This window comes from Butyrivibrio sp. LC3010 (assembly GCF_000424385.1).
GTDB lineage: Bacteria > Bacillota > Clostridia > Lachnospirales > Lachnospiraceae > Butyrivibrio.
In genome coordinates, this window is record NZ_AUJU01000001.1 from 115,343 (window position 1) to 173,013 (window position 57,671).

Annotated in this window: 40 protein-coding genes and 1 tRNA gene (2 of these 41 running past the window's edge); 37 read left to right on the plus strand and 4 right to left on the minus strand. The window is 40.1% G+C overall.

Going from position 1 to position 57,671, the window contains the following annotated elements; all coding sequences use genetic code 11:
* Positions 1 to 483: the end of a 6-pyruvoyl-tetrahydropterin synthase-related protein gene (locus G622_RS0100460; protein ID WP_026509049.1), read on the plus strand. Its footprint begins 2,742 nt before the window's first position; 483 of the gene's 3,225 nt are visible here — the last part of the coding sequence; the start codon falls outside the window, past its left edge; the stop codon is at positions 481 to 483.
* Positions 484 to 607: 124 nt separating this feature from the next.
* Here the strand turns inward: G622_RS0100460 and G622_RS0100465 are convergent, their stop codons facing one another.
* Positions 608 to 1,468, minus strand: a complete 861-nt coding sequence (locus G622_RS0100465; RefSeq protein WP_026509050.1) for a putative sugar O-methyltransferase — start codon at positions 1,466 to 1,468, stop codon at positions 608 to 610.
* 157 nt (positions 1,469 to 1,625) lie between these two features.
* On the opposite strand from G622_RS0100465, the gene fba reads away from it, so the two are divergent.
* From fba to G622_RS0100530, 13 genes are all read left to right on the plus strand, one after another.
* Positions 1,626 to 2,561: a class II fructose-1,6-bisphosphate aldolase gene (gene fba, locus G622_RS0100470; protein ID WP_026509051.1), complete on the plus strand. Its 936-nt coding sequence runs from the start codon at positions 1,626 to 1,628 to the stop codon at positions 2,559 to 2,561.
* A 402-nt stretch (positions 2,562 to 2,963) separates the two neighbouring features.
* A complete protein-coding gene (gene greA, locus G622_RS0100475) occupies positions 2,964 to 3,467 on the plus strand; it encodes a transcription elongation factor GreA (protein ID WP_026509052.1) in 504 nt (167 codons plus the stop codon).
* Positions 3,468 to 3,488: 21 nt separating this feature from the next.
* The gene (locus G622_RS0100480) at positions 3,489 to 4,004 is read left to right on the plus strand and encodes a flavin reductase (protein WP_044916473.1); all 516 of its coding nucleotides are present in this window, start codon (positions 3,489 to 3,491) and stop codon (positions 4,002 to 4,004) included.
* On the plus strand, positions 4,001 to 4,624 hold the full coding sequence (locus G622_RS21140) for a YdcF family protein (RefSeq protein WP_044916474.1): 624 nt from the start codon (positions 4,001 to 4,003) through the stop codon (positions 4,622 to 4,624). The genes G622_RS0100480 and G622_RS21140 overlap by 4 nt, the downstream gene beginning before the upstream one ends.
* Positions 4,625 to 4,658: 34 nt before the next feature.
* Complete coding sequence (locus tag G622_RS24160; RefSeq protein ID WP_026509054.1) at positions 4,659 to 6,830, plus strand: hybrid sensor histidine kinase/response regulator; 2,172 nt, start codon at positions 4,659 to 4,661, stop codon at positions 6,828 to 6,830.
* On the plus strand, positions 6,827 to 8,833 hold the full coding sequence (locus G622_RS21150) for a hybrid sensor histidine kinase/response regulator (protein WP_049945621.1): 2,007 nt from the start codon (positions 6,827 to 6,829) through the stop codon (positions 8,831 to 8,833). The genes G622_RS24160 and G622_RS21150 overlap by 4 nt, the downstream gene beginning before the upstream one ends.
* A gap of 67 nt (positions 8,834 to 8,900) precedes the next feature.
* A complete protein-coding gene (locus tag G622_RS0100500; RefSeq protein ID WP_026509055.1) occupies positions 8,901 to 10,487 on the plus strand; it encodes an NAD(P)/FAD-dependent oxidoreductase in 1,587 nt (528 codons plus the stop codon).
* Positions 10,488 to 10,610: 123 nt separating this feature from the next.
* Positions 10,611 to 11,807, plus strand: a complete 1,197-nt coding sequence (locus G622_RS0100505; protein WP_026509056.1) for an FprA family A-type flavoprotein — start codon at positions 10,611 to 10,613, stop codon at positions 11,805 to 11,807.
* 63 nt (positions 11,808 to 11,870) lie between these two features.
* Positions 11,871 to 12,950: a PTS transporter subunit IIC gene (locus G622_RS0100510; protein ID WP_026509057.1), complete on the plus strand. Its 1,080-nt coding sequence runs from the start codon at positions 11,871 to 11,873 to the stop codon at positions 12,948 to 12,950.
* 201 nt (positions 12,951 to 13,151) lie between these two features.
* Positions 13,152 to 14,180 (plus strand): glycoside hydrolase family 5 protein, encoded by a 1,029-nt coding sequence (locus G622_RS0100515; protein WP_026509058.1) that lies wholly within the window; start codon positions 13,152 to 13,154, stop codon positions 14,178 to 14,180.
* Positions 14,181 to 14,420: 240 nt separating this feature from the next.
* Entirely contained in the window at positions 14,421 to 15,980 is a 1,560-nt protein-coding gene (locus G622_RS0100520) for an ABC-F family ATP-binding cassette domain-containing protein (protein WP_026509059.1), read from the plus strand.
* Positions 15,981 to 16,377: 397 nt separating this feature from the next.
* Complete coding sequence (locus G622_RS0100525) at positions 16,378 to 16,722, plus strand: hypothetical protein (protein WP_026509060.1); 345 nt, start codon at positions 16,378 to 16,380, stop codon at positions 16,720 to 16,722.
* Between the two features lie 91 nt (positions 16,723 to 16,813).
* Positions 16,814 to 17,104 (plus strand): GGDEF domain-containing protein, encoded by a 291-nt coding sequence (locus G622_RS0100530; protein ID WP_256374499.1) that lies wholly within the window; start codon positions 16,814 to 16,816, stop codon positions 17,102 to 17,104.
* Between the two features lie 77 nt (positions 17,105 to 17,181).
* Here the strand turns inward: G622_RS0100530 and G622_RS0100535 are convergent, their stop codons facing one another.
* Both G622_RS0100535 and G622_RS0100540 read right to left on the minus strand, forming a co-directional pair.
* Complete coding sequence (locus tag G622_RS0100535) at positions 17,182 to 18,051, minus strand: CPBP family glutamic-type intramembrane protease (protein ID WP_026491870.1); 870 nt, start codon at positions 18,049 to 18,051, stop codon at positions 17,182 to 17,184.
* A 155-nt stretch (positions 18,052 to 18,206) separates the two neighbouring features.
* Positions 18,207 to 18,280: transfer RNA gene (locus G622_RS0100540), tRNA-Pro, on the minus strand.
* A gap of 99 nt (positions 18,281 to 18,379) precedes the next feature.
* Here G622_RS0100540 and G622_RS0100545 point away from each other — a divergent pair.
* Together G622_RS0100545 and G622_RS0100550 are read left to right on the plus strand one after the other, a co-directional pair.
* Positions 18,380 to 19,069 (plus strand): alpha/beta hydrolase, encoded by a 690-nt coding sequence (locus G622_RS0100545; RefSeq protein WP_044956891.1) that lies wholly within the window; start codon positions 18,380 to 18,382, stop codon positions 19,067 to 19,069.
* 101 nt (positions 19,070 to 19,170) lie between these two features.
* Positions 19,171 to 20,442: a class I SAM-dependent rRNA methyltransferase gene (locus G622_RS0100550; RefSeq protein WP_044956892.1), complete on the plus strand. Its 1,272-nt coding sequence runs from the start codon at positions 19,171 to 19,173 to the stop codon at positions 20,440 to 20,442.
* A gap of 246 nt (positions 20,443 to 20,688) precedes the next feature.
* Here G622_RS0100550 and G622_RS0100555 read toward each other — a convergent pair whose 3' ends face one another.
* A complete protein-coding gene (locus G622_RS0100555; protein WP_026509064.1) occupies positions 20,689 to 21,081 on the minus strand; it encodes a pyridoxamine 5'-phosphate oxidase family protein in 393 nt (130 codons plus the stop codon).
* A 214-nt stretch (positions 21,082 to 21,295) separates the two neighbouring features.
* On the opposite strand from G622_RS0100555, the gene nudC reads away from it, so the two are divergent.
* The 21 genes from nudC to G622_RS0100660 all read left to right on the plus strand — a co-directional run.
* Complete coding sequence (nudC, locus tag G622_RS0100560) at positions 21,296 to 22,090, plus strand: NAD(+) diphosphatase (RefSeq protein WP_330363534.1); 795 nt, start codon at positions 21,296 to 21,298, stop codon at positions 22,088 to 22,090.
* 41 nt (positions 22,091 to 22,131) lie between these two features.
* Positions 22,132 to 22,605: a hypothetical protein gene (locus G622_RS0100565; RefSeq protein WP_026509066.1), complete on the plus strand. Its 474-nt coding sequence runs from the start codon at positions 22,132 to 22,134 to the stop codon at positions 22,603 to 22,605.
* 320 nt (positions 22,606 to 22,925) lie between these two features.
* Positions 22,926 to 24,221 carry a hypothetical protein gene (locus tag G622_RS0100570; RefSeq protein ID WP_026509067.1) on the plus strand — a complete coding sequence of 432 codons (1,296 nt, stop codon included), beginning with the start codon at positions 22,926 to 22,928 and terminating at the stop codon, positions 24,219 to 24,221.
* Positions 24,222 to 24,488: 267 nt separating this feature from the next.
* Entirely contained in the window at positions 24,489 to 24,929 is a 441-nt protein-coding gene (locus tag G622_RS24165; protein WP_049945622.1) for a competence type IV pilus major pilin ComGC, read from the plus strand.
* A gap of 866 nt (positions 24,930 to 25,795) precedes the next feature.
* The gene (locus tag G622_RS0100580) at positions 25,796 to 26,161 is read left to right on the plus strand and encodes a hypothetical protein (protein ID WP_026509068.1); all 366 of its coding nucleotides are present in this window, start codon (positions 25,796 to 25,798) and stop codon (positions 26,159 to 26,161) included.
* Between the two features lie 34 nt (positions 26,162 to 26,195).
* Complete coding sequence (locus G622_RS0100585) at positions 26,196 to 27,914, plus strand: GspE/PulE family protein (RefSeq protein ID WP_026509069.1); 1,719 nt, start codon at positions 26,196 to 26,198, stop codon at positions 27,912 to 27,914.
* 29 nt (positions 27,915 to 27,943) lie between these two features.
* On the plus strand, positions 27,944 to 28,996 hold the full coding sequence (locus tag G622_RS0100590; RefSeq protein WP_026509070.1) for a type IV pilus twitching motility protein PilT: 1,053 nt from the start codon (positions 27,944 to 27,946) through the stop codon (positions 28,994 to 28,996).
* A gap of 15 nt (positions 28,997 to 29,011) precedes the next feature.
* Entirely contained in the window at positions 29,012 to 30,235 is a 1,224-nt protein-coding gene (locus tag G622_RS0100595; RefSeq protein WP_026509071.1) for a type II secretion system F family protein, read from the plus strand.
* 1 nt (position 30,236) lies between these two features.
* Entirely contained in the window at positions 30,237 to 31,028 is a 792-nt protein-coding gene (locus tag G622_RS0100600; RefSeq protein ID WP_026509072.1) for a prepilin peptidase, read from the plus strand.
* Positions 31,029 to 31,041: 13 nt separating this feature from the next.
* Positions 31,042 to 32,607: a pilus assembly protein PilM gene (gene pilM / locus G622_RS0100605; protein ID WP_026509073.1), complete on the plus strand. Its 1,566-nt coding sequence runs from the start codon at positions 31,042 to 31,044 to the stop codon at positions 32,605 to 32,607.
* 4 nt (positions 32,608 to 32,611) lie between these two features.
* Positions 32,612 to 33,214: a hypothetical protein gene (locus G622_RS0100610; RefSeq protein ID WP_026509074.1), complete on the plus strand. Its 603-nt coding sequence runs from the start codon at positions 32,612 to 32,614 to the stop codon at positions 33,212 to 33,214.
* A complete protein-coding gene (locus G622_RS0100615) occupies positions 33,211 to 33,879 on the plus strand; it encodes a hypothetical protein (protein WP_026509075.1) in 669 nt (222 codons plus the stop codon). Before G622_RS0100610 ends, G622_RS0100615 begins: the two co-directional genes overlap by 4 nt.
* 15 nt (positions 33,880 to 33,894) lie before the next feature.
* Entirely contained in the window at positions 33,895 to 34,134 is a 240-nt protein-coding gene (locus tag G622_RS0100620; RefSeq protein ID WP_026509076.1) for a hypothetical protein, read from the plus strand.
* Between the two features lie 40 nt (positions 34,135 to 34,174).
* On the plus strand, positions 34,175 to 34,720 hold the full coding sequence (locus tag G622_RS0100625; protein WP_196814162.1) for a hypothetical protein: 546 nt from the start codon (positions 34,175 to 34,177) through the stop codon (positions 34,718 to 34,720).
* A 48-nt stretch (positions 34,721 to 34,768) separates the two neighbouring features.
* On the plus strand, positions 34,769 to 46,105 hold the full coding sequence (locus G622_RS0100630) for an InlB B-repeat-containing protein (RefSeq protein WP_026509078.1): 11,337 nt from the start codon (positions 34,769 to 34,771) through the stop codon (positions 46,103 to 46,105).
* A gap of 208 nt (positions 46,106 to 46,313) precedes the next feature.
* Complete coding sequence (locus G622_RS0100635) at positions 46,314 to 47,234, plus strand: AEC family transporter (RefSeq protein ID WP_026509079.1); 921 nt, start codon at positions 46,314 to 46,316, stop codon at positions 47,232 to 47,234.
* Between the two features lie 193 nt (positions 47,235 to 47,427).
* The gene (locus tag G622_RS0100640) at positions 47,428 to 51,240 is read left to right on the plus strand and encodes a diguanylate cyclase (RefSeq protein ID WP_026509080.1); all 3,813 of its coding nucleotides are present in this window, start codon (positions 47,428 to 47,430) and stop codon (positions 51,238 to 51,240) included.
* A 118-nt stretch (positions 51,241 to 51,358) separates the two neighbouring features.
* Positions 51,359 to 53,221, plus strand: a complete 1,863-nt coding sequence (gene aspS, locus G622_RS0100645) for an aspartate--tRNA ligase (protein ID WP_026509081.1) — start codon at positions 51,359 to 51,361, stop codon at positions 53,219 to 53,221.
* Between the two features lie 74 nt (positions 53,222 to 53,295).
* A complete protein-coding gene (locus tag G622_RS0100650; RefSeq protein WP_026509082.1) occupies positions 53,296 to 54,732 on the plus strand; it encodes an MBOAT family O-acyltransferase in 1,437 nt (478 codons plus the stop codon).
* Positions 54,733 to 54,870: 138 nt separating this feature from the next.
* Positions 54,871 to 56,022, plus strand: a complete 1,152-nt coding sequence (locus tag G622_RS0100655) for an alginate O-acetyltransferase AlgX-related protein (RefSeq protein ID WP_026509083.1) — start codon at positions 54,871 to 54,873, stop codon at positions 56,020 to 56,022.
* 145 nt (positions 56,023 to 56,167) lie between these two features.
* Positions 56,168 to 57,671, plus strand: the 5' portion of a protein-coding gene (locus G622_RS0100660) for a leucine-rich repeat domain-containing protein (protein WP_026509084.1). The gene runs 350 nt beyond the window's last position; the window shows 1,504 of its 1,854 coding nt (coding positions 1-1,504); its start codon is at positions 56,168 to 56,170; the stop codon falls past the right edge of the window.

Consider the following 57,671-nt stretch of genomic DNA (forward strand, 5'->3'; position numbering starts at 1 on the left):
GGTTCCTACATCCATGCATTCATGGAAAAGCAGGATAATATTGTGGCTATCAAAACCGTGGATGAGTGGACATCATTTGATGATGACAGGCAATATATGTTGCAGGGAACAGATTTGGAGCGACTGCAGTATGCTTCAGTTCTGCCATCTTCTGAGGATATAGTATATTCTGATGAGGAGAGAAAGGGCGGAGAGTATTCACTCAGACTTTCAAACAACTCACAGGATGAAGGATACGCTGATTTGCCGATACTTGCATATCCATATTATTATGGAACCGATGGAAACATAAGCTACAAGCTTTCAGCGGGAGATAATAATAAACTAAGAATTGAGCTACCTGCAGGGACAGACAGTGTAATAAAAATCAGATTCAGAGAACCGTTTTATTGGAGAGTTTCTGAAATAGTCTCTTTGCTATTTGCAATAGCTCTTGTTGTTGGGACGATACTAAAAAGGAAAAAGCTAAATAAGAGATACTAACAAAAAATATAATAAGATAAGCTTTCTTAACAAAGGCTTATTGAAGAACTTCACAAACGGAAAAGTAAAAAAATGCATCGGCATAATGGATAATTCCATAGCTGATGCATTTTATATTTCCTTATTACCAAACAATAAGACAGTTATCAGGAGCGGTAAGCGGCTTTTCTTCGAGTACGCGGACATCTCTGCCAAGATCGGCTAACATTTTAGTGAATTCATCAACCGTATATCCGTCCAGTTTTCTCTCGGATTCCAGATTCCAGGTAAAGTAACCGTGGGCAGCTTTTGAAACTACCTTATCCCAGTAGGCTTTCTGGATAACTCTGGCAAGCTCGCTGTAAGCATAGTTGCTGATTACAAGATCATGCTCAGGAAGATTCTCCTTGTCAATAGCAGTACCATCCACAAAATGAATGTTTGAAAGGTCTGTAAGCTTTCCAAGAAAGCGTTTGGTAAGTCCAAGTGCCTCCGGAAGGTCTATCAGTGAGTATCTGGTAATTTCGTAATCCGAAAGGATTATTCTGCATTGTCCGCCGTAGCCGACACCGATTTCTGCGACGGATTTAATCTCATTCATTGGAAACAGATTCTTTAAATCGGCTAAAACTTTAATATATCTAAGAGTTGTTGGAGAAACATAAACATCCTTGTTATCTATGTCATATTCATAAATACGGGGCTTTCCAACCTTATCGTTTCTTAAATATTCACCTAATCTGTCAGATATTTTTTTAAAATCGGGATTTTTTATAAGTTCATCGAGATATTCCTGACCCTGTTCTTTTGACATGTGCTCCAGGATAAGATTGTAGATCTCATTACGTCTGAAATGGTGGAACATAAATCCGTTCTTACTTGCGACCCGACAATATGCAGGATATCTTCCATCGTCAGATACACTGCTTCCTCCGGTGCTTTTATCAAGATAGTCTGCCATGATCTTCTGGTCAAGCTTTTTTAGGACTTTATCATAAAATGTCATTTATAACTCCTCCTCTAGAGTATCTTAACCTATTGTATCATAAAATCATTAGTAAAAAAGCGAATATGATAGCAAATAAGGTTGTACTAAAGTTATGATTTGGTCTATAATATTTCTAGTGTTTTGTTAACAATATTTACGAAAGGTGGTAAAAATTATGCCATTAGTTACAACGACTGATATGTTTAAAAAAGCATACGATGGTGGATATGCTGTTGGTGCATTTAATATCAACAACATGGAGTTCATTCAGGCTATCACAGAGGCTTGTGACGAGCTTAAATCCCCCGTTATTCTTCAGTGCTCACAGGGCGCTATCAAGTATGCTCAGTTCCCTTACCTTGTAAACATGGTTAAGGCAGCAGCTGAGTCTACATCTATTCCGATCGCTCTTCACCTTGATCATGGTGCAAGCTTCGAAATCTGCAAGGAGTGCATTGATAATGGATTCACATCTGTTATGATCGATGCTTCTTCCAAGCCTTATGAAGAGAATATCGAACTTTCCAAGAAGGTTGCTGATTATGCTCATTCTAAGGGATGTGTAGTAGAAGCTGAGCTTGGTACTCTTTCAGGTGTTGAGGATGATGTAAACGTAGCTGATGATGCAGCACAGTATACAAATCCCGATCAGGTTGAGGACTTCATGAAGCGTACAGGCGTTGATTCACTGGCTATTGCTATCGGAACAAGCCATGGTGCATTCAAGTTCAAGCCCGGCCAGGATCCCAAGCTTCGTCTTGATATCCTTGAGGAAGTTGTTAAGAGACTTCCCGGATTCCCGATCGTTCTTCACGGTTCTTCAGCAGTTCCTCAGAAGTACGTTGGAATCATCAATGCTAACGGCGGCGCTATGAAGGATGCTATTGGTATTCCGGATGAGCAGCTTCGTGCAGCAGCTAAGAGTGCAGTCTGCAAGATCAACATCGATTCAGATCTTCGTCTTGGTATGACAGCAGGTATTCGTCAGCACTTCGCTGAGCATCCTGAGCACTTTGATCCTCGTCAGTATCTTGGTGATGGACGTGCTTATGTTAAGGAAATCGTTCACGACAAGGTTATCAACGTTCTTGGTTCTGACGGAAAGGCTTGATTTAAAGCGTTCAAGAAGACATAAAATGATTAAGCTGCCACAGATTTTTTCTGTGGCAGTTTTTTTATCTTACAGGAAATTCCTCCGGATTTCCTATAAGATAAGAACACTCCGTGAGGATGCGCACTCGCGCGATAGGAATATGTTGCTTGTAGCAACCGCGCTCGGCGCGAGAATTTTGCAAGCAAAATTCTTATTTTACTATTTCTTAATATTTTTTTTCTAATATATCGTGTAAAATTAAAATATCTTCTTGTGCCTTCTTAAGACATATTTTAGAAGGCGGCAGTAAAAAATTGCAAAATGCTTAGTTGTTTCTGGTAAAGAGGGAATGATTCTTCGGAGCTGGTTATGAATTCACAGATTTAACTGTCATAAGGAGATAAAGAGAGGGATTTAAAAATGCATAATCAACTTACAAAAAGAGACATTGAAGATATGGAGGCGGAGATTGAACACCGCAAAGCCGTAGTGAGAAAGGAACTTCTTGAGGATGTAAAGGAAGCAAGGGCTCAGGGAGATTTGAGTGAGAACTTTGAATACTATGCAGCCAAGAAAGCGAAAAATGCCAATGAGAGCAGAATAAGATTTCTTGAGAGAATGATCAAAACTGCTGAGATAGTGGATGATTCCAGTGCTGAAGACGAAGTCGGAATGAACAAGACTGTTACTGTTCGTATGGAAGATGACGGTTCAGAGGCTACCTACAAAATTGTTACCACAATGCGTGGAAATGCATTAAAGGGACTTATAAGTATCGAGTCACCGCTTGGTAAGCAGCTTATGGGACATAAAGTTGGAGACAAGCTTACTATCGAAGTAAATAATGATTACAGCTATGACATAACAATACTGAAAATAGAGAATACTGAACTTACAGAAGAGGATAAACTCAGGGATTTTTAATAATCGTAGGAGGGATTGATTATGGGTCTTCATGTATTTCAGCCTGTTGAACTTGATGATGTTCTGGAGGGCGCTTTTAGATTTGGTGGAGAAACCTGGGCACTACTTACTGCAGGAAACGAAAATAAGGCTAATACCATGACCGTCTCCTGGGGTGGTATTACCTATGTCTGGGATAAGACCTGCGCAATAATATATGTCAGGGAAAGTAGATATACCAAGGAATTTATTGACGCAGAAAAAAAGTTTTCCTTATCATTCCTGAATCATGATGAATACAGAGGCCTTAAAAAATATCTTGGATCTGTATCCGGCAGAGATGAGGACAAGATTGCAAATGCAAAGCTTAACCTCAACTTCGATGATGGTATCCCCTTTGTCGATGAAGCTGACAATGTTCTTATCTGTAAGGTTTTATATAGACAGCAAATGAAAGAAGAATGCGTAACAAATGGCCGTGTGATAGCAAATTTCTATGATAAAGGAAACTATCACTGGTTTTACATTGCAGAAATTAAAAAGGTAATGATTCGATGAAACCGGCAAATTTAAAATCACTGGAAGAAATTGGTAAATTCATATTTTTATCGGAGAAACCGAAAAAGGCAGACCTGATTCTTATTCCCGGTTCTCCGACTAAAGAGCTTGCTGAGTATGGAGCGCATCTGTGGAATGAGGGATATGCTCCAAAAATACTTGTTTCCGGTAAATTTTATATGACCTATCAAAGCTTTGAGGAAGAGTGTGGGGCTGTTTTTAAGCAGGATGCTGACTGCCTTGGCTGTAGTACGGAAGCTGAATATCTTACAAAACTCATGATGCGGTATGGGGTTGATGAAAAAGCTATAATTCAGGAAACCGAGTCCACAAATACTTTTGAAAATGCCAGGTTTTCAAAGGATATGATTGAAAACGAATTAAAGAACGAAAGGATCGGGCATATAATATTATGCTGCCAGGCCTTTCATGCAAGAAGAGCTTTGATGACATTCCAGTCAGAGCTTAGAGATTACAAAATAACAGTATGTCCCGTGGTTACAAGAGGGCTCAGCATTGATACCTGGATGGATAACCTTAAAGGTTACAATACGGTACTGTCTGAGCTGAGAAAATGCGGAGAATATTTTCACGGAGAGCGGATGTACGAAATCAGATAACCTTCACAAAGCGCTATTTTCATGAGGGGTTAATATGCGTAGTGAAAAACTGCGAAAATGGGTTATACCGTTTTTTACCGTAATACTATTTGTATTTTTGGTAATTTCCGTAAATATAATCCAGGACAGATTTATCTATAGAGATCGAATCACCCAGCTGACAACTTATTATACTCAGCTGGAATCTATTATTGCGACCAGATTTACCAGATATTTTAATATTTTAAAAAGCTGGTCGTATCATCTTGATAACGAAGAGTCTTCGGGAATCAATGATTTTATTTCATATGTGTCTGCGGAAAAAAGAATATGGGAAATAGATCAGGTGTATTTTTTCAATGATAAAGGTGAGTACAGGGATGCGGATGGGAAAATCGGTACGCTGAAGGAAAAACCAGAGTTTATCGAAAATCTCTCAAAAGAAGGAGAAATGCAGGTTACTCACATAATTGGTGCCAAGGGAATGCATCATGATCTTTTTGTGCTCGGAATTAAGCCGAAGAAGTTTGAAAACAAGGAATACTGTGCCCTAGGACTTGCCATCGACACCACGGAGATGAAAAACAGACTTACCGTCAGTAAGGGCGATATGGGCAACTCTCAAAATTATCTGGTGGATATACATGGAAATCTGATAATCACGTCTGTTGATTTAAGAGATGAAAAGAAAAATATTGTAGAGTATGCTGTCCAAAACGGTGAAATCATATATGATCCCACCGGATTGGGACTTTCTAAAGCAGTGGCAGACAGGATGACTGGAGTTATCGTTATAAGTATAGATGGAGTTGAGTACTACCTTAGCTACGTTCCGTGCGAATTCGAAGACTCCATGCTTGTATGTCTTACTCCTTCTGAGACTATTGACCGCAGTATCACAGAGATAAAGAAAATTAATAATATTTTACTTATAGCAGCATTTTCAATTGTACTTGCAATCATGATGCTGATAATGCGATCTATTTCTATGAGGAATATGCTTAATGTTGCAAATTCGGCAAATGAAGCAAAGACAAGGTTTTTGGCAAATATGTCCCATGATTTCAGGACACCTATGAATGCAATATCGGGTTATCTTTCTCTCATGAAAGAAAATGCGAACAACCCGGAAAAGGTCATTGAGTATGGAGAAAAGGCGGAATATGCCCACAGAAACATATTAAATATGATCAATTATGTCCTTGCACTTAGTAAAATGGAAAACGGCGGGGATGAAATCATTAGTGAAAGATTTTCACTTAATGATGTTCTTTTAACAGTTAAAAATGAGATGGGTGCTCTTGCAGAGGGAAAACATCAGATATTCAGCATTGACAGGAGTAATGTTAAAGAAGATGCTTTTATGGGAGATGCCAATAAACTGGAGATAATCCTGAAGAACCTGGTGCAGAATTCTATTACATATACTGATGAAAACGGTGAGATTAAACTGGAGGTATTTCCTGAAGATAAAGAAGATAAGGAATTTATACAGCTTCGTTTCGAGATAAAAGATAACGGTATCGGAATGAGCGAAGAGTTTATCAGACATGTCTTTGAGCCCTTTCAAAAGGAGAGCAGAAAAAATGCCAGTAAGGAGCAGGGAACAGGACTTGGCCTTACCGTAACAAAGGGAATAATAGATATGCTCGGTGGAACCATCGAAGCAGAGAGCAGGATAAATGAGGGTAGTACTTTTATAGTAAGACTGTCATTTGGAATTGCTGAAAAAACAGAGCTTGAAGAAATAAGAGAAATTGAGCAGCAACTCGAAAAAAATGAAGAAGATCATGAAGAGGAAAAAGAAAATGCATTTAAGGGGATGCGTTTTCTGGCAGCTGAAGACAATGAACTAAATGCAGAAATTCTTGTGGAAATATTAAAACTCAATGAAGCGGAGTTGATTGATGTGGCTGAGGATGGAGAAAAAGTAGTATCGGCTTTTAAGGAAAAAGAGCCTGGATATTATGACATGATACTTATGGATATCCAAATGCCGAATATGAATGGATATGAAGCGGCTAAAGCGATACGTAATCTTGCAGATGAGGGAAGAAAAGATGCTAAAACCATACCAATCATAGCAATGAGTGCAAATGCTTTCAGGGAAGATATAGAAGAGGCAAGTGAATCCGGAATGGATGCACATATTGCAAAACCTATAGATATCAAGCTTTTTGAGAACACCGTCAAAGCCTTTAAATGCAGGGGGCATGAAACAGTATGATTGATAATAAAAATGACGGCAATGAAAGAAAGGGTCTATGTAAAGACTGGTTTTTCGATTATGTCATAAGACAAAACAACATAATTGCAGCAATTTTCTCTGCACAGGATTTTAAGGTGGAATACTTAACTGACAATGTGGAGGAAATTCTTGGTGTGCCCAGAGAAAGCATCCTGTCTGATGTCAGAAATCTTTTAATGATGGGCGTTCGTTCTGACTTAAAGCCTCCGCCGACCAATGAGAATCTAAGTAAGCTTTCAATAGGTGAGATGGTAGAAGCAGATGTTCTTGAAGTTAAAAATAGAGTTACAGGAGAAATCCGCTATTTCAGAGGGAATATCAACCATGCGGATATAGAGGACAAGGACAGATTTTTACTTGTGTGGGCTGACATAACTGAAGAGGTAAAAAGAAACAGGCAGATGGAGGAAATGATCGAAGTTGCAAAGGCGGCAAATGAGGCCAAGACAAATTTCCTCGCAAATATGTCCCATGATTTCAGGACTCCAATGAATGCCATAACCAATTTTAATCTGCTTATAGCAAAAAATTCTGATAATCCGCAGAAGGTGAGAGATTACACACATAAAATCGGGCTGGCGTGCCAGAATCTGTTGTCACTTTTAAATGATGTCCTTGATATGAGTAAAATTGAAAGTGGAAAGGCAGATATAAACCATGAGGAATTTGCCCTTGGATTGCTGCTTGATGAAGTCAACTCCGTAATAACTTTTCAGGCAAAGGGCAAACAACTTGATTACCAGGTTCATTCAGGTGGAATGCAGCAGGATCTGTTTGTTGGTGATAAAAAAAGAATCAATGAGATACTGGTGAACATACTCGGAAATGCTGTTAAATACACACCAAAGGGTGGAAGGATAGATTTTACAATAAATGAGGAAAAAATCTCAAAGGGAGATTACTGGGACCTTAAGTTTTCCGTAAAGGATAATGGAATTGGAATGAGCAAGGAGTTCCAGGAAAAAATTTTTGACGCCTTTTCAAGAGAAGAGAAGGAGGCGACAAGCGGTATTCAGGGAACCGGTCTGGGAATGGCGATAACAAGAAGTCTTGTTCAGATGATGGGAGGTACTATTTCTGTTGAGTCTGAAGAAGGTGTTGGCTCGACCTTTACAATTATATTGAGACTCCCGGGAGTTCATCAGGACAAAGGAAGCTTCTGGAAAAACCATGGCATTCACAGAATGCTGATAATAGATGATGATATACAGGAGTGTACTAAAATCGAAACAGCCATGCGGGACGCCGGTGTAGAAGTATTTATCTGCACAAGCGGATATAAGGCCATAAGACTGATAGAGGTAAGTGCTGATGATAATAAGAGCTTTGATGTTATTCTTTTGGGAATGCAGATCAGAAGTATCAGCTGTTTTGAACTTGCTGCCTTCATACGTGACAAGAATTTTAATCCAAAACCTATAGTCCTGCTTCTGACTGACGACTGGGAAGAGGTAGCCCAGGAGGCACGAGAAGCCGGAATATATGATTTTATGCAAAAACCTTTCTTTTTCTCATCATTTTCACAGCTTATGGAAGATATTCTTAACAGGAGCAGTTCTGTTAAGGAAGAGCATGGAAAAATCTTTGATGGAATGAGATTCCTTACAGCCGAGGATAATGACATAAATGCCGATATTCTGGCAGAGCTTATGGGGATGGAAGGCGCATTGGTCGAGAGAGCATCAAATGGTCAGGAAGCGGTTGAAATGTTTGAAAAGGCAGATAAGGGATATTATGATATGATCCTTATGGATATTCAGATGCCGGTTTTAAACGGATATCAGGCTGCTCTTGCTATCAGAAAGCTGGATAAAGAGGGTGCAAAGGATATACCGATTATAGCCATGACCGCCAATGCCTATGCGGATGACGTACAAAGGGCAATTGATTCTGGAATGAATGCTCACATTGCAAAACCTATAGATATGAAGGTGGTTGAGTCAACAATTATGTCATTAAGAGAAAATCGGTTGTCGACATAAATAACTATAAATGTTAAAATTGTACTATTGTGATCGTAAAAAATAGATAGTGGAGCAGAATGTAGAAATGAAAAAAGCTTTAATCATAGGCGCCGGCCCTGCCGGACTGACGGCTGCGTACGAATTATTGACAAAGTCAGACGACATTGAAGTCGTGGTACTTGAAGAGACGGACAAATTCGGAGGAATCTCCAGAACCGTTGAATATAAGGGAAACAGAATGGACATGGGAGGACACAGATTCTTCTCCAAGGTTCCCGAAGTAAATGAATGGTGGGATAAAATGCTTCCCAGACAGGGAAGTCCGTCCTATGACGATATAGTCTTGAAGCGTACATCTACAATTGCAAAGGGCGGTCCTGACCCTGAGACAGAAGATAGAGTAATGCTTAGAAGAAACAGAATTTCCAGAATCTTTTTCAATGGAAAGTTCTTTGATTACCCTATAACACTTAAGGTTGAGACCTTCACAAATATGGGTCTTGGAACTACTATAGTAGCAGGCTTTTCATACATAAAGGCAATGCTTTTCAAGCGTAAAGAGAACTCACTTGAAGACTTTTATGTAAACAGATTCGGTAAAAAACTGTATTCAATGTTCTTTGAGCATTACACAGCAAATCTCTGGGGAAGACATCCCTCAGAAATTGATCCCAGCTGGGGAGCACAGCGAGTTAAGGGCGTGTCCATCATGGCCGTCCTTGCCAACGCATTTAAGAAAAAGAGTGGTAAGACAGGCGGAAAGGTAGAGACCTCACTTATTGAGGAGTTCAGCTATCCTAAGCTTGGTCCCGGACAGCTTTGGGATGTAACAGCTGCTGAGATTCAGAAAAAAGGTGGCACAATTATTACAGGTGCCAAGGTTGTTAAGATCAATAAAGAGGGCGATCATCTTTCAGGTGTTACCTATGAGAAGGATGGACAGCAGGTTACTATTAACGGTGATTATGTGATAAGCTCAATGCCTATCAAGGATCTCGTTGCCGGAATGAATGATGTTCCTGCTGATTATGCGAGAATCGCCAAAGGACTTCCTTACAGAGATTATATGACTCTTGGCGTGCTTATCCCGCATCTTAACCTTCAGAATAAGACTAAAGTTAGAACAATCGGAAATATAGTACCGGATAACTGGGTATATGTTCATGACAGAAATGTATCCATGGGACGTTTCCAGATTTATAACAACTGGTCACCGTATCTTGTTAAGGATATAGACCACACTGTATGGATGGGACTTGAGTATTTCTGCAATGAAGGTGATTCCATGTGGAGCATGACTGATGATGAGTTTGCACACATGGCTATCAAGGAGATGGTCAAGATTAACCTCATCGATGAAGAGAAGGAAGTAATCGATTATCATGTTGAGCGTGTTAAGAAGGCATATCCTGCTTACTTTGACACCTATGATGAGATCGATAAGCTGATCGATTATCTTAATTCTATAGATAACCTCTTCTGCGTAGGAAGAAATGGTCAGCACAGATACAACAATATAGATCACTCTATGTGTACATCATTTGAGACTGTTAAAACTATTCTCAGCGGCACACGTGACAGAAGTAATATCTGGAGCGTTAATACTGAGAAGGAGTATCATGAATCCACGGAGGAAAAGAATCCTGAGGATGAAGAGATAGAAATAGACTGAATTTATAAGGGCGCCATATTAATGGCGCCCTTATTTAAAAGGAACAGTCAGCGGGTCTTCATACGAGGCGCGGTGGTGTTTTAATAAAATATTAAATTTTGAGCGTATAAGGAGGGTGTTATTTTGATTAACTACAAGCAAATTGCTGAAGAAACTTATTGGATTGGCGGAAGTGACAGAAGACTTTCAAGATTTGAGAATATTTTTCCACTTAGTAATGGCGTTTCCTATAACAGTTATGTTATAACTGATGAGAAAACTGCATTACTGGATACAGCAGATATCTCAATCTCAGATCAGTTTCTTGAAAATCTGAATGGTGTACTTGATGGTAGAAAGCTCGATTATCTTGTAATAAATCATATGGAGCCTGACCACTGCTCACAGATAGCTACTGTTGTTGCTATGCATCCGGATGTAACTCTTGTAGGAAATGCCAAGAGCTTTACATTCCTTTCCCAGTTTTTCCCAGAGCTTAATGACCAGAAGAAGATTACTGTGGCAGAGGGTGACAAGCTGGAGCTTGGAAAGCATACACTCAGCTTTGTGATGGCACCTATGGTTCATTGGCCTGAAGCTATGTTTTCATTTGACAGTACAACCGGCGCACTTTTCAGCGCAGATGCATTTGGAACCTTTGGCGCTATTGATGCAGGCATTTTTGCAGATGAATATGACTTTGAGAAGATTTTCCTTAATGAAGCCAGAAGATACTATGCAAATATTGTAGGTAAATATGGCATGCAGGTTCAGGCAGTGCTCAAAAAGGCAGCAGGACTTGATATTAAGTTTATTTGTCCTTTGCATGGTCCTATTTGGAGAGAGAATATTGCCTGGTTTATTGATAAATACCAAAAGTGGAGTACATACACACCTGAGGATGAGGATATAGTTGTTATTTACGGAAGTCTCTATGGACATACTGAGAGTGCAGCGCAGAAGGCTGCTTCCATGATCCGTGAAAAGAGCGGAAAAAAGGTCTTTGTTTATGACGTATCTCAGACACATACTTCAGAACTTATTTCTGAGGTTTGGAGATGTAAAAAGATAGTTCTTTTCTGCCCTACATACAACAATGGAATTTATATACCTATGGAGAATTTCCTGTCTGACTGTCAGGCTCTTACCGTACAGAACAGAATCTTTGCACTTGCTCAGAACGGAACCTGGGCGCCTGCTTCAGGAAAGCTTATGACAGAAAAACTCCAGAGTCTTAAAAATGTGACAATTGTTGAGCCAATGCTCACAATAAAGAGTGCACTTCATGAGACAGACGCTCCGGAGCTTGATGCTTTTGTGAATGCTGTCATTGAAGCATAAATAATTTAAGTCCTTTACGTATACAGTCAAAAAGTGACTGATATAAGGAGGCAAGGAGGAGAAATGAAAGAATTTTTGAAGAGGAAGAATATCGTGATCTCAGGCAAGAGATACGGTATCGAAGCACTGTCTGCCATGGCACAGGGATTGTTTGCGTCATTACTGATAGGAACAATCCTTAACACTATCGGAACCCAGCTTGGTCTTGCGTGGCTTTCGGAGATTGGAAAGTATGCTTCATCAATGAGCGGTGCTGCAATGGCTGTAGCGATTGGTTATGCTCTTCAGGCACCACCACTTGTATTGTTTTCACTTGTAACCGTAGGATATGCTGCCAATGCACTCGGAAGTACAACTCTTTCAGGCGGAGCAGGTGCAGGCGGCCCTTTGGCAGTTCTCTTTATAGCAATAATCGCAGCAGAATGCGGAAAGGCTGTTTCTAAGGAGACAAAGGTAGATATCCTTGTTACACCGATCGTAACCATTCTTGTTGGTGTCGGTCTTGCAAGCCTTATTGCACCTGCAATTGGTACAGCAGCATCATCTGTTGGATCAGTTGTTATGTGGGCAACAGAACAACAGCCGTTCCTTATGGGAATCATAGTGTCAGTTGTTGTAGGAATAGCACTTACATTACCTATTTCTTCTGCAGCTATATGTGCTGCTCTCGGACTTACAGGTCTTGCAGGTGGCGCAGCGGTAGCAGGTTGTTGTGCACAGATGGTTGGGTTTGCGTGCATGTCCTTTAAGGAGAATAAGTGGGGCGGCCTTGTTTCTCAGGGAATCGGAACATCAATGCTCCAGATGGGAAATATTGTCAAGAATCCTAAAATATGGATTGCGCCTATTCTCACAAGTGCTATAACAGGTCCTATTGCTACCTGCATTTTCCATCTTCAGATGAATGACCCTGCAAGTGCAGTGGCATCAGGTATGGGAACCTGCGGCTTTGTTGGACAGATTGGTGTATATGCAGGATGGGTTAACGATGTGGCAACCGGCGCAAAGGCTTCTGTCACAGCTTTTGACTGGATCGGACTTATCCTTATATGCTTTGTTCTTCCGGCAGTTTTGACAACTGTATTTGGCCAGATTTTTAGAAAAATCGGCTGGATAAAGGAAGGCGATTTAAAGCTCTCATAAATTATTGAGAATCTGAAGTCATACATTTGATAAAAATGACATGGTTTTTATATAAAAGTTAATCGCCGGAGAATAAAATTATAAACTGCAGATGAGCGCTATATGATAGGGCTTGGTTAGTATCATGCAAATTCTAAAGACGTTTGTATACAAGTATTTTGAAACCTGTATATCATGTATAAGTTTAAGGAGGAAATTAGTATGAAGCAGTTTCCGGGATTTTCACACGGAATAAATCTTGGTGGGTGGTTGTCTCAGTGTAACCACACTAAGGAGCGTTATGACAATTTTATTAAAGAGAGCGATATTGAAAAGATTAAGAGCTGGGGACTTGACCATATAAGAGTTCCTGTTGACTATGATCTCGTTGAGGAAAAGGACGGAACATATAAAGAGGACGGATTTGCCTATATTCAGAAAGCTATAGACTGGACAGGAAAGTACGGACTGAATATGGTTCTGGATCTCCATAAAACCTTTGGCTACAGTTTTGATAACGGAGAACAGGAAGCCGGCTTTTTTGAAAATGAAAAGTATCAGGAGAGATTTTACAAGTTATGGGAGCAGTTCGCAGAGCGTTTTGGCAAATACGAGGACAGACTTGCTTTTGAGCTTTTAAATGAAGTAACAAAGAAGGAATATTGCGACACATGGAACAGAGTCTCAACAGAATGCATTAAGAGAATCAGGAAATTTGCGCCTACAATAAAGATTCTTCTTGGAGGCTATTACAACAACAGCATAGTTGCACTTAAGGATATCTGTGCACCCTATGATGAAAATGTAGTATACAACTTCCACTGCTATGAGCCTCTTGTTTTCACGCATCAGGGCGCAGCCTGGATTGAGTCCATGGATAACTCATTCCGCATGCCTTTTGATTCAACCTATCGTGAGTATGATGAGAATGCATTTGCTCAGCTTGGTAACAGACCTGAGGAGCTTAAAGTATCTGATCCTGATAAAAAGCTTGGAATTGAGTATTTTGAGCAGTACATGGAAGAGGCAGTAAGAGTTGCCAATGAAAGAAATGTAGCTTTGTACTGTGGTGAGTACGGAGTTATCGATCTTGCGACTCCTGAAGATGCCCTTAAGTGGTATCAGGCTATTGGAACCTGCTTCAACAAGTACAATATCGGACGAGCAGCATGGAGCTATAAGGAGATGGATTTTGGTCTTTCCGATGCTCGCATGGATGCAGTTAGAGATGAAATACTTAAACTCATGTAAATATTACTTTGGCCACGAAATGTCACAATTATTATATAAATAGCCAAAGTAATAGTAATTGAATTAGTTTTGATATTAAAGGTATTGGTTTTGGAAACAGGACTGATACCTTTTTTAGTGTTACTGTCATTTAGGATTAATCTTTACTGCGTGCAGGGTAGCTTCCTTATGGAAAAAGGGTGAATCAATGTTATAATAGAAAAACGCAAAAATATTGCTAAGAAAGATGAGGTATTTTTAATGAGCATATTAAATGTTGAGCACCTTACACATGGCTTTGGTGACAGGGCGATTTTTGATGATGTGTCATTCAGACTTCTTAAGGGAGAACATATCGGGCTTGTAGGAGCAAATGGTGAGGGTAAATCTACATTTATGAACATAATTATCGGGAAGCTTATGCCCGATGCCGGAAATATCGAGTGGGCTAAGAATGTTAAGGTCGGATATCTGGATCAGCATGCTGTTTTAAAGGAGGGCATGACGATCAGGGACGTGCTTGCATCAGCCTATGAGCCGCTTTTTGATATGGAGCGCAGAATGAATGAGATCTGTGACGCCATGGGCGAAGCGGATGAAAAGCAGCTTGAGGAATACATGGAAGAGCTTGGAACTATCCAGGACCTTTTGACTACCCACGATTTTTACCTTATTGATTCGAAGATTGAAGAAGTATCAAGAGCGCTGGGATTTATTGATCTTGGTTTGGACAGAGACGTTACCGAGCTTTCCGGAGGTCAGAGAACGAAGATACTTCTTGCAAAGCTCCTTTTGGAAAAACCGGATATTCTGCTTTTGGATGAGCCTACAAACTATCTTGATGCCGAGCATATTGTCTGGCTTACAAGATACCTGCAGGAATATGAGAATGCATTTATTCTGATCTCACATGATATACCTTTCTTAAATAACGTGGTCAACATCATTTATCACATGGATGGACAAACCCATAGCCTTGACCGATATGTTGGTGACTATGATAAGTTCATGGAAGTATATGAAATGAAAAAGGCTCAGAGGGAGGCAGCATACAACAGGCAGCAACAGGAGATTGCAGACTTAAAGGACTTTGTTGCAAGAAACAAGGCAAGAGTTGCAACGAGAAACATGGCTATGGCAAGACAAAAGAAGCTTGATAGCATGGAGCTTATTGAGAAAATCCAGGAAAAGCCAAAGCCGGAGTTCAATTTTAAAACAGCAAAGACACCAAGTAAGTTCCTTTTTGAGATCGAGGATCTTGTTATCGGTTATGATGAACCACTCTCAAAGCCGTTAAATATGTTTATTGAGAGAAATTCATTTATTGTGCTTACAGGTGCAAACGGAATAGGAAAATCCACACTTCTAAAGAGCATACTGGGAATAATTCCACCTCTGTCAGGATCGGTTAAAAGAGGTGAAAATGTGGCAATAGGCTATTTTGAGCAGGAAATGTCACCTGATATTGAGACGACCTGCATGGAAGAAATTTGGAATGAGTTCCCTTCATTTTCACAGTATGAAGTCAGATCTGCTTTGGCAAAATGCGGACTTACAACCAAGCACATAGAGAGTAAGTGCAAGGTATTGTCCGGTGGCGAACAGGCGAAGGTAAGACTGTGCAAACTCATAAACAGAGAATCAAATATACTGGTCCTTGACGAGCCTACTAATCACTTGGATGTAGATGCCAAGGATGAACTCCACAGAGCTTTGAAGGAGTACAAGGGAACTGTTGTCATGGTATGCCATGAACCTGACTTCTACTCAGATCTTGCAACTGAGGTTGTGGACTGCACTAAATGGACTACCAGAATTTAAAATTGAAATCAAATTTTTGCTGTATTGGCTGCCTTTCCACGAGAGGCAGCCATAATTTTTGAGTAGGGCACTTGGTTAATTATGAATGTGTCAGTACACTAGTGCGAACCATTGGAGAATTGCGGATAAATCACATGGATGGAATATTGCGGCTCTTTTAGTGCTATAATTGATAGAACACATACAAAGGGGGTGCTACTGTAGGGGTCACCAGTAGCTAATTACATAACTTGTCATATTGTGTATCTATGGTGTTATGATGATATCAGTGTTTGTAGGGCTGATTGGAAAAAGATAACTGAGCATTAGGGCAAGAGCTTTACTTGGCATAATGCAGGATGCTTTTGCCAAATGATATATTTTATAAAAATTGTAAAAACCAGGAGAATTAGTATATATGAAAAACAGAAACTATTCGAACGCGAGAGTACTCACAATGATTCCGATTATTGTTTTGGTGATAACAGTAATCTGTATGGTACTTGCAACAATACTCGAAGTTCCTACGAATAGAGGTGCAATATATTCGATCCTTGCATTTATTGGATTGCTGAATATGTTAATAGCGCCGTTTCCGTGTCTTGTGATATCCATTATCGGAACGGTGTATTCTGCAAAGGCAACAAAGGAAGGCATAGCTCAGGCTAAAAAATACCTTATTCTGGGAATCATAGAGATCCTTGTCTACGTTATAGGAGGAGCTTTGACAGTCCTGATGATCCTGGGCGGACAGAGCGTGTGAGTAAACATCAAGTCCTGGTGCTGATATTTTTATGTTTCTTGAATTAACAAAAAAGGGGCTGTCGCACTAGATTTTAAAGACCGTAGAACAAATACAAGGTCTTAAAAAAGCTGCTGTAACAGACCCCATGACAGGACTTCTAAACAAAGCTTCTTCACAGGAAGAAATTGATTTACTAGCAAAAAGTAATGCCGGCGCCCTTATGATGATTGATTTAGACAGTTTTAAGCCAGTAAACGATATCTATGGTCACGATATGGGGGATAAGGTTCTCATACGATTTGCAGAAATCATCCGCTCAGCCATACGCTCCACAGATTTGGTTGGACGAATGGGTGGTGATGAATTTATTGTTTTTTGCAAAAATATCCTTGCAAGATAACTTTCGAGATAAATCAAATATAAATAAATGTTGACAGGTACGCCCCCGCATTACTGCGAGGGCGCATTTATTGAAATTTAATTCATGGCTTCAAGACTATCTTTATATAATCTTGTTCTGGTAATGATTACAAAAAATACTATATCAAGTACAATTGAAACCGGATTAACCAGTGTTTTGTAAACATCACTGAATGGATAGATCATTGCTCCTGTAAGAACGATATTTTCAAACATATGTAAAAAGAATATTGGAAAGACTTTTCTGTGTGAAATAACATATATCGAACTATATACAAGGGAATTTGTTACACACATAAGTACAAAGCATACCGCTAAAAGCATGTTCGAATGAGCCCATTCATACTGAATCTGAGCAGGATAAAAGAACAGTGGTAAATGCCATATTCCCCAGATTAATCCAATAATTATCGAACCTTTTACAACATTCTTTTTATTGATTACCATATCTGAGAGAAAGCCTCTCCAGCCAAACTCTTCAGAGAATGGTCCTGATATCAGCCCCCAAAACAGGAAATAGAAAAACATTAATGGATTTCCAGCAATAAGTTTTAGCCCCTCAAATCCGAGATTTTCTCCTCCATTCATCTTGGATATTGTCTGTGTGACAAAGCACTCAATACATATGAGAAGCAAGCTGATAAATATAGCTAAAATACTTCTTTTATCCGGTACAAGACATCTTTTGAAGAAATCTTTAATATTCTCTTTTTTGTATAAAACAGCGACAAAAATGCCTCCTAAAAGTGATGGAAGCATACCCCCGATAACAAAAAAGATAGATGCAAAGTCAAATGAAGATACCGAAGTCTCTTCTACATTCATTTGTAATACTATTGGCGTAAATTGAAAGAGCCACGTTAATAAAAGTGTAACTATAACGAAAATAACAGCTACCTTTTTCTTGCTTAAATTCTCATTTTTCATGCACTACCCCAATCCCCGTAACAATTTTTTATAATACAGTTCAATATTTTATCAGTTTATATGGCTGTTATCTACGCATTTAGTGCTAATTTTAATAAGGGGCTGTCGCACTAAGCATGATTTAATCATCTAAAGCGACAGCCCCTTTTTATTAGTCGAAGTGACAGGATTTGAACCTGCGACCTCTGCGTCCCGAACGCAGCGCTCTACCAAACTGAGCCACACTTCGATATATATAAGCAAAGGATACGATATGACCTTTGCAGCAAAAAATATGATACAATGAAAATGGTTTATTTGTCAATAGCTTAAAGGCAGGGGTATGAAAATGCAGTTAAAAAGATTTATTGCAGGTGGCAGAGAATGTGCTTCAAATGAAGTAAGTGAGCCTGAATGCGTTGTTATTCAGCTACATGGCGAGCTGGAAATGAATTCTATAAATAAGGAAATTGAGAATATCGAAGTGGATTCAGAGCGCAAAGTGCTCTATGTTTTCTGTAAAATAGAGGATTGGGATAAAGAACTGGCACCATGGAGTGCACCACCGGTTTTTGGAAATGTACCATTTGGAGCAGGAGCAAAGGATACGCTTGAGTTTATAGAGAATGAGCTGCTACCGGCAATTAATGCGGAGTACAAAATAGCACCGGAGTGCCCTAAGATACTGGTAGGATATTCTCTTGCGGGACTATTTTCCCTATGGAGCGCATATCAGAATGATTTGTTTGATGCAGTAGCGGCTGTTTCTCCATCAGTCTGGTTCCCTGATTGGATTGAATATGCGAAAGCCAATCAGCCTAAAACAAAAAATATTTATCTTAGCCTTGGGGATAAAGAGGATAAGACGAGAAATAAAGTAATGAAGAACGTTGGCAACTGCATACTCATGCAAAAAGAGATATTTGATCAGCAAAATGATATGTCAAGCACATTCGAATGGAATGAAGGTAATCATTTTAATAACGAAGAATTAAGATGTGCAAAAGGAATAAACTGGTGTCTTAAAAATGTTCTATAAATGAGATACAATTAACGGACAAATTCGATGTTGGCGTTTTGATAGCCTGATAAGGACTATTGGCTGATGCGATAGATAAATAATAAAAGTGAGAGAAAAATATGAAAGAAATAGTTATATCAGATGCTAAGGCATTTTTGAAAAAAGGTGAGGGAAGAACTATCAAAGCAGGCGGCGCCTGGGTTTTTGATAATGAGATAAACAGAGTTGAAGGTGATTTTGAGAATGGGGATATCATTGAAGTCCTTGATCATGATGGATATTTTATGGGGTATGGATTTATAAATACTCATTCCAAGATCAGAGTCAGAATGATGTCCAGACGTAAAGAGAATCCTGTAAACGAAGAGCTTATTGAGAAAAGAGTAAGAAACGCATGGGAATACAGAAAAGCTGTCATGAATCCCAGCGTCTATGGTTTTGAGGTTAAAGATAATGCGGAAAGCGAAGCTCTTAAAAAGCTTTCATGCAGACTCATATTTGGCGAGGCAGATTTTCTTCCGGGAATAACGATAGACAAGTTTTCAGATATCCTTGTAATAGAATCCCTTGCACTTGGCACGGATCGTATGAAAGGACTGATAATAGACACATGTAAAAAGGTGCTTTTAGAGGACGGAGTTGTGATTCGCGGAGTGTTTGAGCGAAGCGATGCCAAGGTTCGTGAGCAGGAAGGCCTTGAAAGAATTAAAGGCTTTATTGGTGAACCTTTTGATACAAAGGTTCTTATAGAGGAAAATGGCGTAAAGTATTACGTGGATGTTGAAAATGGTCAGAAGACCGGATTTTTCCTTGATCAGAAAAATAATAGAAGAGCGATAGCTTCGTTATGTAAAGGTAAGAAGGTGCTTGATTGCTTCACACATACCGGCTCCTTCGGACTTAATTGTGCAAAGGCAGGAGCTAGCTCGGTACTTGCAGTTGATGCATCGGATCTTGGTTGTGCTCAGGCTGAGGAAAATGCAAAACTGAATGGCCTGGAGGATATTATCAAATTCAAATGTGCTGATGTATTCGATCTTTTGCCTGAACTTGAAAAGCAGGGCGAGAAATATGATGTAGTGATCCTTGATCCCCCTGCATTTACAAAATCCAGGGCTTCTATAAAGAAGGCGGTCACAGGATATCGTGAGATAAATATCAGAGGAATGAAGCTGGTGAAAAACGGAGGTCTCCTTGCAACATGTTCCTGCTCACATTTCATGGATGAGGAACTGTTTGCAAAAACAATCAAGGAGGCAGCCCGCAGCGCACATAAGCAGCTTAGACAGATCGAATTCAGGCAGCAGGCAGCTGATCATCCGATACTCTGGTCAAACGACGCTTCCTACTATTTGAAGTTCTACATTTTCCAGGTATGTGACGAGATGTGACAACCTGAAAATCCCATGAAAGCTGATGTTAATTAAAAACAGCCACTCTTTACTGCGATATGCAATAAGGAGTGGCTGATTGCTTGAGCAGAATACTTAGCCAGGCTCTACACAATCTTGGTGCGAGCCATATAAGTCCACTTAGAGTGGCATAGCCGATCTCAGTGGAACCTGCTTAGTAGAGCAAACTGATAGAATTTGATTCATATAACTCGGAATTAGTCTCTTTTCAGTCTGCCGTGTGCCTTAGAATTTTACAACCTTGGGTTCATCAGTGAATGATGAGAAAGTAGCAGTAGCGTTCTTGAAGTAAAGAACCTCTGTGTTATCATCTTCTGCTGAATACATGCCCTGAAGTGAAGGATATGCATCTAACATGTGCTTCTTAGCTTCTACTCTGTCATCGCGAACAAGCTCACCGGCAACACGTACCCACTTGCCTTCTGCAAAGCCGCAGATTTCTACCTTGGGGTTAGCCTGGATCTGCTTGGAAACCTCTTTAACTTTTCCGGTCTGAATATAAAGCTTATCTTCAAAAATATCGACAGTACCAAAAGGACGAACTCTTGGCTGATCACCTTCAACTGTTGCGAGATAATAGGTATTACACTTCTTTAAAAACTCGTATACTTCCTGCATTTTATGCCTCCTTTAGATTTAGATTGTATAAAATGTATTATAAGACTACAAATACTAAAAGGCAATAAATCAAAAGTCATAAAAGTTATATAAATTGAAAACAATCTATTGCTGGCATGGACTATTACTGTATAATCAAAATATGATACAGGATATAACACCGAAAATTTATAATAATGAATATAAGAATAAGCATCCAAAGCCCGGAGATTACTTGTTATCTTTCAGGGGCAGGGAGCTTTTGTGCGCTTTTGGAGAGTATGAAAAAGTAAAATTCCCTAAGGTAGAAGAGCTGGGAACCGAATCTGATAAATTGATATATCTCTTTTCCATCGATGATATCGGCTTCTTTATGCCGAAAAATGAAAATGACATTCAAATCCCTGAAGCGCCGCAAGGCTCAGATATTGAGAAAAAATATCACTATGAAGATATACGGGTCCTGAGAAAAGCCAATCCGGGATTTCTGTGTTTTGCAGGAATGACCGCATACCATCTCCATGTCTGGTATAGTGATAACAGATTTTGCGGTAGATGTGGACATAAGACAGAAATCTATGATAAGGAGAGGGCATTAAAGTGCCCTGATTGCGGAAATATTATATATCCCAAGATCTGTCCGGCTGTAATTGTCGGTCTCACCAATGGAGAAAAAATCATGATGACCAGGTATGCCGGAAGAGCATATAAGGGAAATGCGCTCATTGCAGGCTTTTGTGAAATTGGAGAGACGGCAGAGGACACCGTAAGACGAGAGGTTTTTGAGGAGGTAGGATTAAAAGTTAAGAATATCAGGTATTTTGCAAGTCAGCCCTGGGGATTTGATTCTAATCTGCTGATGGGATTTTTCTGTGATCTTGACGGCGAGGGAAAAGTGAATATAGATGAAAATGAGCTTTCCCATGCTGAATGGGTCCATAGAGATGACATAGGAGAAGAGGCAAGGAACCTTAGTCTGACTGCAACAATGATGATGTATTTCAAGGAACACCCGGAGCACTTTAATTAAGCAGATTTTTTGCAAAACATACTTGCAAAGAGAGGGGCTATATGGACGAGAAGATGAGAATAATCGGAAGACAGATGGGAATAAGAATGGGAATTCTTATGAGCTTTTTTATGGCAATCATCGGCCCGTTGTCAGCGGGACATCTGACAATTCCGGGTTTCATATCCGGCTTTATAATAAGCTCGATAATCAGCATTATCATCGGACTTATTATTCCGGTGGGGAAAGTAACCGGAGCTGTCTGTAAAAAGCTGAAACTTGAAAGAGGTAAGCTGCTGACAAGGATAGTGGAGAGCCTGATTTCCGATATCATTTATACTCCGGTCATGACCCTTGCCATGGTGGCGTTTGCCTACAATATGGCTATGAGACAAAGCGGAGGAATGGCGCAGATCTCATTTTTGCCCATGTTTTTGCATTCATGTATCATTTGCTTTGTGGTTGCCTTTTTCCTGATACTCATTTTCCAACCTCTGTTTATGAAGATGCTTATGAAGAAAAATGGGCTGGAATAAATTGTCTGATTTTCAAGATGATAAAAAATATTACATAAATATTTCGCAAAATTACGAAAACGATAAAAAAGTATTGATTTTTGTAAAAAAATAAATATAATTGTAATATGTAAGGGAACAATAATAGAGGATGGGTGATGACATCATTCCAAAAAAAAGATTGGTTACAGGAACTGACGATAAAATTCGTACGATTCTTGTGACCAATTTTATTTTTATTGAATGATTAAGGGATGTTTTATAGATAAAGAACAGTGGGATGCTATATAATTGAATTAATGAATGTATTTGTGCGGTTTTTCAGAAATGGTTGGTGGAATATGGAAGATAAACTTAGCATTGAATTAAAAGAAACATACCTTTATGAATACCAATTTGCTGATTGGGAAGAACTCAATGAGGATATTCTCAAAGATGATGATACACCGTCAGAAATTCTGGATATTCTATATGAAGCTAATAAGACGGACTTAAGAGTTCTGAGGGGGATAGCAATACATCGAAAGGCTTCTCCTTCGCTTTTGAAGACGCTGGCTAATAATGAAAATGACGCGGTAAGGTGGGGCGTGGCGGAAAACTTAAGTACACCTAAGGAGGTTTTGCGTAAACTGGCAGGTGACAAAAGTGAAGTTATCCGTTACAGAGTTGCGCTTAATCCGAATACGTCGGAAGCCGTGTTCTTAATGTTTCTAACTGATGAGAGCAAAATAGTGCGAAGCGGGGTTGCGGCAAATGAAAATGCTACGGAAGAAATGCTATCAAAACTTTCTCATGATGTGGAGAAGACTGTACGCCTTGCAGTAGCAGAAAACGGAAATACACCTTCTGAAATATTGAGCGCTCTTGCCACTGATGATGACAGGAATGTCAGGGCAGCAGTTGTAACTAATCCAAACGTCAATGAAGAAATACTTATAAGCCTGGCATCAGACGAAAGTACGGCTGTTAGAGAAGCGGTAGCTAAGAATAAGAAGACGCCACCGGATGTATTAAAGAAGCTTATTAGAGATAATGAGATAGTTGTAAGAAACGGTGTCGCTGCAAACGAGAGTACCCCGGTGGACCAGCTGATGGAGCTCGCAAATGACCAGAAACAGTCTATTCGTACTGCAGTAGCCGGGAATGCTAATTCATCTGAAGCAATATTAAGGTATCTGTCAGATGATGGCGATGCATACGTGAGAAAAGCTGTTGCAAGTAACCGAAACACCCCTGAGATAGTTTTAGGAAGACTTTCAAAGGATGATGACTGGAGAGTGTGTGAAAAGGTAGCCAAGAATCCTAGCTCACCTCCCGATGTGCTATGGTTTCTTGCCGATTACAGAGATGGTTATGTACGAAAAGCTGTTGCAAGCAATAAGAACGCTCCGCCTGAAGTTCTTGTCAGACTTTCAGAGGATGATGAGTGGCTGGTTCGTGAGAATGTTGCCAAGAACGTTAATGCACCGCCGGAAGCACTTATGAAAATGAGAAATGACGAAGATCTGCGTGTAACAAGGCTGATTGTAAAGAATCCAAATATGACAACGGATGACCTGACCTGCCTTGCTGTATCCAGAAATTTCAGACTGAGATATAAGGCATGTGTTCAACTTCTGAAACGTGCCGGGGAATAGAGCTCTTGTAAAATTTATAAATTTTTTACATTTTGTAATAATATTTCATTCCGTTTACACCATATGGAAGATGTTGTGGGAGGAAGTTTTCAGATAACAAGGTATAGTATCGGTTAAAGGATGCGAATTGTATAAAAATATAATAAATTTATACTATTTTTAGAATAATTCACTTAAGTATTCTTGCAATTATCCGATATAAGATATAGCATAAGACTATAAACATTATTTCATAGTTGGTTTTCAAGTTAGAAAAGGAGAAATGAAATGATTAAGAAAATGAGGGCGAAATTAAATGAAAAGAAGGGCTTCACACTTGCTGAACTCCTTATTGTAGTTGCGATCATAGCAGTACTGGTTGCTATTGCTATTCCGATATTTACAGCACAGTTAGAGAAGGCTAGAGAAGCTACAGATGCCGCAAATATTCGTGCTGCATACGCTGAGGTAGTAGCAGAAGCATTAACACAGACAACATCTGCGTCAGTTACGCGTACTGTGACACTTCAGCAGAAGCAGGATAATTGGCAGACATCTCCGGCTCCAAATCTTGCTGGTGGTGGACAAATATCTGGCGGAAGTCATGTTGATGCTTCTACAGAAGGCACACCAAAAGCAAGTGGAAGCTGCACAGTAACTTATACACCAGGTTCAGGGACAGGAACACCTGCAACTGCAGACACAGTTAAAATAGCGTTTAGCAACTAAAAAGGTATGTTGATCATAATAAAATCAGTTATTTCGCGATATTTAGAATCGTGATATAAAGGAAAAGGGACTGATACACGTGAAGGTGTTCAGTCTCTTTAAATTAATCAACGTAGTAATCATCTTTTTGCATTATTAGAGAATATATTGACCTAAAGTGGTGTTCATAAGAATGGAACTTAACAACTTCACTGATGCACCATTTTCTAATTAATATCTTTTTCAAATTCGACAAATCCAAACTGTGAAATAGGACCTTTCTGAAATATGCAGCGCAAATCTAGCAATATGATCTGCGAAATAGGAACTTTTAGATATGCGCAGCTCAAGTCCAGGAGTATAAGCTGCGAAGTAGAGGCTTTTGAAATACGCAGCACAAGTTCGGTAATGTGAGCTGCAAAATAGAGGCTTTTCGATATGCGCAGCACAAGTCCAACAATAAGAGCTGTGGAATAGAGATTTTTGAAATGCGCAGCACAAATCCAGCAATATGAGCTGCGAAATTACAACTTTCTGAAATACGCAGCCCACTATGCAACCGCAGTATAGCACATTTGTGCCTGCGTATAAGGTGTATGTAATTTGAAAATGGAATACAAGGTTACTGTTCAGACAGCTCTGCGCACTTGCTGCGCTGAGCGTGAGAATGTTCTACGTCTTGAATATAAGATTTGCCCCTTTGCCGAAGGCAACTGGAATGGGCAAATCCAGTTGCTGTGAGCACCGTAAGGTGTGAACAGTAACAATACAAGCTTTAATTCTCAATTCAATTAGCTGCGTGATTGATACTAATGCTTTAAAGGTGCTATAATACTGATAATTATATAATTATTATTTCGTCATTTATCGTACTCAGGACATTGCCTATGGACAAGATCAGAAATAGCAAAGGAATAGCCAGAGCAGTGGCAATACTCGCACTAATTGCCGCAGTACTTGTCGCTATTATTGTTTATAGGATTGTACGCATCAATACAGAGAAGCCTTTAGTGGAAATGGATGAGACAATAGTGATTTCTGCAGAGCGTGAAGCTCTTGTCAATTATCTTCAGGATGATTCTCTGACAGGGACTGTGGCGGTATTTGATATCGAGAGTAAAAAGTTCATAGAACCGGCAACAGCTAAGCAGACAGTTAAGCCCTATGGGAACTCAAAAGAGCATAAGGGAAAATATCTGTTAATTACATTTGGAGAAGACCATAGTATCTCTTCTAAATGGGTGGCACCGTAATTACTTTAGTTTGACATTTTTATCAGGGGGAAATATGCCAAAGAAGAGGATAGGTGACCTGCTTATTGAGCGAGGCCTAATTACTGAAAAAGAGCTTCAGTTTGCTTTGGATATGCAGAAGCAGACCCATGAAAAGCTAGGTGAAGTTCTGATCAACAACAGAATAGTCACTCCGGAAAACGTAGCAAAAACGCTTGCGGTGCAGATGGAGATTGACTACATTGACCTGGGAAAGGTGAGCATATCTCAGGATATGGCGAAGCTTGTGCAGAGAAATACTGCAAAGCAAAATCATCTTGTGCCTGTGCAAAAGAGAGGGGATTCGCTATTAGTAGCAATGGACGATCCCTTGAATTACTATGCTCTTGATGAAGTGCGCAAGGCTGTTAATCTTAAGATTGTGCCTCTGATTGCGACGCATGTGGCGGTTGAGAGAGCAATCAATACCCTCTATGGAAATGAAAATGCCAAGCAGGCTATTGCCGATTATAAGAGAGAGCTTGGAACAACTGATAATGATAATGAGCCTTCATTATCTCAGTTTGATTTTGTTATAACTTCTAATTCTATTAGCGGAGATGGGGAAGGTGCGCCCACCATCCGTCTTGTCAACTCGATCATTGAGCGTGCTGTTTCTGAGCGTGCTTCAGATATCCACTTTGAACCAAGAGAACATGATATGGATGTACGCATGCGTATTGACGGTGTGCTCAGAGAAGTACTGAGAGTACCTAAGGATGTAACTGTAGCAGTTATCGCCCGTATTAAAACCATGTCCGGAATGGATGTGGCAGAAAAAAGAATTCCACAGGATGGCAGATTTGCAGTAAGTGTCCTTGGCAAAAGTATCGACATGCGTGTATCCACACTTCCTATTGCCTGGGGCGAAAAGATAGTTTGCCGTCTTCTTGATAAATCCAGCACAGAAATAGATAAAGAAATGCTCGGACTGACTCCCGAGGATATGGAGAAGTACGAAAAGCTTATCCATTATAAAAATGGCGTTATGCTTCTTGTAGGACCTACCGGATCAGGTAAGACCACAACCATGTACGCTATGCTAAACGAATTAAATACAAGGGATGTAAACCTTGTAACCTTAGAGGACCCCATCGAATATAACATTGAGGGAATGAATCAGGTTCAGGTTAATCCCAAGACAAATATGACCTTTGCAAACGGACTTAGAGCAATACTTCGTCAGGACCCGGATATCGTATCAGTAGGTGAGATTCGTGACGGTGAGACAGCAGAGATTGCCTTAAGAGCTGCTCTTACCGGACGCTTTGTAATGAGTACCATCCACACAAATGATGCGGTTGGAGCCATAGACAGATTGATGGATATCGGTATCGAGCCATATCTGATATCGGCTACTTTAAGAGGTGTTATATCACAAAGACTTGTAAGGCGTGTATGTCCTTACTGCGGCGAAGATTATGAGCCCCAAAGTGATGAAGTAGAAAGGCTTGGTATAAAAATTGAACCCGGAACGAAGTTTAAATTCGGAAAGGGTTGCCAGCACTGCTTTAACACCGGATATTCCGGACGAATAGGTGTTTTTGAAATAATGATGATTACACCTGAAGTCAGGGACCTTATCTATAAGAGAGCCGGCAGAACTGAGATTGAAAAGGCGCTTAAGAAAGAAGGAACAGGTTTTGTATCACTTAGAGAAGCAGGAGCAAAGCTTGTTCTTGCGGGTGTAACCACAACCTATGAAGTAATGAGAGTAGTAAACGAAAGCGACTAAGGTTTTTAGATTTATATGAGGGATATGCCATGACGACGATAGATGAACTGGTAGCCAGAGCAAAGTCAGAAGGGGCATCTGATATACATATTATATGCGGACTTCCGCCAAAGTACAGGAAGGGCGGAGACCTTGAAGATATGGAGAGCGAGCCTGTAAGTAAGGAGGAGTGCCTTGATTTGGCAAGAAAACTTGCAGGTTCTGAGGAAGCTTTTAATGAGCTTATGTCAGTAGGAGAGCTTGACGCTGCAGATACGTTTGCAGATAACAGATGCCGTATCCATCTCTTTAAGCAGCAGGGAGTTCCGTCCCTGGCACTTAGAATACTTTCGGAGAGAATCCCGGAGCTTTCAACCTTGGGGCTTCCGCTGGCAGTGCTTGATCTTCCGAAATTACACAAGGGAATTGTACTTGTTACAGGTGAGACAGGCTCAGGTAAATCAACAACCCTGGCAGCAATCCTTGATAACATCAATCATAACTACAGGAGACATATAGTAACTCTTGAAGACCCGGTTGAATATATGTACAAACCGGATTTATGTGCAATCAATCAAAGAGAAGTAGGCAAGGATACTCAAAGCTTTGCCATGGGACTCAGGGCATCGCTCCGTGAAGATCCCAACGTAATTCTCATTGGTGAAATGCGAGACAGAGACACAATAGAAACTGCCATAACGGCAGCAGAGACAGGACATCTTGTTTTTGGAACCCTGCATACAGGAAGCGCAGCTGATTCCATAGACCGTATGGTGCAGGTATTTCCTGAAGCGGCGCAGCAGCAGATAAGGCTGCAGCTTTCCATGGTATTACAGGCGGTGCTTACGCAGCAGCTCATTCAGAAAAAGGGCGGAGGCAGAGCACTCGCATCAGAATACATGATAGTCACTGATGCTATAAGGAATCTCATCAGAACAGGAAATACACCTCAGATAGCTAATGCAGTTGCAACAAGTGCAGAGCTTGGGGGACAGACAATGGATCAGTCCATAGTAATGCTCGTTAGAAAGGGGCTTATCACAAGGGAAAATGCACTTCATTATGCTGTAAATAAAGACTTTGTAACCAGAAATATGAATTAAAGTCAGAGGGGAATTATGAACAGCTACAAGTATACAGCGCTTACAACTTCAGGCGATAAAGTAGAGGGAATGCTGGAGGCGATTGACCAGCTTGAAGCTACAGCTAAGATAAGACAACAGTATAACGTGGTTCTCTCAATTAAGGAGATACACGGGAGTAGTGCCGAACTTCCGGATATTCTGGGGGCTGAAATCGGTGGAAAAAAGCTTGATCCCAAAGCTTTTACTCTCATGTGCAGCCAGTTTGCGACTATCCTCTCTGCAGGTATACCTATATCCAGAGCAGTTAAACTCATAAGAGATAAAACCACAAACAAGACTCTGAAAAATATGCTGACCAAGGTATTTGCGGATGTTGAAGCAGGACGATCACTATCAGCAGCATTTAATGAGCATGGTGGCGGAACGCTTCCCGCAACTTTCTGCGAAACCTTAAGAGCAGGGGAAGAAGCCGGTGATCTTGCCAACTCATTTGATTCTATTTACAAACACTTTGACAAGCAGACCAAGATGGGTGCCAAGGTCAGAAGTGCCATGGGCTATCCTTTGTTCGTATTATTTGTAGCGGTTGTGGTTGTAATTGTCCTCATGGTAAAGGTTGTACCTACATTTACGGCTATCTTTGAGGAAATCGGAAGTGAACTTCCGCTCATTACAAGAATGCTTATTGGGATATCCAACTTTTTCAGCAAATATATTCTAGTGATTGTCTTCGTATTTGCGGTACTTGTAGTGGCATATCTTTTGTATAAAAGAACACCAAAGGGAGCAAGAAAACTTGCTGAGATCCAGCTAAAGCTTCCGGTTCTTGGAAATATTGCAGAGCTTAATGCGGCAAGTCTTTTTGCCAATACAATGGCTACCATGATAGGTTCGGGACTTCCTGTAACGAAAGCTGTAAGCATAACCTCAAAGGTTATGACAAATGAAGTTTATAAGGAAGAAATTGCCGCAATGGTGGGCAAGATCGAGGAAGGTAAGACAGTAGTAGATACCATGCGTGATATTGAAGTCATGCCGGATATACTGACAGATATGGTAGGCGTGGGTGAAGAAACCGGTGAGATGAAGCACACCATGGACGTTGTAGCAAAGTATTATGACAGTGAACTTGAACAGGCTGTAGCAAAAGCAATAGCAATGCTGGAGCCGGCGCTTCTAATATTCATAGCGGTTATTGCGGGATTTATAGTAATAGCAATTTACATGGCTATGTTTACCATGTATCAGGGGATGTGATTTGGCAGAGTTTATTTATTACATTGTATGCATATCTCTATTCGGACTTGTTTTTGGATCCTTTTTAAACTGCATGGCTATGCGGATTGTCAGGAAAGAGGATTTCGTAAAAGGAAGAAGTCACTGTATGGAATGCGGGCATGAGCTTTCAGCAGCTGATCTTATACCGGTTTTCAGTTACGTGTTCAGCCGCGGAAAGTGCAGATACTGCGGAAAGAAAATTTCAATAAGATATCCTCTTGCAGAGCTGACCTTCATGCTACTGTCGATAATCCTGTTTCTCCATACGGGGGCTGACTGGATAACCTTTTTCAAAGAGTGGATTCTGACAGGATGCCTGTTTGCCATAGCATTAACTGACCTTGAATCCTATGAAATACCGGACATGCTGCTTATAGTAGCGCTTATAAGCTGGATATGCTTTTCAGTAGTGGAATTCATACTTGGAATAAGCAGTATAAAGTTCATTATACAAAGTATCCTTACAGGACTGCTTTTTGGAGCGGCGATACTGATAATAAGTCTTGTAATGGACAAACTACTAAAAAAGGACAGTCTTGGAGGCGGAGATATTAAACTATTTGCACTTCTTGGAGTATATCTGGGATTTGCTAAAACCTACGAACTTATAATTTTGTCCTGTATTTTGGGACTGATATTTGCATTTTTAAGAAAAAGAATAGATAAATCGGCATCACAGGAATTTCCACTTGGTCCTGCGATTGCTGCTTCAGCTTATATTTTACTTATTGTTGGAGACGCCGTAACAGCCTGGTATTTGACGCTGCTATGAGAGGGGTAAACTGATGGCAAAGAATCAGGGCATATTAGGAATAAGTGTTTCACATGGAAGACTTGCGCTGACCTTGATGAAGGGCGGGGTGGTACGTAAGTCTTACTGGGAAGAAATACCCGCAAACGTAGTTGAGGGTAATAGAATCCTGTCACAGAACCTTTTTGCTGAATTCCTCAGGGAACAGATGAAGGACAAGGGAATAAAGTGCAAAAACGCAGCTTACGTTATAGCAGATAGCGACATTTTTGTGCGAAAGATTTCCATGCCCTTAATTGATGATGAGCAGCTTCGTTACAATATACCCTTTGAGTTCAGGGACTTTATTCAGGGAGAGCTTAATCAGTACGTATTTGATTATGTAAAAAGACAGAGCGATGAAGATGAGGCTTCAACTATAAATCTTCTGGCTTATGCGGTTCCCCTTGAACTTTTGACAACTATTCGTGAGACTTTGAAGCTGGTGGGATTAAAGCTTATAAAGGCGCTGCCTGAGACATCTGTTTATGAGACTCTTCTTAGTACTTTGGGAGATGAAGAAGAAGTAAAAAAGGAAAGATGTTTCATGGATATCGGCCGCCGTGCCATCAGAATGATGATATTCAAAAACGGAGAGTTTAAGCTTTCACACATGATCGATATCGGTGAGGATCATGTTATACAGGCTCTTGCAGATGAGCTGAATGTAGATACTCATCTTGCACTTACTTATCTAAGAAATGGCTACAACGAATGTGACAGGCTTCCTGCCGCGATAAATGCCTACAAGGATATTTCCATAGAAGTTTTAAAGGGGCTGAATTTCTATGAAATGTCCGATATGACTTCAAGACTTAAGGATGTGGTTCTCTGCGGAACAGGTGCCATGACAGAGCCTCTGGTTGAGATATTAAAAGAGCGAGTTGATAAAAACGTTCAGACAATGGACGAGCTGTTTCCTAAATACAATCAGAGAAAGGAAATAAATGTTACTTACGGATCTGTAGGAATTATCCTGAGCGATGCCGTAGGTGTTACCACAAAGAATAATCTCGCTGTTGCGGGTGTTAAGAAAAGAACTAATATATGGATCATAATTGCTTCAGTAGTCGCTGCGATTGCTGTGCTGGCTGTAATTGGTAAGTTAACTTTCCTTGACAGGGTGGGTGTACTTATAGCTGAGAGATATAAAGCCCAGCTCATCCAGGATCAGATAGATTCGATAAGCTCACTTATAGAGGGTGCCGGGGATCTCAAAAATGAGTATTACCACTACACCTGGGATACCATGAACGAAGAGGAACGAGGGAGGATTAGCCGCCTTGATGCCGCAAAACTCGTGGATCTTATTGGAAAACAGGGTATGAAGGTCACATACATGGACCTTGTAAAGGGTGCGATGACAATTGATCTTACTGCTAAAAATCTGGAGGATGTAAGTAAGCTTACGTTACAACTAAATGAGCAGGATATAGTTGAGAGCTGTTCTGTAGTATCAGCCAAGACCATAGAGGATGATGAAAAAACGGAGGAAGTTGAGTCGGGGGTAAATGCTGAGATTAAAGTATATTTGATTACGAAGTCTTCTGAAGAGGAGTGATAACGTGAACATACTAAACAGAGCTTTTACTAAAAATGAAAAAATACTTTTGGTCATTCTTCTGCTTGTCATAATCGGAGCAGGGTATTATCTGTTTGTCTCGACTCCTATTGAGCAGTCTATAGAAGCAGCAAGGAAGGAGCAGAATTCTCTGAATGTAGAACTGCAGGCTACTCAGGATAAGATAAAAAGCATGGAAGCTATGTCCGATGACATAAATACCAATAAGAAGGCGGAGCTTAGCTACCTGCCAAGCTACAACGCAGGAAAGAAGGAGCTTGATTTCCTTCACGATACTTTGAATAAGACAATGGATTACTCAGTAAGGTTTACAGACATTACAAGAGAGGGCGATCTTATCAGGCGTATGTGGGAGATGACCTTCACTGTGCGAAACTACGCAGAAGCAGAGAGAATCATTAAGAAACTTGAGGAAAGTGAAAACAGATGTCTCATAGAGGACATGGTTGTAACTCCATATAAGCTCAAAACAAACCTAAATGACAATGAAGTAACAGTAAAGCTCACCGGAGCATTTTATGAAACAATGCATGATGGCGTTCCGGATAAAGAGCTTCCCGAGGACTCTCTTAAGGATAACACATGAAGCATTTTCTAAATGAAAAAGCAATTTTGAAAAAACTTAATAACCGCGGTGCTTCTATTGTAGTGGCGCTGGTTGTTTTCATAGTCTGCTCTTTTGTTGCTCTTGCAATAGTAAATTCAGCAATATTGAACGCTCAGAGAACAATGGCTGAAAAAAGGGAAGAGATAGCATATGCCGCAACCACTAAGGCTATGGATCTGATAAGAGAGTGCATAAAAGACGATGCCAGCTATAGATATGAAGCGGGTGTGAGTTCCACACAGCCCACTGATTCAAATGAGCCCATAATAGAGGGTTTTGATAATAAGCTTGGCGAGACTATAAAGCTTATGGCGGATTCAGTAGCAGCGGGTGGAGGAAAGACAACTAAGACAATAACTTTTAGTAGTGCAGGTGTAGAGGATAAACTCAAGGGAACACTTAAGGGAAGAATAACGATGTACCCCAGTTACACGATAACCATTGATGTTTATATAAAGGGTAATAGCGGTTCTGCACTTGCAGATTATCCGCTTACTTTAACAATACCGGGATCATCAGAGATCGTTAAGGAAGATACTCTTGGAACGAAGACAAACGTTGGAAGCTATACAACAAAAGATATTAAGTATATTTCATGGTCCAAGAGCGGAATGTACGTGATAAGCAAAAAGTCGGATGCATAAGGGTTTTAGATTGGTATGAGAGTGGCAGAAAGACTAAGGGCAAAACTAAATAATCATCTTGGCGAGTCTCTTGGTGAAACTCTTGTGGCGCTTTTGATCGCCGCTCTTGCACTTACTATGCTTCCGGGGGCAATGGCTGCTGCAACCAGGGCAGATCTGGCGGCAAAGAAAGAATCCGTATACTATGAGGATTCCGGCAATGGTGCAGGATATGACAATGGGGTTACTGTTTCTGGTTTTACTATAGACCAATAAAAAACACGGAATGAAAATTATAAGAAGATTGACTGATAAATTGCATAAGAAGCTAAAAAGTGCAGGCAGTAAGGGCTTTTCAATCGCTGAAATGTTGTTCGCCGTGTTGATACTGCTTCTGGCTTCGCAGCTAATAGCGGAGTCCATGAGGCTGGCGGCGGCACATTACATTGATTATACGAACCATGCACATGCACAGATGATAATGTCTACGCTCTCCGATTTTGTAAGGTCTGAGATTACAACTGCCAGTGAAATAGATGATTCCTCGGGGGATATCACTTTCATTGACGGAAGCGGACTTATAGGTGGGCGATGCAAAATAGTAGATGGAACATCGATTTATCTGCAAAATCTGAAGGATACTAATAAAAAGTATTATCCTATCGTGGGAACTGAAGGTGGAAGTCCACACGATTATGCAGAGAAATTGGAGATAGATGCAGTATTTGAAAAAAGTGAAGAACCTACAAAACAAGATCCTAACTGGAAGTTTGAACTGAGCATAGAGGTATTTGATAAAAAGGGTAATTCACTGACAAAGGGTAAGTATGAGATTACTGTACCCGGTGAAGTAAAACAATGATTTTCTTAGGGATTTGCTCAAAATTTTAAGACTTGGGAGATGAGGGGTATGATTAAAGTGAATACTATGGGGACTTCTAGAAAAGGTCGTAATAAAGCTATATCCGGCTTTACTCTTGCAGAGATTCTGATTGCACTTGGAATTCTCCTGATTTTGATGGCTGTCGGTGTTATTGCCGGCACAAGAATAATAAGAAATACGAGACAGTCTCACCTTGATAAAAGAGCTGAGGCTGTTTACTATGCTGCTCAGAGCCGGATGATGGAGCTCTTTGTAACTCAGGAAAAAGTTGAAGAAGAGATTACCAAGGATGGAAAGACCGTAACAGTATCAGTTGTGGATGAGCTGTATAACGGAAATAAATTTGATTATAACGGTAAAGAGCTTGGTTATGTTACTTCTGATGATTCCGGAAGTATTGTTTTCAAGGATAATACCCTTAGCTCTGAAGTTGGCGGATCCAATGTAATTATTGAGTATGATCCCATAAGTCTTGATGTATATGCTGTAATTCTAAGCGATACCCCGGATAAAGGTGGAACATCCCTTGCAGGTCTTACAGGCCAGGGAAGCGGTGCTCCTGTAAGAGGAACTGCTCAGGATAGAATAGACGCATACAAGGGGTATGTAGGTTATTATGCTGAGGGTGATAATGGTGCTCTTGGTGCTAAGTCTGACAGCGGATTATCTGCAGGTGCATGGATCGTAAACGGAAGAGATCTTTTAGGTATAGTAAAGATCACTGTTGATAAGGAGACAAAGGATCTTTTAACAAACCTTACCTACAAACTTACGGTGAGAGGTCCTAAGACCGGAACCGGAGAAAACGAGACATACACAGAACTTAACATTACAGGAAGAGATATTGTATGGCAGAACTATCAGGGTGGACCTGATAACAATTACCTTAACATGACAGGAGCTGGAGTGGGGTCAGGTCAGAGGCATACTGTTAATGATGGAAGTCTGCAGGCAAACTGGTTTGGCGATGTTTCAAACTCAGCGGATACCTATGGACTTATTGGATATATAAAACTGGATTCGCTTGATAAGGATTATAGATTAAGTGATCTTCTTGCTGCAGGAATTCCCGTAGAAGGCCATGGAGGCGAGATTAAGCCCGGACAGGATATCAGTATATCCATAAAAGTATGGGATTCTGATTCTGCTGATGGACTCTCACAGCAGACCAGAAGTGCAACAGCTGTTTCCAATATTGAAAACAGTTTATTTGGCGACTTTGATTATAAGAATAATTTAAGCGTTGCTGAGATTATTTATCCTAGACATTTACAGAATCTTGATTATGAATATGCAAAGGCAGAAGCAGCAAATGCTGATGGTGCTCCTGCAAACGGTGCAAAGATAGCAGCTGTCCTGGCTGAAGATATAGACTGGTCTGAGGAAGCGAATAAATATAACAGTAATGTCAGGAATTTTACGCCCATTTCGAATCCGCAGCTTGTTTCATTTACCGGAGAGAGAGTTGAGCTGCAGCCTTCTACTACACAGCCGATTATCGATCAGTTAGCTGCTGTAGCTATTGCTGCTCCTGAAAATGTTACTGCAGTAAATCCTGAATATGGAAATGGAGCTGATACTCCTTCAGCAAATAAGTTCCATGTGATTGAGAATATAAGAATTGATACGACGGATACCAACTATGAAATAGTAGGTACTGACAAAAATGCCGGTCTTTTCGGAAATCAGGCAGGGATTACTATTGCAAATCTTGTGCTCAGAAAATTCGATATAAAGCACACCGAAGGAACTGAACCCATAGGTATGCTTGCAAGTAAATTAACAGATACATCAACTGTTAAAAATATCTATGTCTACAATAAACCTGATGATGCAATTACAAATGGATTAAATGGATCCGGCAATATTGGCGGTGTTATTGGCGAGGCTGATACTCTTACATTAGATGGAGTAGTAGTAAAGAATCTTTGCGTAAATTCAACAAGTGGTGCAGCAGGAGCACTTTTAGGAAAAGGAACCAGCACAAATAATATAAAAAATGCTCTTGCTTACAACGGTATGACACCTTCAACTGGAATTGCAGATCCTGATTCTAATACTGACCCTAATGCCGGAGCAGGTACAGGAACCGGTAATGAAGGTGGGACTGCTACTACAGGAGAAGATTCGCTTGGAACAACTGCTGATATAGATGATTCAGGATATGAGATAGTAGGTGCGCAGGCAGCAGGCGGCCTTATAGGAGAAAATGCAGGCGGAACCATCGAGGGTTGTGGCGCAGCATTATATGTCAGATCAACAGCAGGAAATGCCGGCGGTCTTGTTGGTACGCTTGGAGGAGGTAGTGTTAAAAACAGTTACTCCGGCGGACATACCATAACTGTAGATGGAAGAGCGGGAATATATAGTGATGAGACTTCAGGAGAGGGAAGAATAAATGTGCTTGGAACTAACGCCGGTGGTCTTATCGGATCATCTGCAGGGAGTATTGATGCGAGCTATTCTACCTGCTCTGCAGCAGGTTCATCAGCAACCGGAGGTATTGCGGGATCAGCATCAGGCAGCATAAATAATTCGTATGCAGTTGGACGTGTTTTGATGGGTTCAAATCCGGGAGCACTGGTTGGTGCCTCATCAGCAAACCTTACGAACAATTATTATATAAGTCTGATTAATGAATCCTATGATACTACTGCGGATGAATTTGTTTACCTGTATGGTATAGGTGGGGCTACAGAAGAGGTTACCGGTGCAGTAGCTGTAGATGTGGATGAAGAAAATGACGGAGCTGAAGGAATTGCCAAGTATAACCAGTTCATGGTAGATGCATCAGGTTTTCCCAGTGAAGATAATGCAGGTCCTTATGATATGACCTATAAGACCTATGGTATGAAGACCACTGATGATCTTGCAAGCACCAGTGACTGCTTCTTTGCGAAATCACATTATGGAGACTGGCCGGTTCCTGAACATATTATTTATAATGATTCCTCAGGATCAGCAAGAAACAGAGATAGAAGAAACTTCTTTGTCATTAACGCAATGGCTATGAGTGAGGATACCGGTGGGAACACTGAAACTGTAACAACATCTGAGACTGCGGCAAGTGAGGAAGCATCTTCTTCATCTCAGGAAGAAGTGGTACAGGAGCCTCAGGAGACACAAGAAACACAGGAAGCACAGGAATCTGCAGAGCAGGCAAGTGAAGAGACTACGCAGCCTCAGACTGAGGATACATCCTCTAATGCTGAGGAGGGAGAATCAGCACAAAGTAATGAGAGTGATGCAGCAAATTCCGGAGAAACCACACAGGAAGATGCAAGCGAAAACGAATCAGCCGGTTCACAGGAAGGAGAGAGTGCTGAAAATAAAAATGAAGAAGCTGTAGTACCCGAGAAAGAGACAGCTTCCACAGAAAATGCAGATGATTCCTCAAAAGAGGCTACAAGTGATTCATCAGATAGTTCAAGTGAATCATCTACTTCAGATGCAACAACACAGGATGATACTACAACTGAAACTGTTGAGGAAAAGACAACTTCAGATGATATCCCTGAAAAAGAAAAGGAAGCAGATCTTGAAGAAGCCGCTGACAAAAAGGAAAAGGATTCTAAAGACTCAGAAAAGAAGGAGAAAGAAGCTACAGAAGAACTGATTGCAGCAGGAGAGCTTTATTCACCAGAAGAGATGGTCAAGCTCATATATGGTGAAGATGCAGAAATACCTGAAGGCGCAGAAGTACAGGTAGTAGAACTTACTCCTGATGATGAAAAATATGAAGAGTATGTAAGCGGAGCAACAAATGCTCTTGAAATTGAGGGAGATACTGTAGCAAGTGTTAAGGTTCTTGATATTAAGATAATCAAGGACGGCGAGGAAATACAGCCTAAAGCTGCTGTAAATGTAGAACTTAATACAGAGCAGTTATACGAAAATAAGGAAGTGTACTCAGATGATGAGATACTTACCGTTCATTTTAATGAAGAAAATAATGAGGCTGAGGTAATTGAAACAGAAGTTAAGGTAAATGAGGAGGAGACAGAATCAGAGGTCAGTGAAGAAACTGAAGAGAATACAGCATTAACTGAAGCTGCCGACACAGTAAGCTTTGTAACTGATGGCTTCTCAGTATATGTTTTTGTACAGCCTGTAAAGGAAAAGGTTGTAACAGCATCTGATGGAAATGTTTATGACATATCCGTTACCTATGATAATGCTTCAGGTATTCCTGCAGGAGCTGAGCTCGTGGTGGATGAAATCGAGAAAGGCTCTGAAGGTTATGATAATTATGTAGAAGAAGGAAAAGCATGTCTTGGCATCGAAGGCAGGCTTATAACCTATGCACGCGCATTTGATATTTCTTTCGTAAACCCTGAGACAGGTGACAGGTATCAGCCCTCAAAGGATGTAAATGTATCCATAAAGCTGCTTCAGGATGATATGTCTGAGAATGAAGAAGACAGTATGATTTCTGTAGCTCATTTTGGAGAAGAGGCAGAGGCTGTCGGAATAGCTGTTGAAGATGGTGCAATTAAGTTCAATACCACAGGATTTTCAGTATATCTCGTTACACGTACTGTTAAGGAAAGAATAGTAGAATGCAGTGATGGCAGCACTTATAAGGTAACTGTGACCTATGATGGAAGTGCAGGTATACCCGGTGATGCAGAGCTGTTAGTAACAGAGATTGGAGAAGGAAGCGACAATTATGATAACTATGTTCAGATAAGCGCCAACCTTCAGGAAAAAGAGGTAGAGAGCTTTATATTTGCCCGTCCTTTTGACATAAAGCTTGTAAATTCTGAGACCGGAGAGGAATATCAGCCAAGAGAAGGCGTGCAGGTAAGCATGGAGCTCCTTGGAACAGAGCTTAGAGATGATGCTGATCTCTGCGTGGTTCATATTCCTGATGATGAAAATAATGCTAACATTGTAGATTTTGAGGTTAATGATGGTGCGATAGATTTCAGGACTGATGGTTTTTCAATATTTGTATATACCGAGAGCACATTCTTACGCACATATCGTTTCTTTAATTATGTCAGCAAAACCGACAGGCGTTATGTGGAGTATTCAATATTTACTGACGCCGGAAATACCACATTTACACAGAAGATCAAGAACAATGGCGAAGAAGTGATTGTACCAAGACTCCCTTCACTGGAAGGAAGCGACACCTCCACTTTTGCCGGATGGTATTTGGGAACAGATGTAACCAGTACAACCATTGAGGGAATTACATATTTCACACCGGCTACACTGGCTGATGATGAATTTGATTTTGATGTCATTCCTGAAGTAACACAGACTGAGACTATCTATCTGTTTGCCAAGTTTGCTGATTATGCATATGTCATTTTCCATGATCAGTATAATGGATCAAGCCAGTCATTCCCTGTAGCTCAGACAAGAAGGGGAGAGAAGATAAACGGAACAGCGGAAATAGAAATAGGAGATGTAAGCGTAGCTTATGATGATGGTTCTACAAGTGCTGAGAACACTGCACCCAGTTATGCATTTTACGGCTGGTCATATACCCCTATTACAACTCCGGGAAGTACTGTTGATGACGCGGGTAATCCTGTCTCCAGGATTCCAACAGACAGTATCAGCATTTCAGAGAAAACGGATCTGTATCCGATTTTCCAGTCGATATTCTGGCTGACATTTAGTGCAGGACCTACCGGATCAGGAGCTACTTATGTTCCTGCTAAGTATTACTACAGCGGTGAAGGCCCTTCTTCGCTTACAGTACCTGTTCGAAGTGGATATAACTTTGAAGGCTGGTATGCAGATGCTACAGTTAATGATCAAGGAATCGTTACAGCAGGTACAAGAATATCAGATGGTAATGGAGTTCTGATTAACGGTGCGACAGCTTCGACAGCATCTGTCAGTGGCGGAAAGCTTATGCTTTCTGGTAATACAAAGCTGACAGCGAACTGGTCTGAGGCACCGGTGCAGTATTCTATAGTTATTTGGAGGCAGAAGGCTACAGATGATATTAATCTACTGCCTGCTGCAAAGAGTTACGATTATGCAGAAACTATTGGCCTGGATGCTGGCACTGGAACAACGGTAAGTGTTCCTGCCCAGTATAGGTCATATTCAACAGGTGATTATGAAGGATTTACCTGTGGTCGCTATGATCCTGCAACTACTGTAGCAAGTGATGGATCTACTGTACTAAATGTATATTATGATAGAAATGTTCATACTCTTACATTTAAAGTTGGGGGCAATACTGTCAAAACTATCACTGCACTATTTGGGGCAAGTATAAAGGATAACTTTCCAATAGTTTCTCAGGGTGGAACGTCATACAATGGGTATAGATGGTCAGACCAATCAGGAAGAGTATACACTTATGTATTGGCTTCAATTGATACTATGCCAAATGCTGATGTTACTTTTGTTAACAGCGGAACTCCCGGGACAAGAAATACGCTCTATTATTATGTTGAGATTGGTGATCCATCAGAGAGTACAGGAACAACAAGGACATTTAATGGGAAGCTATATACTCTATATAAAACAGTTAATCATAATTTCAATTACTTAACTTATAATGAGGAATATCATCCGATAAGTGGTTATACAAGATCTTATACAAATGCTCAGCCAGCTTTCAATCCTTCAACAAATAGGGCTGATATAGGAACAAATAGAATTAATTACATATATTATGATAGAGATCAGTTTTCTATTGATTTTTACGACTCATATACAAGTGAACATGCTTATATTAATGGTGATTTTGAGGATACTGTATCAATAAAATACAATGAAGTAATTAAGAATTATCTACCGGATGATCCGTCGCCTATACAGATTGCTGGTGGAACAATTGCTTCAAGGGATGGATATAGTTTTACCGGCTGGTATACAGATAAAGAGTGTACAACAAGAGCATTTTTTGACGAGAACGATCCAGATTATCAAAAAGCTAAGCAAGAAGGAAAAAATCCTACGCTGTTTGATAGAATGCCTGCATATAATTTGAGATTTTATGCAGGCTGGGACGCTATATGGTACCTTATTCAGATAGATCCCAATAATGGACAGTTATCTGCTTCAGAGGCAACATGGTTCTGGGAGCCATATAACGGAGATCTTGTACAGGAGTACTCTGATGTTACAAGAGATTATGTAGAGTCAACTTCTGGTACATATTACTACGTTAATAAAAACAGGGCATACTATGGCTATCCTGACGAGTATGTTCCGAATGAATCTGATGACAGACGGGCATATTATACAGACAGCCTGGATGATGTAAAAGATTTCACAAGGTATAAGTATGCTCAAAATGCTTATAGGTATGCAGGCTGGTACGAAGTTGATGATAACGGAAATGAAACCCTGTATAACTTTAACAGTCCGGTAACCCATAATTTAAAACTGGTTCTTCATTGGAAAAAAATTGGAACATATTTTGTTCAGTACAATCCGGTTGTTGAGAAAGATGGCAGAACTCTTACCGGTACGATTGACAATGGTGATAGTAATGAACAGGTATTTGCAGAGCTCGACGGAGATGATTACTCTGATAATGCCAATGTTGTTGTAACAAGAACAGCGCATGCACCTGAAGGATATAACTTCGTTGGCTGGAGAATCAGAGGTGATGATTCGGGTAATATATACCGCCCGGGACAATCATTCATCATGAAGGCAAAGTATACGGTAACAGTTGGCGGAAATGAAATGATATATCTCGATGCCGTTTATACAAGAATAGGTACGGCTAAGATTATCTATGATGCAAACTATGGAGAAATTAATGAAAGCATAGTTGATTATGGAATGCCGACTGAATTTGATGCACCAACACCTTCAAGGGTGGTTGATTCGGCGGCAAAAACAGCAACTATTGCTCAACTGGTTAATAACAGCCCGATACGTTTGTCCAGTGGAAGAGGATTCGAATTCGGAACAGCAGAGCTAACAGGTTGGAATACAGCTCCGGACCGTTCAGGGGAACATTATGAATTAGGCGGAGAGTATTATGTCGACACAGAAGAACCCATAACCCTTTATGCAGAATGGAAGATAAAGGCTTATTTTGATAAAAACTGGCCAGAAGCAGGATGGGGTGGAGACTGGAATGACACTGACGAGCAAGGAAATCCTATATTTGCATATGATGATGAAAGTGGCAGATATTACACATATGTATATGTGAATAATACAGTGAGGGAACCTCAGTGCATCCCTGAATCTCCTGATCCTGAAAAGATGTTCTACTATTGGTCAAGGGAGAGATATACAGAGCATCCTGCGCAGTACAATTTCAGCACTCCTGTTACTGAGTCAAACTTTATTCTGCATGCTCATTGGGGAAATGTAAAAACGATACCTGCCCATGCAGTTGATACTTCAGCTGAGACCTTTGTTAAAAAGGATGATGAGTGGCTTGTGAACGGAAGACTGACCGTTGTGGATGTCAACAATGATGATGTATTCCTGGATACAGCTACTGATGTTGCACCTTATGTGCCAAATGTTACCGGTGATTATGAGTTTGCCTTTACATGCGTAAGTGACAGTACTCAGAATTGCTCCGAAGTTAATGCCATAAGCAAAGTATGGTACAACATCGATACGGCAAGCATTTATGTCACCTATAAGAATGGCTCCAGCGGAGAGCTTAATAGTGATGATGAGATTTACTTTGTGTACTTTAAGAATCCAAAGAATATAGATATTGGCTATGTCTGGATGGATACAAACAGGTCGATAAGTCCGGTTCAGGTAAATCAGAATGCACCGCTTACGGCTACGCTGGGTGAATACAGTGTTGATGGCAATATTACAGCACCGCTATCATATCAGACAACTACAGAGTATGGTTATTATGCCTATGCTATAGGCGGAACTAATGTATCTAATGACTCTGAATTAAAACTGATCACTAAGACATCAAACAGTAATAGTAACAGGCCGGTCCTTACTACCAAGAACTCCTGGAATGGTTTCAGGTATACGATTGATGGAACAGAATGGACCAATGTTGGCTATGATGCAAAGCTTTATGTAGTCTACTTTAATTCCATGCCATCAGTTCTGACACTTAAGGAAAGAACATTTGGTACACAAAATGACATGGAGGAGGAGTTTACATATACAGTCAAAATTGTAGAAAAAACAACGGTTACGGTACAGCAGATAAAAAGAACACGTTGGGCTAGTTTTTGGTCGTGGGGAGATTGGACAAATGACGGACCACCAGTAACAACTACTCCTGAAGGAGAGCCGTCAATTGAGACTTTAGTACTGAAGGATGATGAAAAAGAAACAATTTCGTTATTCTATGTTCCAACGATAGTTCAAAGAATTGAAAACTCTGTTAGTTCAAGTGCAACTACTCAAACCGGAGAAATTAGAAGTACTACAGTTTCACAGGTTATTACAATTACTCAGACAAAGAAAGATGACTTTACTGTTAATAACGATGCCACAGGAGATAATAAAGTAAACGAAAGAACATATACTTATACTACATCTGAGGAGAATTTGTTTGATAGTCCGTCAGTATTGTTCACGAATATCAGGAAAAAACGTAAGGTAGAGATCCATGTTGCTGTCATTGACGCAGACGATAATGGCGATACAACAATCATCCAAAGAGATGAAATGATGCGTACTGATGGTGAGGAAACCACTCAGAATAACAGCTTCGAGATAGAGATCAACTATCCTACCGGTGACCATACCAAGTTCTTTAACGCTGAGGGAATTTTTGAAGAGCTGCCTCCTATTGCTACAGATAGTACAGCAGGTGTTCTGAAGACAGGATTTGAAGGCTATGGCTTTGCAGGCGTAGCTTATGGCGAAGAAGACGGAAATGGAAAGGTAGAAATACAGTGGCCAAGGAGCAATCTTGACGGAATAAGTACAATCGAAAAGATAACCTATGGCAAGCTGTTTGAGGATAGGGAAAATATCTATGATCTTTACTTCAACGGCGACAGAACCTACAAGGTGGGCAGAGATTTCCAGGATACAGATGAAATGCCGGTATCCCGATTATATTATCTGTATTACCGGGTACCGAGGGTAGTATATGTTAAGGAAAGTGAAGGAGGTGTTCTTACCAGAGTAAAGGGATCGCTTGATGGAACCAATGTTGTGGATAACATAACCTATAACGGCAATGAGCAGACTATAGCAAGTGGACTTAACCTAGAATCAAACGAAGGTAAGGTTGTACAGGAACAGCTCCTTCCGGTAAGTACAGAGCTGTTTACGATTAGTCAGAGCTCTACGGACTTCTTTAATATGCTGCCGCTTATGGATGATGATACAAACAAACTGTATCTGACCTATTCTATGATTGGAATCGGTAAGTCTGCAGATATTACCAAGATCACTGATCTGAGCGATTATGTTGAAGTCGGAACAGGACCAAGTTATGCACCGCTGTATTTACAGAGTGTGGACAACCAGCTTAAATGGAGCAAGGATAATGTGACCTGGAACAATTTTGCAGGTGAAGTACCTACTATTTATGCTATTTATAAGGAAAAGGGATTCCATCTCAACCTGGCAAAGGTACTTAAAAACGGCTCCACTACAGGTAAAGACTTTAAGCTCAGGATCAGCTCACTTGCGATAATGGAATCAAGCTATGAAGTTGAAGGTACCGGCGCCGTAATAATAACTGCAACTCCGATATCAGTTGATAACGAGGGTCAAACGAAGCCAGGTACTATTGATATTACGGTTAAGAGTATAGGCGATATAGGTACTGAAGGAACTAATGGTAACACTGTAAGGAAAGAAGATATTCAAAACAGTGCGGTTGTTATAAAGGGCCTTGCCAAAGGTAAATATACCATCAGTGAGATTCTGACAGAAGGAAGTGGTTCCTACGAGCTTAATGCTGAGGCAGCAGATAACTGGGAAGATATTTGGGATGTATATGGAACTGAAAACGACTCTGATGAAGTGACAAGAATTAAGAAGGAAGATGTTGTTATAACGACGAAACCTGAAGGAAGATTTTTGACACTTCCGGAGCTTGATTTCACAGAACTCACCATTGTGGGTACCGGAGAAAATGCTGTTGCATCCAAGATGGTACTGCTTGCAAATACCTCAGACAAAACGAGAAGAATAATACTTCGTAAGGAAAACACAGGCACCAATAAACCGGTTTCGGGAGCAACCTTTGATATTTATTATTCTGATGGTTCGCTTTTCGAAGAAAATTGTGTAGCCGGTTCTGCAGGCGCATACTATGTAGGTGATATGCCGTATGGAACCTTCTATATCCATGAAAAGTCACCTTCAGTTGGATATTACCAGCTTAAGATTTATGACAAGGATGATGGAAGTGAACATGGCGTTGTTGAGCTTTCCACAGAAGCAAAACCATCAATAGAAGCATGGACAAATTAGTTTAAAAAAAGACTCCTCGGTACATTTGTACCGGGGAGTTTTCAGCTTCAGGATAGAGCCAGACTTATAATTATTGTGTGGGATAGACCGGCAAATGATCAGGATAGAGCAGAATTGGTTGTTTGCAATAGGATTAACTGTTATAATTTCCCTTATTTAAATTAAAGTCTGTTTATCAGCAAATATTAAAAGAGTAGGGAATTTAAAAATGATATTATTACAGCAGATGTTTGTTCTGTTCATGCTTATGGCAGTCGGTATCATATGCAGAAAAACAGGACTTATGAATGATAAAGTCAGTAAAGGAATGTCGGGAATTGTAGTAAATATTGCAAGTCCGGCTTTTATTCTCTCTGCAGGAATAAATAAAGAGCAGGTGGTAACAAACAGGCAGCTGTTAGCCTGTGCCTTGGTTACGGTCATGATATATCTTGGGCTTATTCTTGTATCCTTGTTTCTTCCATTTTTATTAAAACTTGATAAGCGATATTTTGGAACCTACAGGGTAATGACGATTTTTTCAAATATCGGATTTATGGGATTCCCTATTGTATCTGCAACCTATGGAAGTGTGGGACTTTTATATGCAGCATTTTTCCAGTTCCCTTTTAATCTTTTGATTTATACCTATGGAATCAGAGCAATGAGAAGCGGCAAGGATATAGATTTCGATAAGAGCTTTTCCTGGAAAAACATCATAAATGTGGGAGTTATATCAGTATTTATCTCCCTCATTTTGTATTTGTCACATGTCCATGTGCCGGAGCCGATTGAAGATGTGATCACAAGTCTCAGCGGGCTTACTGTTCCTATGAGTATGATGGTAATAGGTTATGCACTTGGTGGAATGAAGCTTAAGAGTCTGTTTGAAGACTATAAGCTAATGATTTTCTCATTGATAAAGCTCGTTGTTATTCCAATAATCGGAGTAACTATTCTTAAGATTTTTATTAAGGACCAGATTCTTTTGGGGGTATGCTTCGTTATGATCGCAACGCCTGTTGCCAGCATGAGTGCAATGCTTGCGCAGTATTACGGCGGTGATGAGGATACTGCATCCAGAGGAGTTGCACTTACAACTTTATTATCGGTGGTAACAATTCCTCTTGTAGGTGCCATCTGTTTGTAATAAAAGTTTATTATTTCTTTATTCTTTCTTGCTATATGCTTCATTGAGTGGCAAATGCCATAATGATAGAATTAATTGTAAAACTTTGACATTACAACCGATAGATATTGGCAGAGCATTTTGCAGGCAGGTATGGCAGATACCATTTTTATGTTGTACCTGCGTTGCATAGTTTGTTCTTGAGGAACAGTCAATGGAGAAGATGAAGCATTGGCAGAGCTATTTACTTATATTATTCTGTATTGCGATTAATCTTTGCGGACGAAGCATTACAAGTCATGTGGAACTTCCATTCTGGCTTGATTCAATAGGTACTCTCATTGCGGCCATTCAACTGGGGCCCCTTGGTGGTGCTATCTGTGGTGCTGCCCTGAATATTATTCTTGGAATAACAAGCGGCGGCAGTACAACTATGGCTTATGCATTGGTTTCTGTAGGCATCGGTATTTCTGTGGGGATATTCTACCCTAAAGCAAGCTACTATACAGTTTTCAGAGTCATGGCAACAGCAGTATTTGCAGGCTTTGTGGCGGTCTTTCTCTCTACTCCCCTAAATATGATCTTTTATAGTGGAAAAACCGGAAACGCATGGGGAGATGGTCTTATAGACATGATCTCCAGAGATGTTAATGTCCCGATAATATGCTCCTTCCTTGGGGAAGCTTTTGTAGATATTCCGGACAAGGCATTAAGTGTTGTTATAGCATCAAGAGCGATATACCTGTATCATTTTTTTACAGACAGAAGGAAACGAGATTATCATATAAAGTCAATTTTATGGCTCGTTTTGCCTGTTGCATGTTTGAGCTTTTCAATTAATGCAAAAGCAATCGATATGAGCTCTGAGTATGCTACAACGATTTATGACACTGAGGATGGTCTTGAAACAGTAGAAATAAATTCCATTGCTCAGACAAAGGATGGCTATATATGGGTGGGAACTTATGCAGGTGTATACAGATGTAATGGTTATGAATTTGAACAGATTGACCTGGATAAGCGAATCAGTAATGCACGGCGTCTTTATGTTGATCATAACGGATATCTGTGGATCGGGACAAATGACAGTGGTTTGGCCTGCTATCATCCCAAGGATAAAACCATTAGCTTCTATACGGAGGATGAAGGCCTTTCATCAAATTCAGTAAGAGAAATCAGTGAAGATAATGATGGCAATATCTATGTGGGTACTGCTACTGACCTTTGCATGATTGACAAGGAAGGAAAGATAAAAGTCTTTTCAAAGGAAAAGCTTTACGGTGTGAGATCTCTTTCCTGTAATTCAGATGGAATCATGGCAGGGGTAAGTAATACCGGAGAACTTTTTTTCATAAAAAATCAAACGTATGCTGGCAAGATCGAGACTGATGACGAGAATGTGAAATTTGCCGCTGTGGCAGCAGGGGAACATGGCGTATTTATGGCGGGTACAACTTCAAATTATCTGATTCAGGTAGTGGTCAGTGATAATGGAATAGAGCGTGGGAAGAAGTATACGATTAGCGATAATGAATATTTTAATAAGCTCTATTATTCCAAACAGAATAATGGATTTTTCTGTGCGCTTAGTAATGGAAACGGATTTATTACTAATGAAGGTAAATTTACCAACATGTCCACCAAAGAGTTTAATGGTGAAGTCAGTGATATTACTGTAGATTATCAGGGAAATGTATGGTTTTCCTCAAATAAGCAGGGCATAGCCAAATACTCCTGGAATCCTTTCATGGATATTTTTGCCAGGGCAAAGGTTCCGCCTGCTGTTGTAAACTGCACTTTGATAAGGAACGGACTTTTGTACGTTGGAACTAATGATGGTCTTTTGACAATTGATCTGAAAACATTTTATTCAGTGCCAATTGCCCATCCGGAGCTTTTTAATGACGTAAAAATCCGGGATATTATGGAGGATTCTTCCGGGAATCTGTGGGTCAGTACGTATGGGAAAAATGGCCTTATAGAAGTAAAAGCCGATGGCAGAATAGAAACCTTTAACGAAAGAAACAAGAAAACCGAAGGAAATAGCTTCAGATTAGCGATTGAGCTTTCCAATGGGACCATCATAGCTGCAAGTACTACAGGAATTACTTATATTGAAGACGGAGTTGTAACAAAAACTGTAGGTGAAGAGCAGGGGTTAAAAACCCAGGTTCTTTGTATGCATGAAATAGCAGATGGAGATTTTTTTTGTGGTACTGATGGAGATGGAATAGTAATCATCAGTGACGGCAAAATCCGCTATAAGTACGGCAAGGCAGAAGGGATGGAATCGCTGGTTGTAATGAAGGTAATTCCCTGTGGAGCGGGTGAGTATATCTATGTTACAAGCAATGCTCTGTATTACTATAAGGATAATAAGGTCAGCAAGCTTACGAATTTTCCGTATAACAACAACTATGATGTCTTTTTCGATGATTATGGTAATGCATGGGTAACCTCCAGTGCAGGAATTTTTATAGTAAAAAAGGATGATCTGATCAGTAATACAGAATACAATTACACTCTTTTGAATAAGGGCCGCGGATTATATTCATCACTTAGCGCTAATTCCTCCAATTCATATGCAAATGGTTTTCTTTACCTGTGTTGTACAGATGGAGTAAGAAGGATTGCGGTTAATGAGCCTAACTATGTTGATAGAGATTACACAATTGCCATAAATAAGCTGACTGCAAATAATAAGGAAATCGAACCGGACGCCAATGGTGATTATTACATTCCGGCTATTTCCGGAAGGGTATCCTTCGAGATTGCAGTACTTAATTTTACACTTTCAAATCCTCTCGTTCACATTTTTTTAGAAGGTGCTGAAGATGAAGGTATAACCTGTTATCAAAAGGATATGAAAGTCTTAAGTTACATAAATCTTCCATATGGTGATTATGTGCTTCATGTTCAGGTATACAATTCTGTAGGTAAAAACGTAATAAGAGAAGAGAAATTCAAGGTTTATAAGGAATCACAGATTTTTGAAAGGCCATATTTTAAAGCATATTTGATATTTGTTTGTACTTTGTTTGTACTTTTCATTGGATGGCTTATAGGAAATATCAGAATTGGAATTCACAATATGGAAAGGTGGCAGAATGAAGCCAGGATCGACCCCATGACCGGATTCTGGAATAAACGCTACACACAGATAGCTCTTGAAGACATCTGTAAAGAGTCCAGCGGAATATTTATGATGATTGACCTTGATAATTTTAAATTGGTCAATGATGTCTTTGGACATGAGATGGGTGATAAGGTTCTGGCAAAGTTTGCAGAGCTTGTCAGATCATGCTTTAGAGAAAAAGATTTTATAGGTCGTATCGGCGGAGATGAATTTGTGGCATTTATCCAGGGGACCTGTGATGAATCTGCGGTTGCTGATAAGGAAAAGTTCCTCAATGAACAAATTTTGAAAAGTGGTGAAGACATCATGGGTAATGAAATGAATATACCTCTCGGAGTTTCTATCGGAGCGGTTTCTACCATTGATGGAGGAAATGATTTTACTGAGCTTTTCAGAAAGGCAGATAAGGCCCTTTACAGTGTAAAGCAGAATGGCAAGCATGGCTATTTTATGTACAAAGATGCAGGTATTGGTGCGGGAGATGAGATTAATGCTCAGGGAGTAGCAGGTATAAAGATGATTCTTGAAGAGAGAGGCGCTAAAAAGGGAGCGTATTTTGTGGATTTTGATAAGTTGCAGATGGCATATAGGCTTTTCTCAAGAATGGCAAAGCGAACCATAGTTAATATCTATCTGTGCCAGTTTATAATGACCAGAAATGATGGCGGAGAAGTTGATGAAAAGGTTATGGAAAAGTTCATAGAGGTTCTGACTGCCAGCCTTAGAAGCAATGATGTCATGGCCATGAACGGTAAGAATCAGGTTATTCTTATTCTCACGGATATAGCGGCAGAGAATGGGCATACCCCTGTTGAACGAATTGTCGAAAGGTGGAATGAGATTGAAGGCCACGAGGATTACACAATAAACTATGAATCTGAAGCAATGTAACAGATAAAGTTTTTTAACACAGTGTGAATAATTGTGCTAAAATGATTTCTGATGTTTAGTTATAGGAAATACCTATTAAAATAGAAAACTTTTGGATTTGTTTTAAGGAGATTTAAAAATGCAGTCACGTACACATACATGTGGTGAGCTCAGAATTGAGAACGTGGGTAATAAAGTTAAGCTTGTAGGCTGGCTTGAGAACCTGCGTGAAGTTGGATCAGAGCTTGGCTTTGTGGTTTTGAGGGATTTTTATGGAACGACTCAGATCGTCATTGAGACAGAAGAGATGATGAAGGTCGTTAAGGGAATCAATAAAGAGTCAACTATATCAGTTGAAGGAACAGTCAGAGAGAGAAGTTCCAAGAATCCCAAGCTCCCTACCGGAGATATAGAAGTAGTACCTGAGAAGATTGATGTTCTCGGACGTTGCAGATACAATGAGCTTCCTTTTGAAATCAACAGAAGCCGTGAAGCTGATGAATCAGCTCGTCTTAAATATCGTTATCTTGACCTTAGAAATCCTGAGGTTAAAAAGAATATTATTCTTCGCAGCAATGTTATAGCTGCACTTAGAAAGTCAATGATCGAGCATGACTTCATGGAGATCACAACACCTATTCTTACAGTGTCATCTCCTGAGGGAGCAAGAGATTACCTTGTTCCTGCAAGAAAGCACCCCGGAAAGTTCTATGCACTTCCCCAGGCGCCTCAGCAGTTCAAGCAGCTCCTCATGACTTCAGGAATTGATCGTTATTTCCAGATCGCTCCCTGCTTCCGCGATGAGGATGCCAGAGGAGACAGAAGTCCGGGTGAGTTCTATCAGCTGGATATGGAGATGGCTTTTGCATCTCAGGAAGATGTATTCGAGATCTGTGAGGATGTGCTTCCTCCAATCTTTGCAAAATATGGTCTTTATGACAGAGCTTCAAGTGCTCCTTTTGCACGTATTCCTTACAGAGAAGCAATGGAAAAGTATGGCTCAGATAAGCCTGACCTTAGAATTGACCTGACTGTTCAGGATGCTACTGAGGTTCTTAAGGATTGCGGATTTGGTCCTTTTGCAAGCGTTGTTTCAGAAGAGGCAGCAGCTGCAAGCAAGGAGAAGGCAGCAGAGACAGGTGATAATTCAGGTGTTCTCAACGCAGGTGATGAGACAGGCGTTAGAATCAAGGCTGTAGTTATCTCTGATTTCAAGGAGAGCCGCAAATTTATTGACAAGACAATCGCTGATGTTGAGGTTCAGGCAGGTGCTAAGCCTTACTGGTTCAGACTTGATGAGAACGGCGAGATCGTTGGTGGTATTGCTAAGTTCGTTCAGGATAAGAAGGAAGATGTTATATCAGCCCTTGGACTTAAGAGCGGAGATCTCATTGTTCTTAGCTCAGGTAAGCTTGGACAGGCTCAGAAGACAGCAGGTGTCGTAGTTAAGACCTTCGGAGCAGCAGTTCCCGGACATATGGATAAAGAGCAGTATTCATTCTGCTGGATCGTGGACTTCCCGATGTATGAGTTCGGTGAGGAGTCAGGCGAGCTTGAGTTCTGCCACAATCCTTTCTCAATGCCTTCAGGCGGTATGGAGACACTTCTTAAGGCTGAGAGAGGCGAGATCGATCCTCTTGATATCATGGCTGATCAGTATGACCTTGTATGTAATGGCGTTGAGCTTTCATCAGGCGCTGTTCGAAACCATGATCCTGAGATCATGATCAAGGCATTCGAGATGGTTCGTCTCGGAGAAGAGGATGTTAAGGCAAAATTCCCTGCAATGTATAACGCATTCTGCTATGGTGCTCCGCCGCACGCAGGTATTGCTCCCGGCGTAGACCGTATGATAATGCTCCTTGCAGGTGAGAATTCAATCAGAGAAATCATACCGTTCCCGATGAACAAGAACGCTCAGGATATTATGATGGGCGCTCCCGGAGAAGTTACTGATAAGCAGCTCGAAGAGCTTCATATTAAAACGGTAGTAGAGGAGTAAAAACACCAGTAGAGGAATAAAAAACACCAGAGGTTCCGAGTAGTCGGAACCTCTTTTTGAAGAAAAGGAGTTTTATGGTCTTTAGTTCTACAGTATTTTTATTTTGCTTTTTACCGTTGACACTAATAGGTTGCTATCTGATAAGAAGTCAGATTTATAGAAATATCTGGCTGCTTATCATGAGCCTTGTGTTCTTTGGCTGGTCACAGCCGGGGTATTTATGGATCATTGTTGCCAGTATCATTATCAATTATCTATCAGCTTTCTTAATGAGTCTTTTTGAACGTAAAAAGAAGGCCATTTTATTTTTGGCAGTTGTCTGCAATTTACTTCTTCTTTTTTATTACAAGTATCTGGATTTTTCCATTCAGACTTTAAATGATACCTTTGGAATGTCAATTCCTTTGCAGGGAATAATTCTGCCAATTGGTATATCATTTTTCACTTTCCAGGGCATGAGTTATGTGATCGATGTTTTCAAGGGAGATGTAAAGGTTCAAAAGAATCCGCTTAAAGTAGCGCTGTATATTGTCCTGTTTCCTCAGCTTGTGGCAGGACCAATTGTCAGATACATTGACATTGAAAACGAGATAGATAACAGGAATCCCGGAATTGATGATTTTTCGGCAGGCATAACAAGGTTTGTAGTTGGACTTTCCAAAAAGGCGATAATAGCCAATACTATGGCGGAAGTAGTTGATACCATCTGGGATGCAGGGATATCCAATAATACGATTGCAATTGCCTGGCTTGGAAGTATAGCTTATTCGCTTCAGATTTTCTATGACTTTTCAGGATACAGCGATATGGCGATCGGTATAGGAAGAATGCTTGGATTCCATTTTTGCGAGAACTTCGATAAGCCTTATATTTCCAGGAATATCACTGAGTTTTGGAGAAGATGGCACATCTCATTGTCATCCTGGTTCAGAGATTATGTATACATCCCGCTCGGCGGTAACAGAAAGCATTTGTATAGGAACCTGATAATTGTATTCATGCTTACAGGACTCTGGCACGGTGCATCATGGCACTTTGTTATATGGGGTGCCTGGAATGGATTCTTTATTGTGGTCGAGAGACTGCTGAGGGGACGAAATAAGAAATCCAGGATGGTAGCAGAGGGCAAGCTTGCAGTTGCTTCATTAGGTAAAGAAATTCTGAGACATATATATGCACTCTTTGTTATAAATACTGGATGGGTGCTTTTCAGAGCAGATAATTTCGCTCTGGCAATGCAGTATCTTGGAACAATGTTCGGAATAGGCTTATCCGGAACTCCTGGATTTACAATTTCCTGGTATGTGAATAACTGGGTACTGTTTGTAATGGCTATTGCAATAATGGATATCGCAGGAGTTTTTTCATATATAAAGAAAAATCTTCTTGGAAAAATGCCGTTTATGGCATATTCGATTGCAAAGATAGTAGCCATATATGGAATGCTTATTCTGGCTATTATGAGAGTTATGTCCGGCACTTATAATCCGTTTATTTATTTCCAGTTCTGATGTTATGAAAAATGGATTCTTGAATGCTTTCCATGTCATTGTTCGGAAAGACATGAGTATACAAACATTGACATGGAAAAATGAGAGGACATGCTGTAGTAAATACTATTGTTACCGGTATGGAGTATATAAATAATTATGAGTAGTAAGATTTTAAAAAAGATATATATTTGTGGATTTGCCATAATGCTTCTGCTACCGCTTATTTTTATCAATAGAGATGAGAATGCCATATCTGAGCAGGAAAACAGAACATTGTCCGGATTCCCGAAGCTGAGAAAGGATGGCGGCTTTAACAAGGAGCTTCCGACTGATATAGAGAATTACTTGAATGACAGACTGGGCTTTAGAGATCAGATAATATCACTAAATGCGCTAATGCAATATCATGTGTTTGGCAGAATGGAAAACGGCAAGAGGTACAGACTTGGACCTGATGGAGAGTTCAATATCATAGAGAATGACATGGTGGAGACCTATCAGCATTTCAATCTCTTTAGTGATGAGGAACTTGATAGAATTGCCTGGGATTTTCAGACTGTATCTGATTATTTAAAGGATAGGGACTGCGAATTTTACTACATGCAGTGCTGGGATAAGCAGACTATTTATCCTGAATATTTTCCTACAAGTGTTAATCAGTACGGGGATTATTCAAGGACAGATCAGTTTTTGGAGACCCTTGAGACGAGGACCGATGTGCCTGTGATTTCTCTTAAGGAAGACTTTATTACCAACAAGGGTAATTACGAGGTATACAGTAAATACGGCGATCCGGTGCATTGGACACAGAGAGGTGCATTTATCGGATACACCAAGGTCATGGAAAAGCTAAATGAGAACAGGACGGACAAGTTCTCAATCCTTACTGAGCCTGATTTTGATATAACCATGACCGACCAGGGTATGAGCTTCTATGGTGGTGTAAGAAGAGAAAATATCTCTGAGGATTTCAAAAGAAAAGCCACCCATGCGGTTATGGATGAAGACTACGACGAAGAGCACGAAGAATTTGAGGGGCTAAAAACCTATCATTTTGTTAATGACAACGCAGGTAATGACTGCAAGGTCATGATTGTTGGAAACAGCTTCATAGTCAATTTTCTGAAAGAAGATTTTGCAGAAAGCTTCGGCGAGACACTTGTTGTCTGGAACGACCTTGGGAAGAAATTTGACTCCTGGGTTGAGTGCTATGATCCCGACATTGTAATCTTCGAGATGGTAGAGCGTTATGCAGCCTATGATAAGGTTCATAAGGCAGCCAAAAAGATTTCGAAGAAGTCATTTTAATAGTTATTTAATGCAGGTTTTACCAGTAATTAATACACATTAGATATTATAAAATTGATTATTGCTATAATTTTTGCTTGATTAACATACCGGTACTATCAGGTCGAAGTATACGGCTTTGTATGTTTTTTATGAGGGAAGATATATGAGTAAAGTAAGCAGAATAATAAGAGCAATGGCAACTGTAATAGTTTTTATGATGTGCTTATGTGTATTCAGGATAGAAGCAGCTGCGAATGTTGTTGAAGTGGAAGAAATAAATGCGTACAGGGGATATGATCTCGATGGTTTTCCTCTGGTATGTACAGATGATTGGCTGTTTCAGATAAAAGCGGATGAAGCAGTGATAATCGCTTACCTTGGTACAGATACGTCTATACAGACACCTACTCTAGTGTGGATGGATAATCATAGAAGAAGTTTTCCGGTTAGGGCGATAGGACAAGAAGCGTTTGCAAAGTCAAATAATAATTTTTCTAAAGCAAAAAGCATCCTTAAAGCAACTAAATTTGATAAAGAAGTACATAATTGTAGCTTTAAAAGTTTGGCAATTAACGATAGTATAAACGCTATTGGAGATAATGCGTTCAATGCTAACTCGGAAATAACAACAATTAAGTTTATAAATGATTCAGGGAAAGATTTTATAATTGGAAATAATGCATTTCGCAGTTGTAAAGCATTAGCAATTGTTTCATTACCTTCAGGCTTAACGTCTATTGGAACAAATTGTTTTTACGAGTGTACTTCATTGGAAAAAATTGTTATTCCAAGTAGAATTACAGAAATACCATCTGGATGTTTCGAAAAATGTACAAGTTTGAAAACGGTAAGTATCCCAAATGGCTTACAAACTTTATCAAATAGAGTGTTCTTCAATTGTAGTAATCTTGAAAATGTTGTAATCACAGGCGGGGGTGCTCATGCTGGTATCAATATAGATCTACCTGATACTGTTACAACGATAGGTAATAGTGCATTTGAATATTGCATAAAGATTGAGACTGTGCATATTCCTACCGGAATATCCAGAATTAGCAGTAGAGCATTTGCTCATTGTATAGTCTTACGTGATGTGGCTATACCAGAAAATGTAAAGACCATAGATTCTTATGCATTTGCTTATAGGGTTTATGGAGAAGAATATGAGTTTGATTTTCAAAGAAGACCTGCAGATGTTACACCTGTGACATTTACGGAAGGATTGAAAACTATAGGTCCATATGCTTTTTATGATATTCCGATAATGAGAGAAGTATCAATACCTTATTCTGTTGAATCAATCGGGGCTAATGCTTTTGGCTATTATGAAAGTAAAGCTGGTATGCGACCAATTCCAGGGTTTGGTATAAAATGTTTTACTGATTCAGCAGGTGAAGATTATGCGATTGCAAATTCATTTAATGTTGATCCTGAAACAAAAGTGGATATGACAGTAGAGTATAAGAATGTATCATTTTCAACTACTGAACAAAGAGGCGAAGTAACATTAACACATGTAGATAACGCAGATATTACCAGTTATAAAGTTCCCAAGACTATAAAAGTTGGGAGGAAGGATTATACCGTAACAGCCATTGGAGATGGCGCCTTTTCCGATTGCAAACTTCTTAAGACAGTAACTATAGAAGAAGAGGTACAGACAATCG

Coding starts and splice junctions, on each gene's coding strand:
- G622_RS0100555 (WP_026509064.1), bottom strand. CDS start 21,081: ATGCAGGAAGTATACGAGTTTTTAAAGAAGTGTAATACCTATTATCTC.
- pilM (WP_026509073.1), top strand. CDS start 31,042: ATGGCAAAGAATCAGGGCATATTAGGAATAAGTGTTTCACATGGAAGA.
- G622_RS0100620 (WP_026509076.1), top strand. CDS start 33,895: ATGAGAGTGGCAGAAAGACTAAGGGCAAAACTAAATAATCATCTTGGC.
- G622_RS0100590 (WP_026509070.1), top strand. CDS start 27,944: ATGACGACGATAGATGAACTGGTAGCCAGAGCAAAGTCAGAAGGGGCA.
- G622_RS0100585 (WP_026509069.1), top strand. CDS start 26,196: ATGCCAAAGAAGAGGATAGGTGACCTGCTTATTGAGCGAGGCCTAATT.
- G622_RS0100520 (WP_026509059.1), top strand. CDS start 14,421: ATGAGCATATTAAATGTTGAGCACCTTACACATGGCTTTGGTGACAGG.
- G622_RS0100595 (WP_026509071.1), top strand. CDS start 29,012: ATGAACAGCTACAAGTATACAGCGCTTACAACTTCAGGCGATAAAGTA.
- greA (WP_026509052.1), top strand. CDS start 2,964: ATGCATAATCAACTTACAAAAAGAGACATTGAAGATATGGAGGCGGAG.
- G622_RS0100630 (WP_026509078.1), top strand. CDS start 34,769: ATGATTAAAGTGAATACTATGGGGACTTCTAGAAAAGGTCGTAATAAA.
- fba (WP_026509051.1), top strand. CDS start 1,626: ATGCCATTAGTTACAACGACTGATATGTTTAAAAAAGCATACGATGGT.
- G622_RS0100510 (WP_026509057.1), top strand. CDS start 11,871: ATGAAAGAATTTTTGAAGAGGAAGAATATCGTGATCTCAGGCAAGAGA.
- G622_RS0100515 (WP_026509058.1), top strand. CDS start 13,152: ATGAAGCAGTTTCCGGGATTTTCACACGGAATAAATCTTGGTGGGTGG.
- G622_RS0100545 (WP_044956891.1), top strand. CDS start 18,380: ATGCAGTTAAAAAGATTTATTGCAGGTGGCAGAGAATGTGCTTCAAAT.
- G622_RS0100535 (WP_026491870.1), bottom strand. CDS start 18,051: ATGAAAAATGAGAATTTAAGCAAGAAAAAGGTAGCTGTTATTTTCGTT.
- G622_RS24160 (WP_026509054.1), top strand. CDS start 4,659: ATGCGTAGTGAAAAACTGCGAAAATGGGTTATACCGTTTTTTACCGTA.
- G622_RS0100580 (WP_026509068.1), top strand. CDS start 25,796: ATGGACAAGATCAGAAATAGCAAAGGAATAGCCAGAGCAGTGGCAATA.
- G622_RS21140 (WP_044916474.1), top strand. CDS start 4,001: ATGAAACCGGCAAATTTAAAATCACTGGAAGAAATTGGTAAATTCATA.
- G622_RS0100480 (WP_044916473.1), top strand. CDS start 3,489: ATGGGTCTTCATGTATTTCAGCCTGTTGAACTTGATGATGTTCTGGAG.
- G622_RS0100640 (WP_026509080.1), top strand. CDS start 47,428: ATGGAGAAGATGAAGCATTGGCAGAGCTATTTACTTATATTATTCTGT.
- G622_RS0100615 (WP_026509075.1), top strand. CDS start 33,211: ATGAAGCATTTTCTAAATGAAAAAGCAATTTTGAAAAAACTTAATAAC.
- G622_RS0100570 (WP_026509067.1), top strand. CDS start 22,926: ATGGAAGATAAACTTAGCATTGAATTAAAAGAAACATACCTTTATGAA.
- G622_RS0100565 (WP_026509066.1), top strand. CDS start 22,132: ATGGACGAGAAGATGAGAATAATCGGAAGACAGATGGGAATAAGAATG.
- G622_RS0100500 (WP_026509055.1), top strand. CDS start 8,901: ATGAAAAAAGCTTTAATCATAGGCGCCGGCCCTGCCGGACTGACGGCT.
- G622_RS0100465 (WP_026509050.1), bottom strand. CDS start 1,468: ATGACATTTTATGATAAAGTCCTAAAAAAGCTTGACCAGAAGATCATG.
- G622_RS24165 (WP_049945622.1), top strand. CDS start 24,489: ATGATTAAGAAAATGAGGGCGAAATTAAATGAAAAGAAGGGCTTCACA.
- G622_RS21150 (WP_049945621.1), top strand. CDS start 6,827: ATGATTGATAATAAAAATGACGGCAATGAAAGAAAGGGTCTATGTAAA.
- G622_RS0100525 (WP_026509060.1), top strand. CDS start 16,378: ATGAAAAACAGAAACTATTCGAACGCGAGAGTACTCACAATGATTCCG.
- G622_RS0100655 (WP_026509083.1), top strand. CDS start 54,871: ATGAGTAGTAAGATTTTAAAAAAGATATATATTTGTGGATTTGCCATA.
- aspS (WP_026509081.1), top strand. CDS start 51,359: ATGCAGTCACGTACACATACATGTGGTGAGCTCAGAATTGAGAACGTG.
- G622_RS0100650 (WP_026509082.1), top strand. CDS start 53,296: ATGGTCTTTAGTTCTACAGTATTTTTATTTTGCTTTTTACCGTTGACA.
- G622_RS0100550 (WP_044956892.1), top strand. CDS start 19,171: ATGAAAGAAATAGTTATATCAGATGCTAAGGCATTTTTGAAAAAAGGT.
- G622_RS0100635 (WP_026509079.1), top strand. CDS start 46,314: ATGATATTATTACAGCAGATGTTTGTTCTGTTCATGCTTATGGCAGTC.